51 protein-coding genes (1 of these 51 running past the window's edge) are annotated in these 57,671 nt (G+C 33.4%); 30 read left to right on the top strand and 21 right to left on the bottom strand.

Annotated elements, in window-relative coordinates; translation table 11 throughout:
* Together ACTG3Y_RS03910 and ACTG3Y_RS03905 are read right to left on the bottom strand one after the other, a co-directional pair.
* Positions 1-169 carry the start of a hypothetical protein gene (locus ACTG3Y_RS03910; protein WP_439151621.1) on the bottom strand. It extends 179 nt beyond the left edge of the window, so 169 of the gene's 348 nt are visible here — the first part of the coding sequence; its start codon is at positions 167-169; the stop codon falls past the left edge of the window.
* A gap of 96 nt (positions 170-265) precedes the next feature.
* Positions 266-1,498, bottom strand: a complete 1,233-nt coding sequence (locus tag ACTG3Y_RS03905; protein ID WP_439151620.1) for a 3-deoxy-D-manno-octulosonic acid transferase — start codon at positions 1,496-1,498, stop codon at positions 266-268.
* A 120-nt stretch (positions 1,499-1,618) separates the two neighbouring features.
* Between ACTG3Y_RS03905 and ACTG3Y_RS03900 the strand changes: the two genes are divergently transcribed.
* The 4 genes from ACTG3Y_RS03900 to ACTG3Y_RS03885 all read left to right on the top strand — a co-directional run bounded on the left by ACTG3Y_RS03900 (position 1,619) and on the right by ACTG3Y_RS03885 (position 5,465).
* Complete coding sequence (locus ACTG3Y_RS03900; protein ID WP_439151619.1) at positions 1,619-2,776, top strand: DegT/DnrJ/EryC1/StrS family aminotransferase; 1,158 nt, start codon at positions 1,619-1,621, stop codon at positions 2,774-2,776.
* A gap of 12 nt (positions 2,777-2,788) precedes the next feature.
* Positions 2,789-3,805: a UDP-glucose 4-epimerase GalE gene (gene galE, locus ACTG3Y_RS03895; RefSeq protein ID WP_439151618.1), complete on the top strand. Its 1,017-nt coding sequence runs from the start codon at positions 2,789-2,791 to the stop codon at positions 3,803-3,805.
* 10 nt (positions 3,806-3,815) lie between these two features.
* Complete coding sequence (locus ACTG3Y_RS03890) at positions 3,816-5,096, top strand: amidohydrolase family protein (protein ID WP_439151617.1); 1,281 nt, start codon at positions 3,816-3,818, stop codon at positions 5,094-5,096.
* A gap of 177 nt (positions 5,097-5,273) precedes the next feature.
* A complete protein-coding gene (locus ACTG3Y_RS03885; protein ID WP_439151616.1) occupies positions 5,274-5,465 on the top strand; it encodes a hypothetical protein in 192 nt (63 codons plus the stop codon).
* On the opposite strand, the gene lspA is transcribed toward ACTG3Y_RS03885, so the two are convergent.
* Genes lspA through ACTG3Y_RS03870 form a run of 3 tightly spaced genes read right to left on the bottom strand, consistent with a single transcriptional unit; the run spans position 5,462 to position 7,838 of the window.
* Positions 5,462-5,962, bottom strand: a complete 501-nt coding sequence (gene lspA, locus ACTG3Y_RS03880) for a signal peptidase II (protein ID WP_439151615.1) — start codon at positions 5,960-5,962, stop codon at positions 5,462-5,464. The genes ACTG3Y_RS03885 and lspA overlap by 4 nt on opposite strands.
* 12 nt (positions 5,963-5,974) lie before the next feature.
* Positions 5,975-6,868 carry an ACP S-malonyltransferase gene (gene fabD, locus ACTG3Y_RS03875; RefSeq protein WP_439151614.1) on the bottom strand — a complete coding sequence of 298 codons (894 nt, stop codon included), beginning with the start codon at positions 6,866-6,868 and terminating at the stop codon, positions 5,975-5,977.
* 37 nt (positions 6,869-6,905) lie between these two features.
* On the bottom strand, positions 6,906-7,838 hold the full coding sequence (locus tag ACTG3Y_RS03870; protein ID WP_439151613.1) for a dihydrofolate reductase: 933 nt from the start codon (positions 7,836-7,838) through the stop codon (positions 6,906-6,908).
* A 286-nt stretch (positions 7,839-8,124) separates the two neighbouring features.
* On the opposite strand from ACTG3Y_RS03870, the gene ACTG3Y_RS03865 reads away from it, so the two are divergent.
* Positions 8,125-8,424 carry an isoamylase early set domain-containing protein gene (locus ACTG3Y_RS03865; protein WP_439151612.1) on the top strand — a complete coding sequence of 100 codons (300 nt, stop codon included), beginning with the start codon at positions 8,125-8,127 and terminating at the stop codon, positions 8,422-8,424.
* Between the two features lie 134 nt (positions 8,425-8,558).
* Here the strand turns inward: ACTG3Y_RS03865 and ACTG3Y_RS03860 are convergent, their stop codons facing one another.
* The 6 genes from ACTG3Y_RS03860 to ACTG3Y_RS03835 all read right to left on the bottom strand — a co-directional run bounded on the left by ACTG3Y_RS03860 (position 8,559) and on the right by ACTG3Y_RS03835 (position 14,288).
* The gene (locus ACTG3Y_RS03860; protein ID WP_439151611.1) at positions 8,559-9,011 is read right to left on the bottom strand and encodes an energy transducer TonB; all 453 of its coding nucleotides are present in this window, start codon (positions 9,009-9,011) and stop codon (positions 8,559-8,561) included.
* Between the two features lie 9 nt (positions 9,012-9,020).
* Positions 9,021-9,845, bottom strand: coding sequence for a thymidylate synthase (locus ACTG3Y_RS03855; RefSeq protein ID WP_439151610.1), 825 nt, complete (start codon positions 9,843-9,845; stop codon positions 9,021-9,023).
* A gap of 155 nt (positions 9,846-10,000) precedes the next feature.
* A complete protein-coding gene (locus tag ACTG3Y_RS03850) occupies positions 10,001-11,695 on the bottom strand; it encodes a nucleoside transporter C-terminal domain-containing protein (protein WP_439151609.1) in 1,695 nt (564 codons plus the stop codon).
* Positions 11,696-11,710: 15 nt separating this feature from the next.
* Positions 11,711-12,325 (bottom strand): bifunctional nuclease domain-containing protein, encoded by a 615-nt coding sequence (locus ACTG3Y_RS03845; protein WP_439151608.1) that lies wholly within the window; start codon positions 12,323-12,325, stop codon positions 11,711-11,713.
* A gap of 152 nt (positions 12,326-12,477) precedes the next feature.
* Positions 12,478-13,440, bottom strand: a complete 963-nt coding sequence (locus ACTG3Y_RS03840; protein ID WP_439151607.1) for an electron transfer flavoprotein subunit alpha/FixB family protein — start codon at positions 13,438-13,440, stop codon at positions 12,478-12,480.
* Positions 13,441-13,541: 101 nt separating this feature from the next.
* Positions 13,542-14,288, bottom strand: a complete 747-nt coding sequence (locus ACTG3Y_RS03835) for an electron transfer flavoprotein subunit beta/FixA family protein (protein ID WP_439151606.1) — start codon at positions 14,286-14,288, stop codon at positions 13,542-13,544.
* A 242-nt stretch (positions 14,289-14,530) separates the two neighbouring features.
* Between ACTG3Y_RS03835 and ACTG3Y_RS03830 the strand changes: the two genes are divergently transcribed.
* The 4 genes from ACTG3Y_RS03830 (at position 14,531) to ACTG3Y_RS03815 (ending at position 21,254) form a co-directional block, all read left to right on the top strand.
* Complete coding sequence (locus tag ACTG3Y_RS03830) at positions 14,531-15,508, top strand: pyruvate dehydrogenase complex E1 component subunit beta (protein WP_439151605.1); 978 nt, start codon at positions 14,531-14,533, stop codon at positions 15,506-15,508.
* Positions 15,509-15,598: 90 nt separating this feature from the next.
* A complete protein-coding gene (locus ACTG3Y_RS03825) occupies positions 15,599-18,109 on the top strand; it encodes a DUF5686 family protein (protein WP_439151604.1) in 2,511 nt (836 codons plus the stop codon).
* A 132-nt stretch (positions 18,110-18,241) separates the two neighbouring features.
* Positions 18,242-18,769 carry an inorganic diphosphatase gene (locus tag ACTG3Y_RS03820; protein WP_439151603.1) on the top strand — a complete coding sequence of 176 codons (528 nt, stop codon included), beginning with the start codon at positions 18,242-18,244 and terminating at the stop codon, positions 18,767-18,769.
* A gap of 121 nt (positions 18,770-18,890) precedes the next feature.
* Entirely contained in the window at positions 18,891-21,254 is a 2,364-nt protein-coding gene (locus ACTG3Y_RS03815; RefSeq protein ID WP_439151602.1) for a sodium-translocating pyrophosphatase, read from the top strand.
* 71 nt (positions 21,255-21,325) lie between these two features.
* Here ACTG3Y_RS03815 and ACTG3Y_RS03810 read toward each other — a convergent pair whose 3' ends face one another.
* The gene (locus ACTG3Y_RS03810) at positions 21,326-23,866 is read right to left on the bottom strand and encodes a DPP IV N-terminal domain-containing protein (protein ID WP_439151601.1); all 2,541 of its coding nucleotides are present in this window, start codon (positions 23,864-23,866) and stop codon (positions 21,326-21,328) included.
* A 173-nt stretch (positions 23,867-24,039) separates the two neighbouring features.
* Between ACTG3Y_RS03810 and ACTG3Y_RS03805 the strand changes: the two genes are divergently transcribed.
* A complete protein-coding gene (locus ACTG3Y_RS03805; RefSeq protein ID WP_439151600.1) occupies positions 24,040-25,035 on the top strand; it encodes an App1 family protein in 996 nt (331 codons plus the stop codon).
* Here ACTG3Y_RS03805 and ACTG3Y_RS03800 read toward each other — a convergent pair.
* From ACTG3Y_RS03800 to ACTG3Y_RS03785, 4 genes are all read right to left on the bottom strand, one after another.
* Entirely contained in the window at positions 25,032-25,646 is a 615-nt protein-coding gene (locus tag ACTG3Y_RS03800) for a deoxynucleoside kinase (RefSeq protein WP_439151599.1), read from the bottom strand. The two genes, ACTG3Y_RS03805 and ACTG3Y_RS03800, sit on opposite strands and share 4 nt — an antisense overlap.
* A 3-nt stretch (positions 25,647-25,649) precedes the next feature.
* A complete protein-coding gene (locus ACTG3Y_RS03795; protein WP_439151598.1) occupies positions 25,650-26,432 on the bottom strand; it encodes a hypothetical protein in 783 nt (260 codons plus the stop codon).
* 147 nt (positions 26,433-26,579) lie between these two features.
* Positions 26,580-27,263, bottom strand: coding sequence for a response regulator transcription factor (locus ACTG3Y_RS03790; protein WP_439151597.1), 684 nt, complete (start codon positions 27,261-27,263; stop codon positions 26,580-26,582).
* The gene (locus ACTG3Y_RS03785; protein WP_439151596.1) at positions 27,256-28,791 is read right to left on the bottom strand and encodes a sensor histidine kinase; all 1,536 of its coding nucleotides are present in this window, start codon (positions 28,789-28,791) and stop codon (positions 27,256-27,258) included. Before ACTG3Y_RS03785 ends, ACTG3Y_RS03790 begins: the two co-directional genes overlap by 8 nt.
* A 126-nt stretch (positions 28,792-28,917) precedes the next feature.
* On the opposite strand from ACTG3Y_RS03785, the gene ACTG3Y_RS03780 reads away from it, so the two are divergent.
* From ACTG3Y_RS03780 to ACTG3Y_RS03760, 5 genes are all read left to right on the top strand, one after another.
* Entirely contained in the window at positions 28,918-29,289 is a 372-nt protein-coding gene (locus tag ACTG3Y_RS03780; protein ID WP_439151595.1) for a hypothetical protein, read from the top strand.
* 12 nt (positions 29,290-29,301) lie between these two features.
* A complete protein-coding gene (locus tag ACTG3Y_RS03775; protein WP_439151594.1) occupies positions 29,302-30,162 on the top strand; it encodes a GLPGLI family protein in 861 nt (286 codons plus the stop codon).
* A 142-nt stretch (positions 30,163-30,304) separates the two neighbouring features.
* A complete protein-coding gene (locus ACTG3Y_RS03770; RefSeq protein ID WP_439151593.1) occupies positions 30,305-31,168 on the top strand; it encodes a GLPGLI family protein in 864 nt (287 codons plus the stop codon).
* 143 nt (positions 31,169-31,311) lie between these two features.
* Entirely contained in the window at positions 31,312-32,220 is a 909-nt protein-coding gene (locus ACTG3Y_RS03765; protein ID WP_439151592.1) for a GLPGLI family protein, read from the top strand.
* Positions 32,221-32,286: 66 nt separating this feature from the next.
* Complete coding sequence (locus ACTG3Y_RS03760) at positions 32,287-35,076, top strand: carboxypeptidase regulatory-like domain-containing protein (protein ID WP_439151591.1); 2,790 nt, start codon at positions 32,287-32,289, stop codon at positions 35,074-35,076.
* Positions 35,077-35,145: 69 nt separating this feature from the next.
* Here ACTG3Y_RS03760 and ACTG3Y_RS03755 read toward each other — a convergent pair whose 3' ends face one another.
* Together ACTG3Y_RS03755 and metK are read right to left on the bottom strand one after the other, a co-directional pair.
* A complete protein-coding gene (locus ACTG3Y_RS03755) occupies positions 35,146-36,966 on the bottom strand; it encodes a carboxypeptidase-like regulatory domain-containing protein (protein ID WP_439151590.1) in 1,821 nt (606 codons plus the stop codon).
* A 142-nt stretch (positions 36,967-37,108) separates the two neighbouring features.
* Positions 37,109-38,362, bottom strand: coding sequence for a methionine adenosyltransferase (gene metK, locus ACTG3Y_RS03750; RefSeq protein WP_439151589.1), 1,254 nt, complete (start codon positions 38,360-38,362; stop codon positions 37,109-37,111).
* 230 nt (positions 38,363-38,592) lie between these two features.
* On the opposite strand from metK, the gene ACTG3Y_RS03745 reads away from it, so the two are divergent.
* Together ACTG3Y_RS03745 and ACTG3Y_RS03740 are read left to right on the top strand one after the other, a co-directional pair.
* Entirely contained in the window at positions 38,593-39,687 is a 1,095-nt protein-coding gene (locus ACTG3Y_RS03745; protein ID WP_439151588.1) for an acyloxyacyl hydrolase, read from the top strand.
* Complete coding sequence (locus tag ACTG3Y_RS03740) at positions 39,684-40,427, top strand: head GIN domain-containing protein (protein ID WP_439151587.1); 744 nt, start codon at positions 39,684-39,686, stop codon at positions 40,425-40,427. Before ACTG3Y_RS03745 ends, ACTG3Y_RS03740 begins: the two co-directional genes overlap by 4 nt.
* On the opposite strand, the gene gldA is transcribed toward ACTG3Y_RS03740, so the two are convergent.
* Entirely contained in the window at positions 40,420-41,313 is an 894-nt protein-coding gene (gene gldA, locus ACTG3Y_RS03735; RefSeq protein ID WP_439151586.1) for a gliding motility-associated ABC transporter ATP-binding subunit GldA, read from the bottom strand. The two genes, ACTG3Y_RS03740 and gldA, sit on opposite strands and share 8 nt — an antisense overlap.
* Before the next feature lie 274 nt (positions 41,314-41,587).
* Between gldA and ACTG3Y_RS03730 the strand changes: the two genes are divergently transcribed.
* The 5 genes from ACTG3Y_RS03730 to ACTG3Y_RS03710 all read left to right on the top strand — a co-directional run bounded on the left by ACTG3Y_RS03730 (position 41,588) and on the right by ACTG3Y_RS03710 (position 47,356).
* The gene (locus ACTG3Y_RS03730; protein ID WP_439151585.1) at positions 41,588-42,415 is read left to right on the top strand and encodes a prephenate dehydratase; all 828 of its coding nucleotides are present in this window, start codon (positions 41,588-41,590) and stop codon (positions 42,413-42,415) included.
* Complete coding sequence (locus tag ACTG3Y_RS03725) at positions 42,412-43,557, top strand: pyridoxal phosphate-dependent aminotransferase (protein ID WP_439151584.1); 1,146 nt, start codon at positions 42,412-42,414, stop codon at positions 43,555-43,557. Before ACTG3Y_RS03730 ends, ACTG3Y_RS03725 begins: the two co-directional genes overlap by 4 nt.
* Positions 43,558-43,559: 2 nt before the next feature.
* Positions 43,560-44,411 (top strand): prephenate dehydrogenase, encoded by an 852-nt coding sequence (locus ACTG3Y_RS03720; protein ID WP_439151583.1) that lies wholly within the window; start codon positions 43,560-43,562, stop codon positions 44,409-44,411.
* Between the two features lie 25 nt (positions 44,412-44,436).
* Positions 44,437-45,519 carry a chorismate mutase gene (locus tag ACTG3Y_RS03715; RefSeq protein ID WP_439151582.1) on the top strand — a complete coding sequence of 361 codons (1,083 nt, stop codon included), beginning with the start codon at positions 44,437-44,439 and terminating at the stop codon, positions 45,517-45,519.
* Positions 45,520-45,706: 187 nt separating this feature from the next.
* On the top strand, positions 45,707-47,356 hold the full coding sequence (locus ACTG3Y_RS03710; protein WP_439151581.1) for a hypothetical protein: 1,650 nt from the start codon (positions 45,707-45,709) through the stop codon (positions 47,354-47,356).
* Between the two features lie 107 nt (positions 47,357-47,463).
* Here the strand turns inward: ACTG3Y_RS03710 and ACTG3Y_RS03705 are convergent, their stop codons facing one another.
* Entirely contained in the window at positions 47,464-47,901 is a 438-nt protein-coding gene (locus ACTG3Y_RS03705; protein ID WP_439151629.1) for a hypothetical protein, read from the bottom strand.
* A 125-nt stretch (positions 47,902-48,026) separates the two neighbouring features.
* On the opposite strand from ACTG3Y_RS03705, the gene rsgA reads away from it, so the two are divergent.
* From rsgA to rlmN, 8 genes are all read left to right on the top strand, one after another.
* On the top strand, positions 48,027-48,977 hold the full coding sequence (gene rsgA / locus ACTG3Y_RS03700; RefSeq protein ID WP_439151580.1) for a ribosome small subunit-dependent GTPase A: 951 nt from the start codon (positions 48,027-48,029) through the stop codon (positions 48,975-48,977).
* Positions 48,974-49,426, top strand: a complete 453-nt coding sequence (dtd, locus tag ACTG3Y_RS03695; protein ID WP_439151579.1) for a D-aminoacyl-tRNA deacylase — start codon at positions 48,974-48,976, stop codon at positions 49,424-49,426. Before rsgA ends, dtd begins: the two co-directional genes overlap by 4 nt.
* Before the next feature lie 251 nt (positions 49,427-49,677).
* Complete coding sequence (locus tag ACTG3Y_RS03690) at positions 49,678-51,501, top strand: DUF3857 domain-containing protein (RefSeq protein ID WP_439151578.1); 1,824 nt, start codon at positions 49,678-49,680, stop codon at positions 51,499-51,501.
* A gap of 34 nt (positions 51,502-51,535) precedes the next feature.
* Positions 51,536-53,554, top strand: coding sequence for a transglutaminase domain-containing protein (locus ACTG3Y_RS03685; RefSeq protein WP_439151577.1), 2,019 nt, complete (start codon positions 51,536-51,538; stop codon positions 53,552-53,554).
* 2 nt (positions 53,555-53,556) lie between these two features.
* The gene (locus tag ACTG3Y_RS03680) at positions 53,557-53,883 is read left to right on the top strand and encodes a nucleotide pyrophosphohydrolase (RefSeq protein ID WP_439151576.1); all 327 of its coding nucleotides are present in this window, start codon (positions 53,557-53,559) and stop codon (positions 53,881-53,883) included.
* Positions 53,884-53,917: 34 nt separating this feature from the next.
* Positions 53,918-55,147, top strand: a complete 1,230-nt coding sequence (gene aroA, locus ACTG3Y_RS03675) for a 3-phosphoshikimate 1-carboxyvinyltransferase (protein ID WP_439151575.1) — start codon at positions 53,918-53,920, stop codon at positions 55,145-55,147.
* 70 nt (positions 55,148-55,217) lie between these two features.
* Positions 55,218-56,267 carry a tRNA preQ1(34) S-adenosylmethionine ribosyltransferase-isomerase QueA gene (gene queA / locus ACTG3Y_RS03670; RefSeq protein ID WP_439151574.1) on the top strand — a complete coding sequence of 350 codons (1,050 nt, stop codon included), beginning with the start codon at positions 55,218-55,220 and terminating at the stop codon, positions 56,265-56,267.
* An 88-nt stretch (positions 56,268-56,355) separates the two neighbouring features.
* Complete coding sequence (gene rlmN / locus ACTG3Y_RS03665) at positions 56,356-57,396, top strand: 23S rRNA (adenine(2503)-C(2))-methyltransferase RlmN (protein ID WP_439151573.1); 1,041 nt, start codon at positions 56,356-56,358, stop codon at positions 57,394-57,396.
* Between the two features lie 51 nt (positions 57,397-57,447).
* Here the strand turns inward: rlmN and ACTG3Y_RS03660 are convergent.
* Positions 57,448-57,671, bottom strand: a 224-nt coding sequence (locus tag ACTG3Y_RS03660; RefSeq protein WP_439151572.1) for a T9SS type A sorting domain-containing protein, incomplete at its 5' end; no start/stop codon positions are given.

Genomic DNA, 57,671 nt, shown 5'->3' with positions numbered 1-57,671 from the left:
CGTCATTCGCAGCATCTTCTACAGCGTCTGCTGCCTTATCCATTGCGTCTTCAGTAGCTTCAGTAGCATTTTCTACAGCATCTTCTGCTTTGTCTTTAGTTTCTCTACAGGATGCGAATGATAATCCTAGCACAGCAACTAGTGCCAGGCTTAATACAACTTTTTTCATTTGAATAGTTTTAGTGCTAATTTATGTTAAAATAAGCAAATAACAGTTTCGATGAATTTTTAACATATTTTCATTGTTTATTGTCGTATAGATGAGCTATATACGTATATAATCAAGGATTTGGACTATAGCTCCCTTATTTTTTTCAATTAATTGTTTATTAACTAAGCCTTGGTTTTTTCTTTTTGATTCATCATTTACTAAATCGAACAATATAGATTTAAATTCATTTGCATTTGCTACTGATGTTAACCCACCTAAATCAATAAGTTTAGAAGCTTCTGGGAATTTAGAATAATTTTTACCAATAATTAATGGGATTCCAAAAACACTTGGTTCTAAAATATTATGAAGACCAGTGTGTCCTGCACCACCACCTACGTAAGCTATTTCTGCATAACCATAGACTTTACTTAAATACCCAATTGTGTCTAATATAAATACTTTGTACTGAGATAGATCTTTGCCAGTCATTGAAGAATAACACACACAACTTACCTTGATTTGTGATTTTAATGATTCTACATAACTCGACTTAACATTATGTGGTGCGATTATAAACTTGAGATTTGAATCACAATTATTAATAGAATCTATATATAGTTTATCATCTTCTGGCCAGGTGCTACCAAAAACGACGCACAGTTTGTCCGCCTTGAATGTTTCAATAAAAGTAAGTGTATTATCAATTTTTAATTGATTACTTACCCTATCAAATCTTGTATCGCCAGTAACTGAAACATTGTTATAATTAATTGACTCTAATAAGTCTTTAGAATTTTGATCTTGCGTAAATATGTGTTGAAATGCAAAAAGCGATGCTTTCATAAATCTGCCATACCACTTAAAGAAACTTTGATTTTGTCTAAATAGAGCAGAAATGAGAATAGTTCTTACATTTTGTGCCTTTATTTCATTTAAGAAGTTCGGCCAAATCTCATATTTAACGAATATCACATAATCTGGGTGGGTAAGATTTATAAACTGTCTTGCATTGCTTTTAGTATCTAAAGGTAAATACACAACGATATCAGCAATTTTAGAATTCTTCCGAATTTCATAACCCGATGGAGAAAAGAATGATAATATTATTTTATGCTCTGGATATTGATATTGTAATGCTTCAAAAACCGGGAGGCCTTGCTCGTATTCTCCTAAAGAAGCGCAATGAAACCAAAATGTTTTGTCATTAGAGTTTATGGCTGCTTTTAATTTACTAAAGGTTTCTTTTCGCCCATTAACACCAAGTTTCAGCTTGGAGTTAAACACTGCAAAAAGCTGTATAACAATTGATGCAATATTAATTCCTATGGAGTATAGTAGTCGCAATAAAAAATATTTGTGCTAAAATACATTACTTTCAATAAATGCATTGACATAGCCATTACAATTTTGTATTTTCGCTACAAACCAAGAGCTTCCTTTATTTATTAAATTCAGTTATCCAGAATGAAAAAAATCCAGATGGTAGACCTTCAAGGTCAATACGCTAAAATTAAAGATGTTGTAGATCCTTCTATTGAAGAAGTGATGAATAGCGCAGCCTTTATCAACGGTCCAAAAGTTCACCAATTTCAAAAAAATCTTGAAGATTATTTAGATGTAAAACATGTTATTCCATGTGCAAACGGTACAGATGCTTTACAAATAGCCATGATGGGTTTAGGATTAGAACCAAGTGATGAGGTAATCACTGCAGATTTTACATTTGCAGCTACCGTAGAAGTCATTGCATTATTACATTTAACTCCGGTTTTGGTAGATGTGGATCCAATAACTTTTAATATAGATTTAGATGCCATAAAAAAGGCAATTACATCAAAAACTAAAGCTATTGTGCCTGTACATTTATTTGGTCTTGCAGCCAATATGGATGAGATTATGGATTTAGCAAATGCACATGATTTGTTTGTGATTGAAGATAATGCACAAGGCATTGGTGCAAATTATAAACATAGAGATGGTTCTAAAACAAAAACAGGTGTTATTGGTCATGTGGCTTCTACGTCATTTTTTCCTTCTAAAAACTTAGGCTGTTATGGTGATGGTGGTGCCATTTTTACTAATGATGATAATTTAGCGCATACAATCAGAGGTATTGTGAATCATGGTATGTATGAAAGGTATCATCACGATGTTGTTGGAGTGAATTCCAGATTAGATTCTATTCAAGCTGCGGTTTTAGATGCTAAACTTCCGCATTTAGATGATTATAATAATGCAAGACGAAATGCCGCAAGAAAATATAATGATGCCTTTAAAAACCATCCCAACATTACATTTCCGAGTGGATTAACAGAATGCAATGGTATATGTGATACTTGTGACTGTCATGTGTTTCATCAGTATACCTTAAATTTAACAGGTGTAGATAGAGATGGGTTAGTTGCTCATTTGCAAGCCAATAATATTCCTTGTGGTGTGTATTATCCTATTCCGTTGCATAGACAAAAGGCATATTTAGATGAGCGTTACAATGAAGCGGATTTTACAGTAACTAATAAACTCGTAAAATCTGTAATCTCATTACCAATGCATACCGAATTAGATGATGAGCAAATATTATTTATTACAACTACAGTTTTAGATTTTATAAATAATCAATAATCAATAATAATTATGAAAGTATTAGTAACTGGAGGTCTTGGATACATTGGCTCACATACTGTTGTAGAGCTTCAAAATGAAGGCTATGAAGTTATTATTATTGATAATTTAAGTAATTCTTCAATAGAAGTATTGGATGGAATTACTGCAATTACTGGTATTAAACCTCAATTTGTAAAACTAGATTTAAAAGAAAAACAACAAGTAGAAGACTTTTTTAAAAGACACAACGACGTTAGAGGTGTCATACATTTTGCAGCAAATAAGGCTGTAGGGGAGAGTGTAGAAAATCCTCTTATGTATTACGAAAATAATGTCAACACATTGGTCTATGTATTAAAGGAAGTACTCAGTTTAAAACAACAAAATTTTATTTTTAGCTCGTCATGTACTGTTTATGGACAAACGGATCAACTACCAATTTCTGAAAATGCTCCCGTTCAAGCCGCTCAATCTCCTTATGGTAATACCAAACAAATTGGTGAGGAGATTATAATGGATACATGTAAAGTAAAGCCTGATCTAAATAGTATATCATTGCGATATTTCAATCCTATAGGTGCACATCCATCAGCTAAAATCGGTGAGTTACCCATTGGAGTACCTCAAAACTTAGTCCCATTTATAACACAAACAGCTATAGGTATACGAACGCAATTATCAGTTTTTGGAGGAGATTATCCAACTTCAGATGGTACCTGTATTCGTGATTATATTCATGTTGTAGACCTTGCGAAAGCTCATGTTATTGCCTTAAAGCGTTTGCTAGATCAAAAAAATAAGACTAATTACGAAGTTTTTAATATAGGTACAGGAAAGGGCAGTTCTGTTTTAGAAGTTGTCAATTCTTTTGAAAAAATTTCTGGAAAAAATCTAAATTATAAAATCGTAGATAGGCGAAAAGGTGATGTTATAGCCATTTATGCTGAAACGAAAAAAGCTAACGAGATCCTTGGATGGAAAGCCGAGTTAACACTAGATGATGCTATAGGTTCTGCATGGAAATGGGAGCAAAGAATTAATAATTAAAATTTTATTTATGAAAACTATTGTACGACTATTGCTGTTGATGATCACAGTATCACTTTCAGCTCAAAACACCTATTTACATTGTGGTAAATTAATAGATACTAAATCTGGTAAAGTATTAACAGAAAAAACTGTAGTCGTTTCAGAGAATAAAATTTTAAAGGTTGAGAATGGTTATGTTAATCCTGAAAATTCAGAAGATATAGTGGTGGATTTAAAATCGAAGACTGTAATGCCAGGTCTGATAGATATGCATGTTCATATTGAAAGCGAAACGAACCCAAAGAAATATCTTGAAACTTATACTCTAAATGATGCAGATGTTGCATTTAACTCAGTGCAATACGCAGAGATAACTTTAATGAACGGATTTACTACCATAAGAGACCTTGGAGGCTCAGGTGTGAATGTATCTTTAAGGAATGCGATAGATGCTTACAAGGTAAAAGGTCCTAGGATTTTCACGGCGGAAAAAGCATTAGCAACAACAGGTGGTCATGCAGACCCTACTAATGGAGCAAAGAAAAGTATAGTTGGTAATCCTGGCCCTAAAGAAGGGGTTGTAAATGGTGTAGAAGACGCCAAAAAAGCAGTAAGACAGCGTTATAAAAATGGTGCTGATTTAATAAAAATCACAGCAACAGGTGGTGTGCTGAGTGTAGCTAAAAGTGGTCAGAATCCACAATTTACTGTTGAGGAAATAAAAGCGATCTGCGAAACTGCGAAAGATTATGGGTTTCATGTGGCAGCTCATGCTCATGGAGATGAAGGTATGCAACGTGCTATTTTAGGTGGAGTAAAAACCATAGAGCATGGAACACTTATGAGTACTGAAACTATGGAACTCATGAAGAAGCACGACGTGTATTTAGTACCGACGATAAGTGCAGGAAAATTTGTAACCGAGAAGGCTAAAATTCCAAACTACTATCCTGCTGTTATTGTACCTAAGGCATTGGACATAGGCCCTAAGATTCAAGATATGTTTTCAAGAGCTTATAAAGCTGGTGTTGGTATTGCCTTCGGAACGGATGCTGCGGTATTTTATCATGGAGATAATGGTAAGGAGTTTGGGTTTATGGTCGAGGCAGGTATGCCTGCCATAGAGGCTATTCAAAGTGCAACTTTGACCAATGCCAAAATTTTAAAAATGGAAGAACAACTTGGGCAAATAAAAGCTGGTTATTTAGCAGATATTGTAGCAGTTGATAGTGACCCTACAAAAGATATTTCTACAATGGAAAATGTGGTTTTTGTAATGAAAAATGGTGTAATTTATAAAAATAAGTAATTTTCATGATTATCAAACTCTTAATGAATTACTACTTAGATTGAGAATATGTTAATGGTATTGTACCTTGATTTTCAATATGATAATCGAAAAATAGCTTAACCCGATTTTAACATTTATTACTTGACATTGGTCTTAAGTCTTTGTTGTTTTGTACTTAATGATAATTGAATAAAGATGAAATTGATAAGTATAAAACGAGAAACTAAACAGGAAGGTCGTTTTTCAAAAAAAATGGGTGTATTATCTACAAATGTCACCTACATTAAGAAGCAAATTTTAAACATTCCAATCAAAACACTTCATAAATATCGTGAAACATATTACGGTGAAGTTAAAGATTGTGAAGATTGTCAATTGTCACGTTAGGCAGATTCTTCAACCTTTTTCTTTTTATTGCTAAAAACACCACTGAATAATAACATTATCATTCCTGTGGTTACTGATAGGTCGGCGACGTTAAAAATACCTGTTTTAAAAATACCTCCTAGATTTATAAAAAAGAAATCGGTTACTTGTCCATAGACGATACGGTCAAAAACGTTAGCAATACCACCACCAATGATACAACAAAACGCAATAAGACTCAAACGATCTAACTCCTTGGTTTTAATGATATAATAAATCACATACGCCAGCACAATTGTTGGCAGGATTAAAAGAAACACAAGCTTTAAAGTGTCATTCATATTGCTGCCCATACCAAGGAAAGCTCCTTTATTTTCTACGTATTGCATTATAAATTTATCACCAATTAAAGGCTTTATTTCTCTATACTCAAAGTTGGCTCTTACAAGCACTTTTGAAATTTGATCTATAGCAATATTAAAAACTATTAGTAGTATAATAAATACGTTTCTGTTCAAAGTAGATTAATTTTAGGCATTAGTATCAAAAGAAGCTGAAGCGGTTTCGGCTTCTCTGTGAATTTTTCTAACTAAGCCCTGTAAAACTTTACCAGGACCAACTTCTGTAAAATGAGTTGCACCATCTGCAATCATTTGTTGTACAGATTGCGTCCAACGCACAGGAGCTGTTAATTGAGAAATTAAATTCGCTTTTATTTCACTTTCATCTGTTACAGCAGTCGCTGTCACGTTTTGGTATATAGGACAATTGGGTTTACTAAATGCTGTGTTTTCTATTGCAGTAGCTAATTCTTCACGTGCTGGTTCCATCAGAGGAGAATGAAATGCACCACCAACTGGTAAGACTAATGCACGTCTGGCACCTTCTTCCTTTAATGATTCACAAGCTTTATTAACGGCTTTAACCTCACCAGAAATAACTAATTGCCCTGGGCAATTATAATTTGCAGCCACAACAACACCTTCAGTCATAGCACATATTTTTTCAACAACATCGTCATCTAAGCCTAAAACTGCAGCCATAGTACTTGGTTGCATCTCACAAGCTTTTTGCATGGCTTGTGCGCGTTGTGATACTAATTTTAAGCCATCTTCAAACGTCAGCGCACCAGCGGCAACCAACGCAGAAAATTCACCGAGAGAATGTCCAGCAACCATATCAGGCTTAAAACTATCTTCTAAAGTTTTAGCCAATATAACAGAGTGTAAAAAGATAGCAGGTTGGGTAACTTTAGTTTCTTTTAAATCATCGGCAGAACCTTCAAACATGATATCAGTTATTGAGAAGCCTAAAATTTCATTAGCCTTTTCAAATAATTCTTGGGCTAAAGGTGAGTTTTCATAAAGGTCTAAACCCATTCCAGAAAATTGTGCGCCTTGAACAGGAAATATATATGCGTTCATAGTAGTTTCAAATTTATTGCTGCAAAAATAGAAATATTTATCGTCTTACATAAGTTATAAAAGAAAAGGCATACTTATGTTTCTCATCGGCATCATGTGTTTTTCTATCAATTTCTTTCCAAATGGTTTTATCTATTTCTGGAAAATGGGTGTCAGCGTTATCAAACGTCGCATGCACTCTGGTAATTTCTAATCGGTCTACTAAAGGTATAGCTTGCTTGTATATTTCACCTCCGCCGATAATAAAAGGTTGTTGGTCTTTTCTTGCCGCGTCAATGGCATCTGCTAATGAATTTACTATAATTACTCCCTTTGGAACTTTATAATCGTTTTGTCTGGTAATAACTATATGTGTCCTATTTGGTAAGGGTTTAGGAAAACTTTCAAAAGTTTTACGACCCATTATAATATGATGACCATTGGTTAGCTTTTTAAATCGTTTTAAGTCATCACTTAGGTGCCAAATAAGATCATTATCTTTTCCAATAGCATTATTTTCTCCAGCTGCAACAATTATTGTTAATTCAGTTGAGGTTTTTTTTTCAGTTGGAGCAGTATCTGCTTTTGCTTCGTTATAAGCTTGAGTTTGTGCTATTTTGGTTTCTTCTTTTAAGAAGTTTTGCTTTAGTTTATCTATACGTTGTTGTTGCTGATTAACTAATTTATCGAGTTGTTGTTTTTCCCAATCTTTACCCATAAATTTATTTGTAATAAATACATTTATAAAGTGGTATACAAACAAAAACAACCAGGCGACAATAGCATATACAAACCAGTCAATTCCTGCGATTTGAAAATCTTTACCAATACCTAATACTGTATTTGCAATGATTAAAAAGATAGCACCTATCAAAAAAATGACAAAATGAATGTATAAACGCTTTTTTTGCTTAATACGTTTTTGCGCATTTTCTATTAGCTCTAATTGCTCTTTATCTATAGTAGAAACTTGTTTTTTCTTCCCGAACATATTCAATATTTTGTAGAGTAAAGATACTTTTTTTTCACTAAAACGTTATCGTAAATTTTAAAGTTAAAGTAATCGTTATTTTCAAAAACGATATAGTTGATTATCAGATACTAAGAGCTGCAAAAATTAATTGTGAAACTCTTAAATATTGCACTAAAAAAATATGAAGTTTACCAAAAAGTAACAGCTATATTATTAAAATGATAATTCTTCAGTTTTATAACAAATAATCAATTTGTGGTGCCTGATTCTTTTATACATTTGACTCTCAATTAAATCGAATATTATGGCAATTAAAAAGCAGTATTTAAAAAGTAAGCCAGTCTGTAAGGTAACATTTTCTGTGCCTGCTGAAGAAGCAAAAAAAGTGGCAGTTCTCGGAACATTCAATGAATGGAACGAAAAGAAAGCAGTTAAATTAAAAAAATTAAAAAACGGAACGTTTAAAGGAACGTTAGATTTAGAAAAAGACAACTCTTATGAGTTTAGATATGTAGTAGATGGTCAATGGACAAACGATGACCAAGCTGATGCATATGCATGGAGCGATTTTGCTGCAGCCGAAAATGGTGTTCTAAATGTATAATTAGCCATTTTAAAAAACTTAAAAAGCGTCTCGATAATTCGAAACGCTTTTTTATTTACATTCAATATTATACAGTAAAAACATCTTGTATTTGTGGATTGTAATCTACTAATGTAAAATCTTGAAACTACTTTTTAATTTCTCTTTCTTTTGTTTTTTACTTCAAATAAAATTGGTAATGAATAAGGCACTATTACAGGTTTGCCATCCACCATTCCAGGTGCAACCATTTTTGGTAATAGTCTGATAACTCTTGTAGCTTCTTGTTCAGATGCTTTATTAGGTCCTCTAGTTTGAATATCTATAATATTTCCCGAAGTATCAATCTTAAAGCTAACAAATATGCGTTTTTTACCTGCGCTTAAATTAGATTTGCTTAAAACACGTTTTTTAAATTTTCTTGAAACAAAGGTTGCTATTTTATTAGACATACATTGTTTAAGGTCAGTATTTTCCTCTAGATTTTCACAGCCCGGATAAATAGGGACTTGTTCAACTTTAGCAAAAGGAATAGTCTCTGATTCTTGTGCGCTGATTCCCAGAGTTAAAGAAAAAACAAATACGATTAAATGTGGTAATTTATTCATGTTTGAATGTTAAACAGCGACAGCACCTTTAATATGAGGATGTGGATTGTAATCTACAAGTGTAAAATCTTCAAACTTAAAGTCAAAAATATCTTTAATCTCGGGATTTAAAACCATTTTTGGTAATGGTCTAATATCTCTAGATAACTGAAGTTCTAGTTGATCTATATGATTATTATAAATGTGTGCATCACCAAAAGTATGAATAAAATCTCCTGGTTGGTAACCACAAACCTGTGCTACCATCATGGTTAATAGAGCATATGATGCGATGTTAAATGGTACACCTAAAAAGATATCCGCACTGCGTTGATATAACTGACAAGATAATTTGCCATTAGCTACATAAAACTGAAAGAATGCATGGCATGGAGGTAAAGCAGCTTTACCGTTAGCTACATTTTCAGAGAATGATTTAGACGTATCTGGCAACACCGAAGGATTCCATGCAGATACGAGCATTCTTCGACTATCCGGATTGTTTTTTAATCCTTTTATCACCGCTTTGATCTGGTCTATATCTTCACTGGCCCAATTACGCCATTGATGTCCGTATACTGGTCCTAAATCACCATTTTCATCTGCCCAAGCATTCCAAATACGTACTCCGTTTTCATTTAGGTAATTAATATTTGTATCGCCTTTTAAGAACCAAAGTAATTCGTAAATAATAGATTTAAGATGTAATTTTTTGGTCGTTACCATCGGAAAACCTTTACTAAGATCAAAGCGCATTTGATACCCAAAAACACTCTTGGTACCTGTACCTGTTCTATCTCCTTTTTCGTTTCCGTTTTCTAAAACGTGTTTTACTAAGTCGTGATATTGCTTCATAACATTTCCCACGAAAATGGGAATCTTTTTAATTCAACTTTTAATATTTTTTCACATATAGACTATGCTTAATGTGACAACAAACGAAAATAAAAAAAAGCTTCAGTTCATTAAGACTTGAAGCTTTACATAATATTAAAAGTTATTAACTATAATTATCCGATAATCATTCCTGCAATAGTAGCAGATATTAGAGAAGCAATTGTACCACCAATTAAAGCTTTCATTCCAAATTTAGATAATTGTTTGCGTTGGCCTGGTGCTAATGATCCAATACCGCCAATTTGAATTCCTATAGACGCAAAGTTAGCAAAACCACATAGCATATATGTTGCCATTATGATGGATTTCTCGTAGTTGAGATGTGTTGTGTTAGCGACATTTTTTAAATCGGCTAATTGAATATAACCAACAAATTCACTAGCTGCTAATTTGATGCCTAGTAACTGTCCCATCATCATTACATCTTCCTTGGCGACACCAATTAACCACATTAATGGCGCAAAGACAGTACCTAATATGGCTTCTAAGGAAAAGGCAGGATAAGGTGTATTGGCTGCCATCCAAGTGTTAAGTGTAGTGACATCACCAACCCAACCTAAAATGCCATTAATCATAGCAATAAATGCAACAAATACTAATAACATGGCACCTACATTCACAGCTAATTTTAAGCCTTCCGTGGTTCCATTTGCAATAGCATCTAATAAATTAGAACCGATTTTTTCTTGTGATACAGACACGTCTGTATTTATATCTTCGGTTTGTGGGAATAATATTTTTGAAATTACAATTGCGCCTGGTGCTGCCATAACTGAGGCTGCCAATAAGTGTTTAGCGTAAACTAACCTTAACGCAGGATCGTCACCACCTAAAAAGCCAATATATGCTGCTAATACCGCACCAGCAACAGTAGCCATACCACCAATCATCACTAGTAGTATTTCGGACTTATTCATTTTTTCTAAATACGCCTTGATAAGTAAAGGTGCTTCGGTTTGACCTAAGAAAATATTACCAGCCACACTCAAACTTTCCGCCCCAGATATCTTAAGGAGTTTGGTTAGTAACCACCCAAAAGCTTTTACCACTTTTTGAATAATACCGAGATAAAAAAGAACTGAAGTTAATGCTGAGAAAAATAGTATCGTAGGTAAAACCTGAAAAGCGAATATGAAACCAAATGTATCCATATCTTCAACTAACCCTTCAAATAAAAACTTACTACCAGCTCTTGTAAAATCTAATACACTTACAAATAGACTACCTACCCATTCAAATACTGTTTTTACAAATCCAATACGTAATACACCAATAGCAATGAGCAGTTGGAATACAAGTCCTATGCCAACAGTTTTCCAATTAATGGCTTTTCTGTTACTGCTAAATAAATAGGCTATGAATATTAAGGTGACCATACCTAATACACCTCTCCAAAGACTATTAATTGAGAAACCTTTACTAGCAATAATAGTATCTTCAGTTTCTATAATACGTTTGTAAGGCGAAAATTTATATTTAACACCGACTTCATTAAAGACTAAGGTGGAATCTGTTAGTTCGGTAATTTTATATTTGCGCACCGTATCGTTAGGCTGATTATAGTAAAACAATAACAAATTGTTTTGATATATATAATCACCAGATGCGTGTAAATTGTTTTTGGCTTCTAAAGTATAGCCAAATTCTCCGTTGCTAAAACGAATAGTGTCATTCTTAGAAATATTGAAAAGAGATTTTCCAGAACTATTCTCAACGGCATCGAATTGCCACGTTTTCTCTAGCTCTTGTGCTGTAATTGATGATAATGCAAAAAAAATAGCAATAAGCGCTTTAAAAAACTTAGTCATGAAATATTTTGTTAGTTAGCGTTTAGAAATTTCGTCTCTAATTTTAGCGGCAAGCTCATAATCTTCATTATTAACTGCATCTTCTAAGAGTTTATTAAGTTCTTCCAGAGATTTATCTTTGTAACTTTCTTGTTCAGCTGTTGCTGTTTCTATTTCTTCAGCAATAATATCATCTACCAAAATGCTATCCTGTTCTTCATCATCTTTCTTGGGATTCACTTTGAGATAGATACCTGCCTTGTCTAATATATTTTTATACGTAAAAATTGGCGCTTGAAAACGCAGCGCTAAAGCAATGGCATCACTAGTTCTTGCATCAATAATTTCTTCTATTTTATCACGTTCACAAATTAAGCTAGAGTAAAAAACTCCGTCAACTAATTTATGAATGATGACTTGCTTTACGATAATATCAAATCGGTCTGCAAAGTTTTTAAACAAATCGTGAGTTAAAGGACGTGGAGGGCGAATCTCTTTTTCTAGAGCAATAGCAATAGATTGTGCTTCAAATGCACCTATGACAATAGGTAATTTTCTGTCACCATCTACCTCATTTAGGATTAAAGCATAAGCGCCATTTTGTGTTTGGCTATAAGAAATGCCTTTAATATTTAATTGTACTAAGCTCATAATTTATAAAACACAAAGAACTGTTTAAATTTGGACTTTACCAACTGCATATGGCACAATTGGATATTTTTCTCAATACTTTCGATAAAACGCAAGTACTTTTTAAAAAATCAAAATTTAAACAGCCCTATACTATTTACAAGGTAATAAAATTATGCGTTTTGCGCTTTAAAAGCTTTTAATTTTTCAATAAGTTGAGGTACTACTTCAAAAGCATCTCCAACGACTCCGTAGTCAGCAGCTTTAAAAAACGGTGCTTCAGGATCTGTGTTGATTACAACTTTAACCTTAGAAGCATTAATACCTGCTAAATGTTGAATAGCACCAGAAATTCCAATAGCAATATAAAGGTTAGAAGCCACTGGTTTTCCTGTTTGTCCTACGTGTTCACTATGAGGTCTCCAACCTAAATCTGAAACTGGTTTAGAACATGCTGTAGCTGCTCCTAATACATCAGCTAACTCTTCGATCATTCCCCAATTTTCAGGACCTTTAAGTCCTCTACCACCAGAAACAACAACTTCAGCATCGGCAATACTAACTTTATCTGTAGCCTTATCAACTGACTCTACAGTTACACCAGATTCTGGTATTGAAGGTGAAAAGTCTTCAATATTCGCACTACCACCTGATTCCACAACTCCAAATGAGTTGTTTGATAAACCAACAATTTTTACATCTGTGGTTATTTCTGTATTGGCAAAAGCTTTATTTGTAAATGCCGTACGCTTGACTGCAAATGGAGAAACACTAGTTGGTGCTTCAACAACATTAGAAACATAACCCGCATCTAAACCTACAGATAATAGTGGTGCTAAATATTTACTATCTGCACTAGAGCTAACGACAACGACTTTTGAACCTTCATTTTTTGCAGCGCTTTCAATTGCAGCAGCATATTTTTTTGCATTGAATGTACTTAAACTGTCATCCGTAATTGATAACACTTTTGAAGCACCATAATTGCCCAAATTCTCCGCATTTTCTGCGTTTACAGTTACCGCAGTAACTGTCGTTCTCATTTGGTCTGCAATTGCTTTTGCATAAGAAACCACCTCAAATGATGCTTTCTTAAATTTTCCTTTTTCTGACTCTGTATATACTAAAACTGACATAGAATTTTATTTTTTGTCATCCTGAACTTGTTTCAGGACCTCATTAATCATTTCGTTATTTAAGTAAGATTCCGAAAAACGTTCGGAATAATTTAGCTTTGTTAAATCACTTTAGCCTCGTTATGAAGTAGGCTTACTAATTCATCAATATTATCTGATTCTACTAATTTCACTGCACCTTTTGGAGCTGGTTTTTCAAAGCTTGTAGCTTTTGTCTCTTCATTGGCATCAGTTGGTTCAACTATGGTTAATGGTTTTTTTCTTGCCATCATAATCCCGCGCATATTCGGTATGCGTAAATCACTTTCTTCTACAAGTCCTTTTTGGCCGCCAATAACTAAAGGCAATGAGGTAGTAACAGTTTCTTTGCCTCCATCAATTTCTCTTACTGCTTTAGCAGTTGTTCCATCGACTTCTAAATGAATACAGTTGGTTACAAAGTTTGCATCAATCAATGAGGCTAACATTCCTGGTACCATTCCACCATTATAATCAATGGATTCTCTACCTGCAATTACTAAATCATAACCACCTTCATTGACAACTTTAGCAAGTTGTTTTGCTACTGCAAAACCGTCAGTTGCTCCTGTGTTTACTCGTATTGCAGAATCAGCACCAATAGCAAGTGCTTTTCTTAATGTTGGTTCGGTTTCAGCACCACCAACGTTAACAACATCTACACTGGCTCCTTGTTTTTCTTTAAACCACATAGCACGTGTTAAACCAAACTCATCATTAGGATTAATTACAAACTGAACTCCATTAGTATCAAACTTTGTATCGCCGTCTGTAAAGTTAATCTTTGATGTAGTATCTGGTACATGACTAATACACACTAAAATCTTCATAATCTCGTTGTTATTTATATATTTTATTGTTTTAGGAATTTACTCAATCCTTATCGTAACGCAAGTAAAATTCTCTTTATTTTATGTTTTTTCAGATAAATTTACCTGAAAATATTGCGGTCACGAAGATAATTATTTTATTTCGAATATTTACTATGCACGCATAATAAATTTTAAAGAAATTTGATTTATATAGTTTTTCTTTTATTCCTATTTTTGCTATTCGATATAAAAATAAATTAATGAAGACAATTCAATTTAGAGAAGCTATTTGCGAAGCCATGAGCGAGGAGATGCGCAGAGATGAAAGTGTTTATCTTATGGGTGAAGAAGTGGCTGAATATAACGGAGCATACAAGGCGTCTAAAGGTATGTTAGATGAGTTTGGTGCAAAACGAGTTATAGATACTCCAATTGCCGAACTTGGTTTTGCTGGTATAGCTATAGGTTCTACCATGACTGGTAATAGACCTATTGTTGAGTATATGACATTTAACTTCTCTTTGGTAGGGATTGATCAGATCATTAATAATGCTGCAAAAATTAGACAAATGTCTGGAGGACAGTTTAAATGTCCAATTGTATTTCGTGGACCTACTGCTTCTGCAGGTCAATTAGCAGCAACGCACTCGCAAGCTTTTGAAAGCTGGTTTGCTAACACACCAGGTTTAAAGGTTATTGTGCCATCAAATCCTTATGATGCTAAAGGTTTATTAAAATCTGCAATAAGAGATGACGACCCTGTAATCTTCATGGAAAGTGAACAGATGTATGGAGATAAAGGGGAGGTGCCAGATGGTGAGTATGTATTGCCAATTGGTGTTGCAGAAATTAAAAGACAAGGAACGGACGTTACAATTGTGTCATTTGGTAAAATAATTAAAGAAGCTTATAAAGCGGCAGACGAGCTTGAAAAAGAAGGTATTTCTTGTGAAATTATTGATCTGCGTACTGTTAGACCAATGGACAGAAATGCAATATTAGAATCAGTTAAGAAAACAAACCGACTAGTAGTATTAGAAGAAGCGTGGCCTTTTGGAAATGTCGCAACAGAAATCACATATTTGGTACAGTCTGAAGCATTTGATTATTTAGACGCTCCAGTGGTAAAAATAAATACGGCAGATACACCTGCACCTTATTCTCCTGTTTTACTAGAAGAATGGTTACCTAACAGTAACGATGTGGTAAAAGCAGTCAAAAAAGTAATGTACAAATAAATAAATCGCAGTTTTCTGCGTTTAGTAAACTTCATTAGTAACCTAAAAACGAATGTTTAGTATGGTTGTTGATGAAGTTTGTTTTTAAATATGAAGCTAAGACTAATTATAACTTTATATGTTTTCGGATTTTTATCAGCTTTTGGGCAGACTAAAGTCAGTGGTTATGTCTATGATGAATTTGATCAGCCTATAGCTTTTGCTAATGTTATATTCAAAGGGTCTACTGAAGGTACTATTACAAATGAAGATGGTAAGTTTTACCTCGAGTCTCATGAAAAATGGGAAGCTTTAATTGTTTCCTTTTTAGGGTTCGAAGTGTTAGAAGTACCACTGACTATGCGTGTTAGTTATGACCTAAGGTTTGTCCTTAAAGAGGAGGCTTCATCACTAGACGAAGTCGTCATTATAACGGGTAAGCAATCTAAAAAAGCCTCTGAAAATCCCGCAATCAGAATTCTTAAAAAAATTTGGGAGAGAAAACGCCAAAACGGATTAAATCAATTTAAACAATACGAATACGATCAATACGAGAAAGTAGAATTTGATCTTAATACCATTGATAGTGCATTAATAAAAAGTAAGCTTTTTAAAGGGATGGAGTTTGTTTTTGAAGAAGTAGACACATCATCAGTTACAGGTAAAACTTATTTGCCAATATTCTTAAATGAATCAGTAAAAAAGGTATATGGAGATAATGTAATTAATGAACAGCGTGAAGATTTAAAAGGAAACAAAAACTCTGGTTTTAGTAATAATCAGGTGATTATAGATTTTATTGATGATTTGTATTCAGATTATAACGTATACGATAACTATTTGAAATTCTTCGATAAGAGTTTTGTGAGCCCATTAAGCAGAACAGGTGTTCAGACCTATAATTATGTGCTTTCAGACAGTGCATTTATTGAAAATAAATGGTGCTATAATATTATATACTATCCACGACGTAAAAATGAATTGACCTTTAAAGGTGATTTTTGGGTAAACGATTCTACCTATGCTATTAAAGAAATTAATATGCAAGCTTCTAAAAGCGCTAATATTAATTGGGTAAAAGAAATTTATATAGAGCAGGAATTTGAAGTTTTAAATGACTCTGTGTTTTTAATAAAGCGCGATTATTTCTTATCAGATTTTGCTTTAAATAAAAAGGAAAAATCTAGAGGGGTCTACGGAAAACGTACCACCTTGTATGATAATTATAAATTCAATGAGGCAAAAGATCCTAAATTTTACGATAAGGTAGTTTATAATTATGATGAAGATGTCTACAATCGTGAGGATGACTTTTGGGAAACCAATAGACTAGAAGCCTTAAACAAGGATGAAAAAGGTGTCTATAAAATGTTAGATACTTTAAAGACAGTCAAAAAATTTAAACGTCTTTATAATTTGGGAAGCATACTGGCATCTGGTTATGTGGAATTTCCTAGTATTAACTTTGATTATGGACCAATCTTTTCAACTTTTGGATTTAATGACGTTGAAGGACTACGATTACGAACAGGCGGAAGAACTTATTTTGGACCCAACGATTTGTGGAGATTAGAAGGCTTTTTAGCCTATGGATTTAGAGATGACAAGTTTAAATATGGTATTTCTGGTAAATGGTTACTAGATAAGCGGAGTAGATTCACACTTTTTGGTGGTCAACGACGTGATGTAGAGCAAATAGGAGCCAGCTTAACAAGTTCTACAGATGTGCTAGGAAGAAGTTTAGCATCTTCTGCGGTAATTGTTACAGGAGCAAACGACAAATTAACCAATATAAGTCTTACTAATTTTGGAATGTCTGTAGAGCCCATTCGGAATTTTGAAATTAGATTAGACGGTAGTTTTAGGCAATTACGTTCAGCATCTAAAACCTTTAGTCTAGATTATAATGATCCTGAATCATCTACAGGAGTTTCCGCTGAAGTGGATCAATTTGAAAGCCGATTGTCTTTAGCATTTTATCCTAAGCGACAAATGACCGGATTTGGAGTAGAACGAAAGAATAAGAATGATAATTTTGCCAGATTATTTGCGCAAATCAGCAGAGGAGACGAAGATTGGTTTAATAGTGACTTTAATTATACTAAAGTACAGTTTTCTTACATACAGCCTTGGCAAGTTGGTGGTTTTGGTCGCTTAACAACCTCTATTGAAGCTGGTAAAACTTTTGGAGAAGTACCTTTAGCTTTATTGAGTGTGGTGCCAGGTAACCAGACCTATTTTTCTATTTACAATATATTTTCACAGTTAGATTTTTATGAGTTCGTAACCGATACGTACACATCCATGCATTTAGAACATAATTTTAATGGACGTTTATTTTCTCGTATTCCATTTCTTAAAAAGTACAATTTAAGAGCTATTCTTAGTCTTAGAGGTGTTTGGGGAGAATTATCAGAAGAAAATATTGCCCTTAGTACAACAGGAAACCCTCTAGAATTTCCTTTAATAGCACCAGACTCTCGTGTATATTATGAGTATAGTGTCGGTGTTGCTAATATTTTTAAAGTTTTACGAATAGACTTCAATTTTAGAGGAAACTATTTAGATGCGCCAGATGCTCGAAAATTTGGTATAACTGGTAGCTTTGGCTTCTATTTTTAAGCGACTTACAATTAGTATTGATAAAAATTTTCTTTCCTTTTTAGATGCTAACACGTGTAATAAATTATGCTTGTATTTTTTTAGGAGTAAGAAACTCTACGCTTTATCTTTGTAGCTTTTAATACTAAAAGCATGGCTGATACAACTAGGATAACATTTGATGTTTTAATTGAAATACCAAAAGGTAGTCGTAACAAATATGAATATGATTTTGAATTGAATAAAATTCGTTTCGATCGTATGTTATTTTCATCTATGATGTATCCAGGTGATTATGGTTTCATACCAGAAACCCTGGCTTTAGATGGTGATCCACTTGACGTTTTGGTCCTTACGGCAGAGCCAACGTTCCCAATGTGTGTTATGGAAGTTAAACCTATAGGAGTTTTTCACATGGCAGATGAAAAAGGACCAGATGAAAAAATTATTTGTGTACCAGTTTCTGACCCAATTTGGAGTCAAAGAAATGATGTATTTGATTTAAATCCACATCGATTAAAAGAGATTGAACATTTCTTTCAGGTGTATAAAGATTTAGAGAAAAAGAAAGTTGATGTTGGTGGTTGGGGAGATTCTGCTGAAGCAAACAAAATATATAGAAAGTGTATAGAGAGATATGAAAATAGTGAGCATAAATTAAATGGCGATTTCACTATTTAATCGTAGTACGAATTTAAAACAAAAGAATGCCCTTTTATATTGTCTGTAAAAGGGTTTTTCTATTACCATTCAATTTACTACTTTTGCCCAGCTAAATAACAAATCAAATAAAAAATAAAATATGGAATCAAATATGATTTTTGTGCCTATGGCATTAGCAGTCTTAGGATTGCTTTTTATGTTCGTAAAAATGTCCTGGGTAAAAAAGCAACCTGCTGGAAATGAAAAAATGCAAGGAATTTCTAAAGCGATAAAAGAAGGTGCTCTTGCCTTTCTTGCTGCAGAATACCGTCTTCTATTAATTTTCGTGGTTATAGCATCAGCTGCATTATTTGGAATTTCACAAATGGTAGATACGACTAGCGTTATGATTATACCAGCCTTTATTATAGGAGCAGTATTTTCTGCTTTAGCTGGTAATGTTGGGATGCGTGTTGCTACCGAAGCTAATGCTCGTACTGCCGAGGCAGCAAAAACAAGTTTACCACAAGCTTTAAAAGTTTCTTTTGGAGGTGGTACAGTAATGGGACTTGGTGTTGCAGGTTTAGCGGTGTTAGGTTTAAGTTTATTATTCTTTATATTCTTAGGTCAATTTATGACTGAAGGTGGAGATTTTTATGCGGATATGACAGTCGTTCTTGAAACTTTAGCTGGTTTCTCATTAGGTGCAGAGTCTATTGCGTTATTCGCCAGAGTAGGTGGTGGTATTTATACCAAAGCCGCTGATGTTGGTGCAGATTTAGTTGGTAAGGTTGAAGCAGGTATACCTGAAGATGATCCTCGTAACCCAGCAACCATTGCTGATAACGTTGGTGATAATGTAGGCGATGTAGCTGGAATGGGTGCGGATCTATTTGGTTCTTATGTTGCAACCGTATTAGCAGCTATGGTATTAGGTAATTATCTTATTAAAGATATGTCTGCGACAACACAGTTTTCTGATGCATTTAATAATATGGGTCCTATTTTATTACCATTGGTAATTGCTGGAGTAGGAATATTAGCATCTATACTTGGTACCTTTTTAGTTAGAATATCTAGTAATGATGCTAAGGAATCTCAAGTTCAAAAAGCTTTAGATACTGGTAACTGGGTGTCTATAATTATTACATTAATAGCAAGTTGGTTCTTAATCCGATGGATGTTACCAGAAACATTAACTATGAATTTCTTTGGTGAAGGTGCAAAAGCTATTCCATCGCGTCACGTATTTTACGCTGCTATGATAGGATTAGCTGTTGGTGCTTTGATCTCAATAGTAACGGCTTACTATACATCTTTAGGTAAAAAACCAGTAATGGATATTGTGAAAAATAGTTCAACTGGTGCCGCAACTAATATTATTGCTGGACTTGCGGTTGGTATGAAATCTACATTCTTATCTGTAATATTATTTGCAGCTGCAATATATGGTTCTTATGCATTAGCAGGTTTTTATGGTGTAGCATTAGCGGCATCTGCAATGATGGCAACTACAGCGATGCAGTTAGCGATCGATGCTTTTGGTCCTATTGCGGATAATGCAGGCGGTGTAGCTGAAATGAGTGAATTAGAGCCTCACGTACGTGAGCGCACAGATATATTAGATTCAGTTGGTAATACAACCGCTGCAGTTGGTAAAGGATTTGCCATTGCTTCTGCTGCATTAACAGCTTTAGCTTTATTTGCTGCTTATGTAACGTTTACAGGTATTGATGGTATTAATATCTTTAAGGCAGATGTATTAGCAATGTTATTTGTTGGTGGAATGATTCCTGTAATCTTTTCAGCTTTAGCTATGCAATCTGTAGGTAAAGCAGCCATGGAAATGGTTCAAGAAGTTCGTCGACAGTTCAAAGAAATTCCTGGAATTATGGAAGGAACTGGTACACCAGAATATGCGAAGTGTGTAGATATCTCTACTAAAGCCGCATTAAAGGAAATGATATTACCAGGGCTAATTACAATTATTACTCCAATCATTATTGGATTAGTATTTGGAGCAGAACCATTAGGTGGTTACATGGCTGGTGTTTGTGTGAGTGGTGTAATGTGGGCAATTTTCCAGAATAATGCTGGTGGTGCATGGGATAACGCTAAAAAATCATTTGAAGCTGGTGTGGAAATTAATGGTGAAATGACCTTTAAAGGTTCAGACGCTCATAAAGCTGCTGTTACAGGCGATACTGTTGGTGATCCTTTTAAAGATACATCTGGTCCATCAATGAACATTTTAATTAAGTTGACATGTTTAGTAGGGTTAGTAATTGCTCCTATTTTAGGTGGACATGGTTCTGAAACAGCAATGGCTTATACAAATGTAGAGGTTGAAAGGTCTATAACCGTTGAAGGCAATAATGAATCAAAGGCTAGGGCTGAAGTGAAGACCATTAAAACTTTAGAAAATGGAAATCGTGAAATAAGTGAAAAATCATTTGAAGGTACTTTGGATGAAGTTGCTAAAGAAGCGAGTGCTTATGCAAAGGAAGAGAAAGAGAAGTATTAGTCAATCTCTTATTAATATATAAAAAAACCACGCTAATCAGCGTGGTTTTTTATGCTTAATATATAATCGACTTAAGACTTTGTTTTAGGCTTGTCTCTATTCATTTCAGTAATGTTAACATGAGTTGCTTCTTCACCTAAAAGATGTTTACTAAAATGATCTGCTCTTAACCAAAAGGAATACTCTGTCATACTACCAAAACTATGCCTTTGTCCTGGCATTAGCATAAAATCAAATCGTTTATTCGCTTTTATTAAAGCGTTCGCCATTCGGATGGTTCCTCCAGGGTGTACATTGTTATCTACATCACCAGTAATAAGCATTAGTTTTCCTTTTAAGTTTCCTGCTAAGGATTGATTATTGTCAATCATATACTTATACTTAACATTTCCATTTTCATCAATTTCTTCTTGTACACCATGATGTGTTTCACTCCACCAGCTATTATATATGGCATTGTCGTGGTTACCAGCTGATGAGACTGCAGCCTTAAAGAAATCTGGATAAACCAATATAGCTGCAGTAGACATAAAACCACCACCAGAATGACCATAAATACCAACCTTTTCAATATTAATAAAATCATATTTGTCTGCTAGCTGTTCTGCGACATGTCTTTTATCTGCTAAACCGTAGTCCCTTAAATTACCATAACCATAATTATGATACCATTTAGAACGATCTGGATGTCCACCACGATTTCCCATAGTAACCACAATGAATCCAACCTGAGCCATTCTGTCTAACCTGTCCATACGTACAGAAAATGACTTATTTACAGCTTCCGTTTGCGGACCTGGATAAACGTATTCTAACAAAGGATATTTTTTTGTAGAATCCATTTCAAAAGGCTTATACATTACACCGTAAATATCCGTTATACCGTCATCTGCTTTCATTTTAAATGGCTCTGGGAATTTATAGCCAGTAGCCATGAGTTGGGATAAATCGGCTTCTTCTAGTTGCATAACCACCTTACCTGCACTGGTTCTTAATTCTGACTTTGGAACTGTATTTACTCTAGAATAATTACTTACAAAAAATTCGTTTGAATCTGCCATATCTGTTCTTGTATTGTAATCACCTGAATTAAGTGCTTTTAAGCCACTGCCATTTAGGTTGATTTTATACATATGTTCATAATACGGATCTTGATCTTTTGGAATACCGTGAGCCGTAAAGTATAGTGTTCGTGATTTTTCATCAACACCAATAGCTCGTTCTACATGGAAAGCGCCTTTGGTGACTTGATTTTTTAAGTTACCATCACTATCATATAAATAATAATGTGCCCAGCCAGAGCGCTCTGCCCAATGTAACATTTCAGTCTCATTGTTGAACAATACTAATGGACGTGATTCAATATACGTATTAAAGCGTTCTTCAATCAAAACCTTTGTTTCACCTGTATTAATATCCGCCACACAGATATCTAGTTTTTTTCGATCTCTGCTAATGGTATTGTAATAGATTTTACCTTTTTTGGATAATAATAAAGATGGTCTAAATTCATCATCATAATTCGATTTTTTTAAAGGTTCGCGATAAATCTGTACGCTCTGTTGCTTAATGGTGTCCAATTGTACTTGTATACTCGATTTGGTTGGCATATCAAACACGTGTACTTCTGTTTTGTAAAACTCATCTTCACCAGGCATATGGTATTTGTAAGTTTCTAAAGTAGGACGCTTACTTGCAGTTGTATTAATAATCCAAAGCTCATCTATATGTCTTGAGTCTGTTCTTTGGAACACAAACTTTTTTGAATCGTGTGACCAAATACCGCGAACATTCTTACGCTTATCTTTGTTTTTTTTCATAGACTCATTAGTTTCTCCTCTTCCACTTCCACCACCATAAGAATAGTATAACTCACCATCTGTAGTCCATTGATTTTCTAATATAGTTGTGTCTTTTTCATTTTTTACGGCTTTTAAGAAATTTGCTTTATCCATCCAGTACATATTATAATTCTTAGAGAATAATACAATAGAACTATCTGGAGCAATGTTAGCCCACTGTTTCCATTTTTCTTTTCCTTTCTTTTTGTTGTCTAATACTGTTAATGAATTACTACCTAGTGTATATTCAAAATGATAGACTTTGTTAACCATTTTTGGTTTGCCTTTTTTCTTTTTCTTGGTTTTTGTAGAATCCGTCTCAGTTTCAGAATCTTCAGTTTTTTCGTCCTCGTCTTTTTCTTCTTCAACTTTTTCTGTAGATGTTACATAGAATTGAATTGCAGTTTCATTTTTCACAAACTTAAAATTGAAACGTGGTAAGTGCTTGGCATCATATGGGTCTTTAGTGATTTCAGTTAACCATTGCGCCATTTTTTCGTTGTCAAATAATTCTTTTTTAGTGCGTTTGTCGGCATCAACTATATAATATTTAGAACCATCCGTGGTTTTGTATTGATACCAAAATCTGTTACCATTCTTTAACCAATGCGGTATTACTGATGTTGAGTGTACTAGTTTACCGAGATTGGTTGGAGAATACTTAGCTGCTGCTCTGTAATTTGGTTTTGGTGTTTTAGATTCGGTTTTATTTTGTGCTGTTATAAAGCAAAACGAAAGGCCTAAAACAAAAAAGAATATGAGTTTTTTCATGAGGAGTTGTTTTAGTTTTAGAAGTTAAAATTCATGAGTTTACTAAAATACTCGTAAATTTTTGAACGTGTAAATATTTAACATTTCGCTTAGTATTTATCTATTTTTAGAATTCCATATAATAGATTTTAGTATATTGAAAATTCTTAAAAAATCGTGTTGACTTGGGCTGTTTGAAGAAAGACCCTTTACAGATCATTGCTTTTAAAACCTATGGTACTGATGCACATCTATACCTAAAGGGAAGAGCACTTGAAGATGAAGATATTGATTTAGAGAAAAAAAGTTGGTTTAGTTTGTTGGTTAACTCGTGGAAACGATTTGAGACTGACGAAATTAGGCGAACAGACCTAACTCTAAAAGTCAGTAACCAAAATAAAATTGAAAGTAAATCTGACGCCGAGGGTTATTTTTTAGTAAATCAATCTTCAGGTATACTGTCTGATTTTATTGATTCTGAAGGATGGTTAGAATACGAAGTGTCTTTTACGTCATTACAAAAATCTCGTAAAATTCAACTAGATAATTGCTTTAAAGGAGAAATGCTCATTCCTAAAGCAGATTCTAGTTTTGGAGTTATCAGTGATATTGATGATACGATTTTACATACTGGTGTTGCTTCGCGCTTAAAATGGCAAGTTGTGGTCAATACATTTTTTAAAACACCACATAAGCGAAAGGCTTTAGAGGGATCAGCTGAGTTTTATCATTTACTACATAACGGTAAAACAAAGGATGAAGCTAATCCTATTTTTTATGTGAGTAATAGTCCTTGGAATCTGTACAGATACTTAGATTTCTTTTTGCGTGTGAACGAATTTCCTAAAGGGCCAATTCTACTAAGAGATTTTAGAACGCCTTTTGACAGGACTCCTAAAACTGAATTAGCACATAAATATCATGAGATCTATAATATTTTAAACACATATCCAGAATTGAATTTTATTTTAATTGGTGATTGTGGTGAAAACGACGCGTATATCTATTTAGATGTTGTAAAAGAATTTCCTGGTAGAATAGCTGCTATTTACCTACGCGCAGTAAATCACTCAAAGAAAATGAAACGTATTTCTTCTCTATTTGAAGATTACAAAAAAGTTCCTGTTTTAATAGTAGAAAAAAGTAATGACGCTTTACAGCATGCTAAGCAGCATGGTTTTATTTCTTAAAATAGACCGTTTATTTGTGCATCAATTTTATTGATGATACCACCTAAATCTTCAGGATTTACTACAAAATCTAAATCGTCAACATCAATAATTAATAAATTGCCTTTATTGTAGCCGTGAATCCAAGCTTCATAACGTTCATTTAATCGACTTAAATAATCAATACTAATGGAGTTTTCATAGTCACGCCCACGCTTATGAATTTGAGACACTAAATTAGGAATAGTACTTCGCAAATAAATCAATAGATCCGGACCTTTTACAAAAGATTCCATTAATTCAAATAAAGATGAATAGTTTTCAAAATCTCTATTGGTCATTAAACCCATTGCATGTAAGTTAGGAGCAAAAATATGTGCATCTTCATAGATTGTTCTGTCTTGGATAATGTCCTTACCGCTGTTGTGAATTTGATTAACCTGACGGAACCTACTGTTTAAGAAATATACCTGTAAATTAAAACTCCAACGTTCCATTTGATTGTAAAAATCATCTAAATAAGGATTGTCTACGACGTCTTCTAATTGAGCTTCCCATTTATAGTGTTTAGCTAATAATTTAGTTAGAGTCGTTTTCCCGGCCCCTATATTTCCTGCAACTGCAACATGCATAATCTATTCTAGTTTTAATTGGTATTGACGTAGGATTTCGTCGTCGTAAATATACAAGGTTTCATTGGTTACCAAAAACTGATTTATTAACAAATTTGGATGTTCTACAGCTAGTATTTGAGTCTTTTTTTTTGGTAGAAGGTATAATTTATTTTCATTTTTTAGAACTAAATGGGCTTTACTAAAAGCCATAGATTCAAAACCGTCATTTTTGTACTTACTGACTAAGCTGCCAAAATAATTATAAATGTAGAGGTAGTTTTCTGTGAGCATAAAACAATAATTATAGTCACTTTTAAGATCTAAAATTTGAGATTGTACAGGTACAGTTTTTAATCTTACTTTTTTGTTCTTGTAATCATAAAGTTCAAGTTGTTGCAGATCCTGATTAAAAACCCAGAGTGTATTATCAAATCCTGTAGATACAAAACTTACATTTTTATAGGGCTGAATGGTATTAAAGTCTATTTTGAAGATTTCCGCTAAGCGATTATCTAATATAATAACCGTATTAAAATCTCTATAAAAGAGATTAATTTTTAATGGATTAAACGGATTAGCACTTGTGATCTTGCTGAGTTGAAAATTCGTATATGTGATTGTAGTGTCTTGCGTCTTTTTATAAAAAGTGTGATCTTCTGTAGTGTAGTATAATGTACCGAATGTATCCACGCCAAAGATATCTTTAGCTTTAAATACCGTAGAATCTTTTATAGTAGCTTTTACTTGCTCTTGACCAAAACAAAAGAAACCTATTAGGGCAATAATATAATACAGTTTGTGCATAGAATTTAGAAAAATACAAAAATTGAACCAAACGCAACTGTCATTCTGAACTTGTTTCAGAATCTCAAAGACTAATGATTTGGGATTTTTTATGAAAAGAAGAATAGGTGCTGAAATAGATTCAGCTTTACAACTATAAATATGTATCTAAACCGAAAGTTTATAACCAAACCCTCTAACGTTAATAATTTGAATTTCAGAATCTTTACTGAGTTTCTTTCGAAGTTTAGTAATAAAAACATCCATGCTTCTGGCAGAGAAAAAATCGTCTGTTCCCCAAAGCTTATTTAGTATTAAAGATCTGTCTAAGACCTGATTTTTGTTTTTTATAAGATGAAATAATAAATGTGCTTCTTTATGGGTGAGTTGAGTAGGTTCATTTTTTTGATACTGTAATTGTTGTTTAGGAAAATCGAATACGTAGTCTCCAATTTCTAAAACCTTAGATGCTTGCTGTACTTTGCTTCTGTTTAGTAAATTATGGATTCTAACTATCAACTCTTCCATACTAAATGGCTTTTTCAAATAGTCATTACCTCCTATAGAAAATCCTTCGACAACATCAGCAGTTTGTGATTTGGCAGTTAAAAAAATGATCGGAATTGTATCGTCAATTGCTCTTACTTCCTTAGCTAAAGTAAAACCGTCCTTTTTGGGCATCATAACATCTAATACAAGTAAATCTGGGTTTTTACTCTTGTATTTTTCAAATGCTTTTTCTCCATTTTCACAAAGAATAACCTCGAAATCTCTGGTTTTTAAACTTTCTTTTATGATTTGTCCTAATGCCGATTCGTCTTCAGCTAATAATAATTTTATCCTATCAGTCATTTGGAAGTATAATTTTAAATGTGGTTAGATCTTTAGTGAGCTCAACATCAATGGAACCATTGTGTTTTTCAATAATGGTTTTAGTATAATACAAACCAATACCAAAGCCTTTTACATCGTGTGTATTACCTTTGGGCACTCTGTAAAATTTTTCAAAAATACGATCTTTGTTTGCTTTAGATAAGCCATTACCATTATCTGAAATTAAGACTTCAAAACTGCTATTTTTTGGCACTAAATCTATTGAAATGAGATGTCCTCCATATTTAACGGCATTATCTAAAATATTATTTAGAGCATTTTCAAAATGAAACACATCCAGATTTGCAGTTAAGGCATCAATTTTAAAACTAGTATGAAATTGTTTATCAGGAAACTGAATTTTATAACGATTGGTCAATGTATTCAAAAGTTCTACAATATCAATGGGTTCTTTATTTAATTCTAGGTTTTCGCTATCTAGTGTTGCTGTTTCCAGCAGTTTTTCAACCATAAGATTTAGCTTTTCTAACTGCTCAGACGACATGCTGATATACTTTTTGGTTTTCTCTTTGTCTTCGATGGCGTTAAAATTATTAATGCTTTCTAAGGCTACGCCAATTGTGGCAATTGGTGTTTTAAATTCGTGTGTAATATTGCTAATCAAATCATTTTTTACTTCTGCAAGTTGTTTCTGATGCTTTATAATTTTAAGCAGATAAAATAGACAACTAATTACTGCAATAACTAAAAGTGATGAAAATAAAATACCACCGAAACCGCGTTTTAACACCAACAAGGTTTCATCTGAAAAATTTAATTGAAGCTTACTTCCTTTTGGTAAAAAAGTCGATTGAGACGTAGTGCTTAAAGTTAGATTATTCGGTTTTTGTCCATTTAAAACAATAGAGTCATGTTTATGAGATAAATCTTCTGCTTTATCTGATTCGTGAAATTTTAATTGTCGCTCTAAGTTAATATTCTTTCTGTTTAACTCAACATTTAAGAAACTATCTACCTCTTTAATATTTAATGAGTCATTACTTATAGATATTACAATTTTTGAGGTTAACATTTTAATGCTGTTCATGTTAAACTCAATATTGGTTGCCTTTAGACTGTCAATACTTTTCTTAAAATTAGCTTTTGTAGTAGGTTGGTGTAATTTGTCTTTTAGGCTAGACATAGAATCTACCTTAAAACCCTTTAAGACTGTTATGCCTTCAATGTCGCTGATATATATAGAGTCCACATCTCTGAACTCGTTTTTATTTGTGTCAATACTTTGAATAAATTTATCAATTTCACCACCTTCTTCAAGTGGGTTTTTTTGTTGGTCACCTTCTAGAAAAATACCTACAGTTGTGCGTTCTGCAAGTGCAGCGTAATAATCATCCACCGCTTTATCTAAGCTGGTTTGCACATCGTTAATGAGCTGCTGTTTATTGCTTTGATAATTTTTAAAATTCCAATAGACCTGTATTGCTATTGTTGCAGTAATTACAGCCACAATAACATATAATATCCATTTGTAGCGTTTATCGTTCATACTTCAAAAGTAAACGTTAAAATCGTATTATGACGTATCGGTTAACACACGTTAACACTAGTTAACTCAAAACTTAAAATTGTGTTCAGATATTTGTTACATATTAATCAATAAACCATGGATATTATGAAAAATGTAATTACAAGTTTAGTATTATTAATGACAGCATTGGGATTTAGTCAAACCACAATTAAAGAAGAGGCTGAAATCACAAGAACGGTTTCTGTAGAAAATGTAGATGTTGCTATAACCGTAGATTCTGCGGAAGAAATAGAATCAACTTTTACAATTGACGATATAAAAGAGCTATTAGATTTATCTTCAGATAATGAAATGGTTTCTTTTAAAATTGTTTGTAGAGGAGACTATATGTCTAATGGAAAAAAATCATCGATGTCGTATAAGGTAGAAGGAAACTCAAACAATAGGGATGATTTTTTGAAAAGTGTAGAAAAAATCAGAACTTCAGCAATCAAGTATTATAATAATAAAAACTAAATATTCAATCAAATGACAACAGTTATTAGAGTTATAGTTTTAGCATTAACAGTGGCAGTGTCTGCTGTTAGTACCCAAGACTTTCAGGGAGTTGCAACATACAAAACACAGCGACAAATAGATATTAAAATTGATAGCACACAGATGAATTCTGAAATGCATACCAGAATGATGGAGATGATGAAGAAACAGTTTCAGAAGACATATAAGCTAACGTTTAATAAACAAGAATCGCTATACAAGGAAGAAGTCTCTTTAGAGAAACCACAGGCTGCTATGGGAGGGGAGTTCCAAGTTGTTATGGTTGGTAATGGAGGAGGGTCTGATGTGTTATATAAAAACACAAAGGACAATCGCTATTCAGATTTAAAAGATACCATGGGCAAAATCTTTTTGGTTAAAGATAGCCTTGATCAAATAGAATGGAAATTAGAATCAGATACCAAGTATATCGGAGAATATCAATGCTTTAAAGCTACTTATACTAAAATGGTAGAAAAACCTAGAAAGTTAGTGGATTTTGATGAAGAGAAGAAAGAGGATGATGAAGAGGAGCAAGAACCAGAAATGGAAGAACGCACAGTTACTGCTTGGTACACACCACAGATACCTGTTAATAACGGTCCTACAAAATACCAAGGTCTACCAGGTTTAATTTTAGAAGTGCATGATGGAAAGTTAACCATTATATGCAGTAAGATTGTTATTAACCCGGAAGATAAAATTAAGATAGCGGAGCCAACAAAAGGTAAAGAAGTGAATAAGGCAAAGTACGATGAGATTATGGATAAGAAGGCTAAAGAAATGATGGAACGCTACAGGCCAAGAAAAGGTCGCGAAGGAGAAAGTATTTCAATTACCATTGGAGGATAAGTTCTGATTAACCTCAAATTGAATCACCTAATTATTTCATTTTTAGGAAGTTTCACTCTGTTAATATTATGATAAACAGATATACTTTGTTTAATATATTTTTAAATTTGTTAGACAAAAAAGAACTAAAACCATCATAATTATGAAATCAATCTTTCTAAAAATCAGTGTATTAGTTGTAGCTGTATTATTTTCTTTTAACGAAAAAAAAGCAGATGCAATAGAGAAACAAGAATTCCAGGGACAAGCCGTTTATATCTCTAAAGCTACAATGGATTTAGGTCGTTGGGGAGCCAGAATGAGTGAAGCTCAGAAGAAGCAAGTTATGGCAAGGATGAAAAACAGGCTGGAGAAAGAGTATATCCTAACCTTTAATAAGGAAGAATCGACATTCTATGAAGATGAAAAATTAGACGCTATGTCAGGGGCTACAGACTCATGGGGAAAAAACTTCTCACCAGGATTTCAGTATAAAAATGTAAAAGAGAATTCGCAAATTCAAAGTCAGGAATTTTACGGTAAGCAGTTTTTAGTAAAAGACAAGTTACAACCTATTGAATGGAAACTTGGAAAGGAAACCAAACAAATTGGTAATTACATGTGCTTTAAAGCAACAGCATCGATACCAACAGATGAGTTAACATGGTATAATTTTTCTTGGGCTAAATTAAGACGACAAACCGCAGCTGAAGCTAAGGTAGACTCTACAGGTAATGCCGTTGAAGAAGAACCTGAAATACCGATGACAGATGTAGAGGCTTGGTATACTACACAGATACCAGTGAGACATGGTCCTTCAGAGTATTGGGGACTTCCAGGGTTAATCTTAGAAGTTAGTGCAGGTAATACAACCATGTTATGTTCTAAAATTGTTATGAATCCTGAAGAAAAGGAAGATATCGAAGCACCAGACAAGGGTAAGGTTGTAACAAAAATGGAGTATCAGGAAACGATTGCAGAAAAAATGCAGGAGTTTCGTAATAATCGTGGAAGACGAAGAGGTTAATTTATTAACAGAAGTTTAACTTATACGAACTTAACTTTCTGCTTCTTTTGTAGTCTTATAGATTATTAATCATGTTGAAAATGAATTTTGTGGGTTCAAGAAAATAGAAATCTACATTTGTTCTTCAGCATTAACTTTAAAAGATGAAATCACCATTATTAAAACTAGTTACTCTAATTGTACTGACATTTACAACAACACTATCTTACGCACAACAAGAGTTTCAGGGTAAAGCTTATTACCAAACCAAAACTTCGATGGATTTAGACCAATGGGGAGGTAGACAAATGAGTCCAGAACAGAAAAAGCGTATTGAAGAACGAATGAAAAGCTTTTTAGAAAAAGAATACATTCTTACGTTCAACAAATCGGAATCTATTTATAAAGAAGATGAGAAGCTTGAAGCGCCAGGCGCTGGACGAGGCTGGGGCGGAATGGGAAGTAGTTTTACAGGTGGCCCAAAATATAAGAATGTAAAAACAAAAGAAGTTTTACAAGAACAAGAGTTTTTTGGGAAGCAATTTTTAATTAAAGATGAACTAAAAAATCTTGAGTGGAAGATGGGTACTGAGACTAAGCAGATAGGTCAGTATACTTGTTTTAAAGCAACAGCCATAAAAAAGGTGGATAAGACAGATTGGAGAAGTATGAGACGTAGAGGTGGAGATGATGACGAAAAGAAAGAAGGAAAAAAAGATAAAGATTCAACTAAAACTGGTGATGAGGCTAATGCCAACTCTGACGATCCAATGAGTGAAATAGAAATACCAGATACCGTTGAAGTGGTGGCATGGTATACACCACAAATTCCTATTAATCAGGGACCAGACGATTATTGGGGCTTACCAGGTTTAATTTTAGAAATTAATGCCGACCGCACAACAATACTTTGTACTAAAATTGTGATGAATCCTGAAGAAAAAGAGGATATTGAAAAGCCTAAAAAAGGTGATGAAGTCACACAAGAAGAATACACTGAAATCATTACCAAGAAAATGGAAGAAATGAGAGAAATGTATGGTGGCAGAGGTCGTGGTAGAGGTAGAAACTAGTTGTGATATTGAAGATACTTAAAAGGTAAAATCATTTACCAACCAAAAGAAAAACAATCAAAGACAATGAAACAATTATTAATGCTGCTTTTTGTAGTAGTGGCAAGTCACTCTTTTGCTCAAGTTAGAATGCAAGGAGTTGTAAAAGATAGTATTGGTACTCCGCTAGAGTTGGCTAATGTTATCGCAATCAATCAAGAAACAAGTGCTTTAGAATCATTTGCTGTAACCAATGATAAAGGAAAGTACACGTTATCTCTTGGTAAAAACGGGAAATACAAATTACAGGTCAGTTATATAGGGTTAAAGACGTTTGAGGAGATAATCACAACAACAGATCAAAATATTGATAGAGATTTTACTTTAATGCCAGACAATGCATTAGATGCCGTAGAGTTAACTTACGAAATGCCTGTAACTATAAAAGGTGATACATTAATCTATAATGCAGACTCATTTAAAAATGGTAGTGAACGTAAACTAGAAGATGTACTAAAAAAACTACCAGGTGTAGAAATTAATGAAGATGGTCAAATAGAAGTAGAAGGTAAAACGGTAAATAAATTAATGGTTAATGGTAAAGATTTCTTTGATGGTGATACGAAACTAGCGACAAAGAATATTCCATCAAACGCTGTAGATAAAGTACAGGTATTACGAAATTATGCGGAGGTAGGACAATTGAGCGGTGTACAGAATAATCAAGATAATGTCGCTATAAACATTAAACTCAAAGAAGGAAAAGAGAATTTTTGGTTTGGAGATATTACGGCAGGTGCAGGACAAGCTCCTTCTCCAAATGATGAACTATATTTAATACAACCAAAACTGTTTTATTACAGTCCAAAATACAGTATCAACCTCATTGGTGATATGAACAATATTGGCGAAGTAGCATTAACCAATAGAGATTTGCGTGGATTTGGTGGTGGCTTTAGACTACCAAGTCGTACTAGTGGTACAAATATTAATTTAGGTAATAATGGACTTGGTGGTTTAACAAGTATAGCAAGAGCACAAGAGGTTGTGACTAAATTAGCAACAGCCAACTTTAGCTATTCACCTAATAAAGCTTTAGATCTAAGTGGGTTTTTAATATATAATAGTAGTCGATTAAGAACAAGGGAACAGAGCTTTGTGGATTACATAGATATAGAAGACGATCCAAGTACACCTGTTGATGAGTCTGCTGGGTTACCGCCAGATGAAGCAACAGATCAGCGTGGACGTGAGGCTTCTAACCAAGCCATAGCAAAGTTAAGTGCGTCATACAAGCCAAATGTTAATAATCAGTTAGATTACGATGTAATCGCACGTATTTCGGATGATCAAGAACGTCAAGACTTATTTTCAACTGTTGTTGGTAACACAGACCAATTAGATAAAGCAAAACCTTATAGTATCAATCAAAATCTTAATTACTATTTCACATTAGATGAAAATAACATCTTTGCTTTAGAGGTGCAACACTTACTAAGAGAAGAAGATCCATTTTATAACGCGTTGTTGGTTAATGATCCTACAAATAATGACGAGTTAGATCCAAACGATAGAGATGCTTTTGATACAACAGCGGAAGGGTTAGGATTTAATCAAGATCAATTTGGGTATAATATTAACCAGCAACAACTGGTAAAAACTAATCAGCTAGATGCTAAGTTAGATTATTACAATATCCTTAATGCTAAGAGTAATATTAACTTAACGCTAGGTACAATTCTAAGTAATCAGAAGTTTAACTCTAATATTTTTCAGTTTTTAGATGACGGTACACGATTTGATCCAACACCATCGCTTCAAAATGATGGTAATATCTTATCGGCTACCAATGACGATGTAGAGTATAGCTTTAGAGATTTTTATTTAGGAGTGCATTACAGATTTAAAACAGGAAAATTTACGTTTACACCAGGAGTCTCTTTTCATGCTTATGGTAATCAAAATACACAAGCTGGTGAAAAATTTGAAGATAATTTCTTTAATGTACTACCAGATTTTGAGGCTCGTATACAGTTTAAAAAGAGTGAGAGTCTGCAGTTAAATTATAATATGACTAATACTTTTACGGATGTAACTAATATCGCTGAAGGTTTAGTATTAAATAATTTTAATAGTATTCAGTTTGGTAATCCTGAGCTACAAAATGCATTATCTCATAATATTAGATTATTCTACAGTAGTTTTAATTTATTTAATTATACTAACGTATTTGCCGGTGCAAACTACAGTAAAAACATAGATCAAATTAGATCTTTAACCAATTTTGAAAGTGTTATTAGAACGAGCTCATTTTTTAACTCGCAATTTGCGGATGAGAGTGCGTCTGTATTTGGTAGAGTGCAACGAACGTTTGGTAAAATTAGAGCTAGTTTCAGAGCTAATTTTAATTATAGCAAACTCAATCAATTTATACAGGGAAGACAATCGTTAAATGAAAGTTTTACGCAGAACTACACACCAGAAATACGTACTAACTTTAGAGAAGCACCTAATGTAAGATTACGTTATGGTTATACCGTTAGAACTAACGACCAAGGGTCGAATACAACAAAATTTATCACAAGAGCACCATCAATTGAATTTGATGCTTACATATGGGATTCATTGACTTTTATTACAGATTTCTCCTATACAGAGCAGGAAAGTAATGGTGTAACAGAAGCCTTTAAAACTTGGGACGCGTCGTTACGCTACAGAAAAAATAGAGATGCTAAATGGGAGTATTCCTTAAGAGCCTCTAATATATTAGATATCGATTCTAATATCAATAACGGAGCTGGTAATATTTCTGTGTTTAGCTCAGAGACTTTTGTACAACCACGATTTATAACCTTTAGGTTAACTTATACTTTATAGAATGATATAATATAAAAACAAAAAAGCCTTCTCAAGTGAGAAGGCTTTTTTGATAAGAAATTATAAATTTTAATTATCTCTTAAAACATGTATAACACCAGTGATACTGTGTGGTTCATTGTTATAATCTAGATAAGTGCCACTAAAGTTGATGTCGATATATTCGTCTACTTCGCCAAGTGACGTTAAGTTGTAGATTATATTGTTATCTTCATTAGACATATTGATACATTCTCCAATAAAGAAGCCGGTGTCATTAGGTTCGGTCCAGTCTAAACTATCATAAGTACCTAGATAATCACCTTCATTTAAAGCACTAAATAAATAAAAACAAGTTCCCTGATCATTACTTGATGCCGAAATATCTATTGATGGACCGTTAGTATTTTGTCCTCCTTCTGCATAGAAACTAGCGTATATATTCTCAAAAATGAGCACAGAGTCACCATCGTCAATTGCGTATTCAATAAACTCATTAATAGAATTACAAGCGGTTATAGTACCTATATTTGTCAGTGGTGTTGTAAAGGTATAGTTAATACTATCCGTTGTTTGTAAGTTGACATAATCACTACCTTTTACAGTAAAGGTATTGTCTTCATTACAACGTAATAAATTAATTTCAAAACTACCATCAGAGACGGCATCTATAAATGTTTGGTTGCCATAAGTTAATTGTACATAGCCGTCTGTTACAACATCTCCATTGCATGTATTAAACGCACCAGTGACTGTTTCCTCTATAATATCTGTGTTTTCTGGTATTATAACCGAAATATTTGAGTCTGCCGTAAACGGCCCAATAGCTTGAGCAACTAAGGTATTGTCACCGCAAAAATCATAACCATAAACATTTAAGACTAAGGTTTCATTGCTTGGTACGTAGCCACAGACTTCACCATTTTCATTGGTATAGCCATAGGTTGTGCCAAATGTAGTACTGGTAATACTTACCCAAAGATTATTTAATTCACCTTGGTTTTCATCCGTTGCAGTGATGCAGAGAGTTACGGCTTCTGCAGGGATATCACAATTCCAAAATGAAAAATGTGATACATTACCAACATACATATTTCCTTGTAAAGTGGCAACTCCTTCTTCTTTCCAGTAACCATTTGCCTCATCAAAATACCAAAGTGGAATTGAAGCTGGTGCTATTCCCATAAGATCAGAATCTACAGGTATTTTAATTTCAGAAGTTGAGCCCTCAGCTAAATTAAGGTCTTCACCACCAGAACCTCTTAATTCTACAGCTAGCATACCAAGTGTTTGCAGCATGCGCTCAGCACCATCTTCATTTTCGGCATAAAGCATACCTGGCATTTGTTGTGGCATGTCCTCATCTGTTGGATCTAAATGATGCATAATAACATTCACAGAGCCATTATAAGCCGTACCATCTTCTTTTATAAAATTACCATCAAAGCTAACAGAACTTCCGTCACTTGCTGTTACTGTTTCTGAACTACCACTATTTACAGTACCTACCACTGTGGCTTCTAAAAGCATAATCGTTACTTTATTTGTGCCATTTGAAGGCACAACACTTCTAGAGCCATGAATATAACCTGCTTTTTCAGCTTTTATATAACCGAAACGTTCTTTTACTGAAACGTTATTAATCACAAAAACACCATTACTATCTGTTGTAGCAGTTTGGTTACCAATTGTAATTGTAACACCTCCAATAGGGTTTTTGTTAGTGTCTATAACATTACCCAAAAAGTCTCTTGAGATATCGTTTCCGAAATATTCTGAGAATGTATCAGGAATATTCTCTTGTGGTTCACCATCACCTGAAGGACCATCATCTTTTTCACAAGACGTGATCATCATCATTGAAAGTAAAAGCATTAAAATAAGATTTGGGAATTTTTTAATGGTTTTCATAATGTGTTGATTTAGTTTAATTGTTGTTATGAATGTAACAGTTAAAACGTGAAATCTCCTACTACTCAAAAAAAATATCATGAAAAAAACCCTAATAAAAATAGATATTATTAGGGTTGAAGGTTAATTATGTTTGTGATTTTTAAATACCGAATGCGGTCTTTACCTTATCAACGTAGTCTAGTTTTTCCCAAGTGAACAATTCCACATCTAAAGAAATAGGTTCACCATTAAGTTGTTCAAAAGTTTTCTTTACAACGATATTTTCTCTTCCCATATGGCCATAAGCAGCAGTTTCGCTATACATTGGTTGACGGAGTTTTAATCGGTTTTCAATGGCAGCTGGTCGCATATCAAATATTTTAGATACTTTTTCAGCAATCTCTCCATCTGTTAAGTTAAAATGGCAAGTGCCATAGGTATCAATAAAAATACCCATTGGCTCTACAACACCAATAGCGTAAGATACTTGTACTAAAACTTCTTCGCATAAGCCTGCCGCAACCAAGTTTTTTGCAATATGTCTTGTGGCATAAGCAGCACTTCGGTCTACTTTACTCGGATCTTTTCCAGAAAATGCTCCACCGCCATGAGCACCCTTACCTCCATAGGTGTCTACAATTATTTTACGCCCTGTTAAACCAGTATCTCCATGTGGTCCACCTATAACAAATTTACCGGTTGGGTTAATATGGTAGGTAATATCATCAGTGAAAAGTGGTTTGATATGATCAGGTACTTTTGCAACGACTCTTGGTATTAGAATAGTAACAATATCTTCTCTGATTTTAGCTAACATAGCTTCGTCTGCATCAAAATCATCGTGCTGTGTAGAAATCACAATAGCCTCAATACGTTGAGGTGTATTGTCGTCGCTATATTCAATAGTCACCTGACTTTTAGAATCTGGTCTTAAATAGGTAATGTCTTTTTGTTCTCTTCGTAATGCAGCGAGTTCTTTCAATATAAGATGCGAAATATCTAAAGCCAACGGCATGTAATTGTTGGTTTCATTCGTTGCATAACCAAACATCATTCCTTGGTCACCAGCACCTTGCTCTTCTTTGCTAGCTCTATCTACACCTCTATTGATGTCTTCAGATTGTTCGTGAATAGCAGAAAACACACCACAAGAATTACCGTCAAACATATATGCACTCTTCGTGTAGCCTATTTTGTTAATGGTGTCTCTTGCAATTTTCTGTACATCTAGGTACGTATTTGATTTAACTTCTCCAGCAAGCACAACCTGTCCTGTTGTTACTAGCGTTTCACAAGCTACTTTAGAGTCAGGATCAAAAGCTAAAAAATTATCTATTAAAGCATCACTAATTTGGTCTGCTACTTTATCTGGATGTCCTTCTGATACACTTTCTGAAGTAAATAAATATGGCATAAATCCTAATTTAGGTTATAATTATTGTTTTTAAAACGAAATGATTGCTTGGTCGCTAGAGAAGTAATTAAGATACTGCTTTAGCATTTTTTTTCAGAGGTTGCAATCAGATCAAATTTTTCCTCTTTTTTAGACTTGACAAAAATACGTATTAATATCAAATCTAAAAACCTTATCACCTTAAGATACTCTTAAATAAAAAAAATTACTTTTGTCCCAACTTTACCTAAATGAAATACTGGCTTACTGGTTTTGTTTTATTATTTGGATGCATTTGTTTCGCTCAACAAAATGAAGCGACCGATTCCTATTTTGACCTCCATTACTTTAGTGGGAACATTGCACTCCATAATAACGATATACTTCATTTAATAACGGGTCATCCTGAAGGCTTTATTTTTAGTTGGAATAAAAAAACATTTGGAAATGAAGATTGGGAGCAACGTTTTAATTATCCAGATTACGGAGCGTCTTTTATTTATCAGGATTTAAAGAATAATAATTTAGGTGATAACTTTGGTGTGTATGCCCATTACAATTTTTACTTTTTTAGGCGTAATTTAATGTTGCGTCTTGGGCAAGGTTTAGCTTATACAACTAATCCCTATGATAGACTAGATAATCCTAAAAATATTGCCTTTGGTACACGGCTTCTGAGTTCTACATATCTAATGCTCAATTTTAAAAAAGAGCGCATCTTTGATCGCTTTGGTTTGCAAGGTGGATTGTCATTTATACATTACTCAAATGCTAATGTAAAAGCACCAAATACCAGTGTAAATACTATGGCTTTTAACTTAGGGTTGACTTATAATCTTGAAGAAGAGACTAACCAATATGTAGATAATTTAACAGATGAGAAGTTTATAGAGCCGATTCGACTTAATGCTGTTTTTAGATCAGGGATTAATCAGAGTGATGTAATTGGAAGCGGTCAGTTTCCCTTTTATATTCTTTCTGCCTATGCCGACAAACGATTGAGTCATTTAAGTGCCTTACAAGTCGGTGCGGATGTATTTTTTTCAAACTTTTTAAAAGAGCTTATTTATTATCAGTCTGTTGCTTTTCCTGAAAAAGATGTAACAGGTGATGAGGATTTTAAACGTGTTGGTTTATTTGTTGGTCATGAGTTATTTGTTAATAGAATGTCTGTAGTAACGCAATTAGGCTACTACGTATATTACCCATTTGATTTTGAAGGACGAACCTATATAAGAGTTGGTTTAAAACGTTATTTTGGAAAGAAGTTCTTTGGCGCAATGACCCTAAAATCACATGGTGCTAAAGCTGAAGCAGTAGAATTTGGAATTGGTATAAGATTATGAAAAAACTGATCTACATAGTTGTTTTATGTTGTTTTGCTTGTGATAGTGAGGATGCTTGGGATTGTTTCCAAACTGCAGGTGAGATCATTGAAACTGAAATTGAAATAGAGAGTTTTGATAGAATTTTGGTGAATAGAGATATTGAATTAGTCATTAAAGAAGCACCAGAATTTAAAGTGACGATTCAAACTGGTAAAAATCTAATTAATGATGTTAGTGTTAAGGTAATTGATAATCAACTTATTCTAACAGATAATAATACCTGTAATTACAATAGAGAATACGGCCTTACTAAAGTTTTTGTTGAAGCACCAAATCTTTCAGAAATTAGAACGTCTTCTCAATATGAGATATCTTCTGATGGTATTTTAAATTATAATAATCTAACCTTATTTTCTGAGGATTTTTATGGGGAAAGTGAATTTACTGTAGGTGATTTTAAACTTTCAATTAATAGTCAAAGTCTCTTTATAAGTTCGAATAATATTTCATTTTTCTATATCGATGGTCAAGTAAATAACCTTTTTGTTGGTTTTTATTCGGGTTCTGGGCGTTTTGAAGGGAGAAATTTAGAGGCTCAAAATATTCAAGTATTCCATCGTGGCAGTAATGATATGATTGTAAATCCGATACAATCACTTTCTGGTGAATTACGTGGTATAGGAAATTTAATCGCAGTTAATGAGCCACCAATTGTAGATGTAGAACGCTTTTATACAGGGCGTTTAATATTTAACTAGTTAATTCTCGAAACATGCTTTCTAAACTTGTATTCTTTTGATTTAATTGTAAAATCTTTAAATCATTATCGTGTGCAAAATCAAACACATGGGAGCGCATATCTTCTTTTGTATTAAAGGTAATCTCGTATACAAAACCATGTGGATTTTTTACATTAGTTACTTTAGGGAGTTTTAATAAAAACGCGTCCTCAATTCTGTAATCAAATTCGGCAATAACAATCTGATCCTGACCTTCTCTTAAATCCTTCAGATATTTATCAGCAACAATTTCCCCTTTATTTATAATTATAACACGGTCGCACATGGCCTCAACTTCTTGCATTATATGTGTCGATAGAAATACCGTTTTTTCTTTACCAATTGATCTAATTAAATTTCTAATGTCTACTAGTTGATTAGGATCTAAACCCGTTGTTGGCTCATCTAAAATCAATACTTCAGGGTTATGTAATAACGCATTTGCCAAACCCACACGTTGTCGGTAGCCTTTAGAAAGTTGACTTATTTTTTTATGAGCCTCTGGTTTAAGTCCTGTAAGTTCAATGACTTCATTTATTTTAGATTTAGGAACACCATAAGCGTTTGCATTAAAGTTCAGATATTCTTTTACATATAAGTCTGTATATAAAGGATTGTGTTCTGGTAAATATCCAACGCTACTCTGGACCTTTTTTTTATCAGAGTTGACATCAAATTCATTTACAACAGCAGAGCCTTCAGAAGCTTCAATATAAGTCGTTAATATTTTCATCATAGTAGATTTACCTGCTCCATTTGGCCCCAAGAATCCTACTATTTCTGCATCTTTAACTTTAAAAGAAACATTATTTAAAGCTTTCTGATCATTGTAAACTTTAGTGATATTTTTTACTTCAATAGACATTCAAAAAAAAATTTTATCAAAAATAGGTATTAAATTAGAGTGTAGCTTCTTTATTATTAATTCTTTAAAACTTTGTAATTATCTGTTAAAAACATTTTTAACTATTTTGATTTGTAAAAATATTAATTACTTTAGCTAGATATTAATAACAATGAACATATCTAAAACATATTATAACTGGTTTTATTTCTTTTTTAGTAAAAGAAACGAGGCTTAGTATGTTTTATTTAAAATATAGTTTTTAAAGTCTCGATTTAATCGGGACTTTTTTATTATGACTAAACCAATTGCCATACAAGGAATTAAAGGCTCATTTCATTATGAGGTAGCCCAACAGTATTTTAATAGCAATACTGATGTGATAGAGTGTATGTCTTTTGATGGTGCCGTAGATAGTTTGCTTAATGATGAAACTAATCATATTGTAATGGCAATAGAAAATTCTATCGCAGGTTCAATTATTCCTAATTATGCATTAATAGATAACCATCATCTCAATATTGTAGGAGAATATTATTTAGACATTCAGCATAATTTAATGGCAAAGGGAGACCAGGGATTACAATCTATAAAAGAAGTGCACTCTCACCCAATGGCATTATTGCAGTGTAAGGTGTTTTTAAAAGATTATCCGCATATTAAATTGGTAGAAGCAAAGGATACTGCAGATGTGGCAAAGCAGATAGCGGAGCAAAATATAGAAGGCGTTGCAGCAATTGCAAGTAAAAATGCGGCTTCAATGTATAATCTGGAGATTTTAGCAGAGAGTATTCAAACCATAAAGCACAATGAAACTCGCTTTGTCATTGTAAAACGTGATAATGATAGTCTAGAAACCAAAGATATAAATAAGGCGTCGCTTAAATTTGAATTAAATCACAAACGAGGTAGTTTAGCTACGATTTTGAATGTTATGAGTGATTGTAAACTTAATCTTACTAAAATACAATCTCTACCAAAAATAGATACACCATGGAAGTATGCTTTTTTTGTAGACGTTACTTTTGATGATTATAACGACTATGATAAAGCGAAGTCTATAATGAAACTAATGGCAGAAAAATTTAAAGTATTAGGTGAATATAAAAACGCAAGAGTATGATAAATGTCGCTAATCGTTTAAAAAATGTAGAAGAGTACTACTTTTCTAAAAAGCTTAGGGAAGTTGCGTTTTTAAAATCTCAGGGAAAACCAATTATTAACCTAGGTATAGGAAGCCCTGATTTAGAGCCTCCTTTTAAAGCGACCATGCTGTTAAGAGATAGTTTAGATGATGTTGGAGCTAACAAATATCAAAGTTATCAAGGTTTACCTGCATTGCGAGATGAGATTGCCAATTTCTATAAAAGCAGATATAAAGTAAGCCTAAGTGGTCAGACCGAAGTATTACCATTATTAGGAAGTAAGGAAGGTATAATGCATATCTCCATGGCCTTTTTAAATAAAGGAGATCAGGTGTTAGTACCAAATCCTGGTTACCCATCTTATGCGGCTGTTGCAAAACTTGTTGAAGCAGAGCCAATACTTTATGATCTTAATGAAGATAACCATTGGTTACCAGATTTTATAGCTTTAGAGCGTATGGCCTTAAGTAAGGTAAAAATTATGTGGATTAACTATCCGCATATGCCAACAGGTACTAACGCACCTAATAAATTCTATGATGAGGTCATTGCCTTTGGTAAACGTCATAATATTTTAATTGTTAATGACAATCCTTACAGTTTTGTTCTCAATGAAAAACCAATTAGTATTATGCGCTATAGAGATGCTAAGGACGTTTGTTTAGAATTAAATTCATTAAGTAAAACTTTTAATATGGCAGGCTGGCGTGTTGGTATGCTTGTTGGAAAGTTTGATTATTTAAACGCTGTACTTAAGGTTAAAAGTAATATGGATTCCGGTATGTTTTATGGTATACAAAAAGGAGCTATAGAAGCCTTAAAATGTTCAGATATGTGGTTTGTAAGTTTAAATAGTGTTTACGAACTAAGACGTGAGTTAATTTGGAAACTGGCAGACGCGCTTAACTGTACATATGAAACTGATGCTTCAGGTATGTTTGTTTGGGCAAAAATACCACCTCATATAAAATCTGAAGAATATACAGATTTAATACTAAAAGAGCATTCAATTTTTATTGCACCTGGAACTGTTTTTGGTAGCAATGGAGAAGGTTATATACGTTTTTCATTATGTGCGCCAGAAGAAGTAATTAAAGAAGCGATATCTAGAGTAAAGTAATTATGAGGAATATTTTTGTAATTGGAGTTGGGTTAATCGGAGGAAGTTTTGCCTTAGATATTAAAAAACGCAATCCTGAGTGTACTATCTACGGCATCGATAAAAATGATGGTCATTTAGATGAAGCATTACAATATCATATCATTGATGAGAAGGCTGAAATCAAAGATCTGAATAAAGCAGATTTAGTAATCATTGCTATAGCTGTAGATGCCGCCTTAGACATATTACCAAGTATTTTAGATCATGTTTCAGACAACACAATTGTTTTTGACGCAGGTTCTACAAAAGAAGACATTTGCTTAAAAGTAAAAAACCATAAACGAAGACGAAATTTTTTAGCGGCCCATCCTATTGCCGGTACAGAATTTTCAGGTCCTTCAGCAGCTATCAATGGTTTATTTAAAAATAAAACCAACATCATTTGCGAAGTAGAAGAGACGGCTTTTAAGCTTCAGGAAAAAGCATTGAAATTGTTTTCAGATCTAGGCATGCGTATTCGTTACATGAATCCAAAAGCTCATGATAAGCATATTGCTTATGTTTCTCATTTGTCACATATCAGTTCATTTATGCTTGGTAAAACTGTGATTGAGAAAGAAAAAAATGAACGTGATATTTTTGATATGGCTGGCAGTGGTTTTGAAAGTACGGTGCGTTTGGCAAAAAGTTCACCAGCTATGTGGACGCCAATTTTTCAGCAGAATAAAACCAATGTCATCGAAACATTAGATGAGTATATAAATAATCTACAGCATTTTAAAACCCTCATGGAAAATAATGATTTTGACGCTGTATTTAATGAAATGGAGACGACAAATCACATAAAAGATATATTAAACGGAATAGAATAAAATTCAGAAAAAGAAGAATAGAATTATGGAGAATAAAAAAGAATTGCGAAACTGGTTAGATGCTTTTAACTTAGATCATCCTTTGGTTATTGCTGGACCTTGTAGTGCAGAAACAGAAGAGCAGGTATTAAATATTGCACATCAATTAAAAAATAGTGATGCTACTGTTTTTAGAGCTGGTATTTGGAAACCGAGAACACGACCAGGAAACTTTGAAGGTGTTGGTGCTTTAGGTCTAAAATGGCTTCAAAAAGCAAAGGAAGAAACAGGCATGAAGATTACTACGGAAGTTGCAAATGCTAACCACGTAGAATTAGCACTAAAGCACGATGTTGATATCCTTTGGATTGGAGCACGTACAACGGTTAGCCCATTCATTGTCCAAGAGATAGCAGATGCGTTAAAAGGAACCGATAAACCTGTATTGATTAAAAATCCGGTAAATCCAGATTTATCATTGTGGTTAGGCGCTGTAGAACGTTTTTATACAGCTGATGTTAAAAATTTAGGTGTGATTCATAGAGGGTTTTCAACCTACGAAAAAACACGTTATAGAAATAATCCTGAGTGGCAGATTGCTGTAGACTTACAGAATCGTTTTCCAGATTTACCTCTAATATTAGACCCATCGCACATTGCTGGTAGACGTGATATTATTTTCGATTTAAGCCAAACCGCTTTAGATTTAAATTATGATGGTTTAATGGTAGAAACACATCACGATCCTGATAATGCGTGGAGTGATGCAGCGCAGCAAATTACACCAGAAACGTTAATTAAGTATACTGAAGATTTACGTATTAGAAAAGAAGTAGGAGATGATGCTGACTTTAAAAACAAAATTAATACGCTACGGACAAAGATAGATGTTATCGATCATCAGTTGATTGAAATATTAGGCAAACGTATGAATGTAGCTGACGATATTGGTACACTAAAAAAGAACCATAATGTAGCTGTTTTACAGAACAAACGTTGGAATGAGATTTTAGGTAAAATGATTTTAGAAGGGGAAGAGAAAAATCTAAGTGAGGAGTTTATACTTAGAATGTTTAAAGCCATTCACCAAGAATCGATTAATCATCAGGAAGAAATTATTAATCATTAGAAGATTAGTAAAAAAGAAAAAGGCTCTCTATTGGTGAGCCTTTTTTGTATTTAATAAGTGAATTTTTTAGAGTGCATTATCGTCGATGAACGGCATTAAGAGGTATTTAAAATATATTACAACGAAAATAAGAATGCTTCGTAATAATATTCTTATAATTGCCACCATAACTACAAATTAATCAATAATGACTAAAAATTACTTAGCGCTAGTGTGTGGTTTGCTATTTACCACGCTGGCATTTTCTCAGATCCAAGTTGGAGATTTTACAATTAATCACGGTGCAGAAATCGAGGACAATTCGCTTAAAATTGTTCGTATAGCTGGTGAGACTAATGGTAAAATTTATGCCTTAGCCAATAAGAAAAAGAAATACTATATCAAAGTGTTTAAATCTTCAGACATGTCAATCATTTCAACGAATGAAATTGATCTTTCAAGTTTTAAGGATAGATCTATTGAATTCGAAGATGTGAGTATGATTGGTAATAAAGTTCACGTTTTTGGTAGTGTCTATGATAAAAAAGACAAAATGTCTCATTTATTTGGTATTGAAGTCTTGGAAGACGGAAAACTGGCAAACGAGCAGGTAAAGTTGTTTTCTACCAAAGTAACTAAAAAGAGAGAGCGTGGTGCTTTTTATTTTAAGGATTCTCCTGCAGGTGATCGCTTACTGATAATGCATGCTGCGCTTTTTGATAAGCAGGAAGTGATTCAATACGAATTAAAATTATTAGATGAGAACCTCGATACAGCAATGTCTTATATCGAAAAGGTTCCTTTTAAAGACAGACGCGGACTAGAGTTTACAATCGCAGATTATGATGTAAGCGTTAATGATGATGTTTTTATAGTAATTAATGAGAGTTTTAGAGATAAAAAGACTAAAACAAACAATGAAAAATTTCAAGTACATGCGTTTAAAAGTTCTAATGGCTATGAAAAAGAAGTCATTGATATTAAGTTTAAAGACAAAGAAATTATTAATTGCGAAATGTTGGCTAATAAAGATGGACTATTACATTTAGTTGGTTTCTACTCTAGCGTTAGAAAAAATGGAAAAGCGAATAAAGAATTAAAAGGCATTTACGCAGCAGCTATTACGGTTTCAAATAACGAGTTACAAAGATTAAACTTTAATGAATTTGATTACGAAACAAAAGTGAAACTGATTGGCGAACGTCGTGCTAAGAAAGGTAAGGATGTAAAGCCACTTTATGTTACACATAGCTTAATCGAAAAAAACGACGGTGGATTAATACTGTTATCAGAATATCAATTAATCATTGAGGGCCGCAGTTCAGGTATCGGCCCATTAGCATTTACACCAATTACATTCATAAATAACGAGATTATTGTAACGTCTCTAAACCCTGATGGGTCTGTAGCATGGTCTAATGTAATTGCTAAAAAACAGAAAGCATCTTATACGACTATGTCTCTTGGAATATTTGGGTTTTCTAATCAGGGAAATTTTTCAGTTGCGGCAGGTGTTATGGTGCCGTTAACCGTTATGGGTAAAGGCCCCGAGTATTTGAGTGCTATGCCTATTTATCACAAAGAAAAACTAACTGTAATTTTTAATGATAACACTAAAAATTATGGAGTTACTGATATCGAAGACATTAAATGGCTTGGTAATTATAATAAAGCCGTACCAGCAGCCGTGACCTTTGATACGAGTGGAAGTATTATACGGATGGATCAAGAAACTGCTGAAAAGTATCAACTGGTCTTGCGCCCAAGAGTGCACTATAGAGTTTCTCCTTCAGAATATATAGTATATTCATCCAGAAAGAGTGAGGACAAATTGGGTAGACTGACTGTTGCTCAATAGTAAAATTAGAAGCAAAATTATAAAAGACAGTCTTAGGACTGTCTTTTTTTGCTCCATAGTCAGGTAATTTTTAATTATTTTATGAGTGAAAACTTTAATTAATTCGTTTAAAAAATATAGCGTGTTACAAAAATACCTTGTACATCACCTTTTCCAGCGTCACTTTCAGAGCTACTAGAAACAAAGGCTAATTCCCAGCCCTCTTCTGCCATAGCGATTAATTTTGAGGTAATTACAGCATCATTAGCGACGATGTTTTGAAAACGAATACCTCCAAGGTTATAAAAATTCAATAATTTGGTTTCTTCAAAATCCTTCACACGGATATCCTTTCTTTTAGACTTATTTCTTCCATCCTCTTTTTTATCACTCGACCTTTCAGATTTGAAATCATCATAGTTTCTATCTACATTTGAAGAAATCAATCTGGATCGTCCTAAGCCGTTTGCTACAATAGATTCTACACTAGTAATAACTTTGTACTCTATTTGTGCAATTGGTTTTTCTTCGTTCGAATGATCTTTGTTAATAAAAGAAAAGGAAATTAGACCTACAGCAATTGCTGCGATAAATAAGAAATTTTTTTCATGACTGTTGATTTTTGTTTTGTGCTATTAAAATAAAGACTTTTTAGTTAAAAGTCGTTACTTTGTTAATATTAATTTAGTCAATGACAGGAACAGTTTATAAATCTACAGGCAGTTGGTACACTGTAAAAACTCGAAACGGAAAATTCTATAAATGTAGAATTAAAGGTCGCTTTAGATTACAAGGCATTAAAAGCACCAATCCTATTGCTGTTGGCGATAACGTAGCGTTTGAACTAGAAACTAAAAACAACACGGAAACTGGTGTTATAAACCGAATTGAAGAGCGTAAAAATTACATTGTTCGCAAATCCGTTAACCTATCAAAGCAAACCCATATCATTGCGGCTAATATAGATCAGGTATTCTTACTGGTCACTATAGATAATCCACCAACATTTACAAGTTTTATAGATCGCTTTTTAGTTACTGCCGAAGCCTACTCTGTTAAGACTATTTTACTTTTCAATAAAATTGATGCCTATGATGAAGAGACCTTGTTAGAGGTTAAGTATTTGGCAAGTGTCTATAGAAAAATAGGCTATGAATGTATTGGGATTTCTGCCACGACAGGCAAAAATATAGATAAAGTAAAAGCCCTTATGGTTGGTAAGGTGAGTATGTTTGCTGGTCACTCAGGTGTTGGTAAGTCTACTTTAGTGAATGCTATTGAACCATCATTAGATTTAAAAACCAAAGAAATTTCAGAACAACACATGCAAGGGCAGCATACAACGACTTTTGCAGAAATGTTCGATCTTAGTTTTGATGCAAAAATCATTGATACACCAGGTATAAAAGGGTTTGGTGTTGTAGATATGGAGAAAGAAGAAGTTGGTGATTATTTTCCTGAGTTCTTTGCGTTGAAGCAAGATTGTAAATTCAATAATTGTTTACATTTAAAGGAACCTAAATGTGCCGTAAAAGAAGCACTAGAAAACGATGAGGTTTCTTATTCGAGATATCGAAGTTACCTTCAAATCTTAGAAGGTGAAGATGAACATTACCGAACCGATAATTGGGATGCAGAATGAGAGTTGTAATACAAAGAGTTTCCGAAGCATCAGTGACTATTAATAATAAAAATGTTGCCTCAATTACTAAGGGCTTATTGGTGCTTTTAGGTATTGTAGATGATGACGGCCAAGAGGATATTGATTGGCTCTGTAAAAAAGTGGTTAACCTTCGTATATTCCCAGATGCCGATGGAGTAATGAATACATCCTTATTGGATGTTGATGGTGATGTTATAGTTGTAAGTCAGTTTACGTTACAAGCAAGTACTAAAAAAGGAAATAGACCAAGCTATACAAAAGCTGCAAAGCCAGAGTTAGCCATTCCGTTGTATGAGGCTTTTGTTAAGAAATTGCAATCAGAATTAGGCAAAACAATTCAAACAGGAGAGTTTGGTGCAGATATGAAAGTAGCATTGGTTAATGATGGACCAGTAACTATATTAATTGATTCTAAAAAAAGAGAATAATTACGTCTAATTTAGGATTTGGCTTGTTTGTTAGTGTCGTTTTAAATAGTCCAAATACTAAACTTATTTCATTTTCAATAATTTCAGCTTTAGGAATATTCTAACAAAATCATTTGGAGTTTGTTGTAGCTTTTTTATATTTATTTTTTTAAGCCATATTTTACTATTTCATGCCTCAATTAAAACTAAACTATCTAGTTTTCTTCATATTTTTTATTTCTATTTCATTTGCACAGTCAACTGATGCCTATATGTCATTATTAGTACCGCAAGATTTAAAAAGCAATTCTAATGCTGTGGTTCGGTATAATAAAGAACGAATAGAAATTAATGGAATTGATGAAATGGTCGTTTATACAAAACGAATCGTAACTGTCTTTAATAAATATGGAAACAGACATGCCAACACGGTTGAGTTTTACAATGATTATACTGAAATAAAAAAAATAGAGGCCAAAATTTATGATCAATTTGGCGATGAGATAAAAAAAATTAGAAGAAACGACTTTACAGATCAAAGTGCGGTTAGTGGTGGAACTTTATATTCAGACAGTCGCGTAAAATTCTTTGAGTACACACCAGTAAAGTATCCATATACAATAGAGTATGAGTCTGAAGTACATCATGAAAGCACCGCATTTATGCCACAATGGCGACCAATTGATGGCTTCTTTTTAGCAGTACAACATTCTGAATTTGAAATACAGAATAACACAGGCGAAACAATTAGGTTAAAAAAAGAAAATTTTGAAAATGATAGTATTTCTGAAATTTCTGAATTTCATTTCAAAGCTGAGAACCTACCGAGTATTAAATATGAGGCTTATTGCCCAAATATTGCAATGTACACTCCTAGGGTTAAAGTTGTAATGGCGAAATTTAGTATGGCAGGTGTTGAGGGCCACAATAATAATTGGCAAGATTTTGGAAAATGGGTGTATTCTAAATTACTAACAGGAACAGATGTTTTGCCGCAATCTGCGATAGAAGACGTCAAAGCTTTAACCGATGGAGTTGATAATAAAATAGAGCGCGCTAAATTGGTGTATAAATATATGCAAGATAAAACGCGTTACATAAGTGTGCAGATAGGTATCGGTGGATGGAAGCCCATGCTGGCTGACGATGTTGATAAATTAGGTTATGGTGATTGCAAAGGATTAACAAATTATACGAAAGCCTTATTGGAAGTCGTTGATGTGCCGTCTTATTATACTTTGGTTTATGGGGATGAGAATATAAGAGATATAGATGCAGATTTTTCATCTGTACAAGGCAATCATGCGATACTTTGTGTACCTAATAACGATGAACATATATTTTTAGAATGTACGAGTCAATCCAACCCTTTTGGATTTACAGCTGGATTTACAGACGATAGAGATGTGTTGCTGGTTAAACCAGAAGGTGGTGAAATAGTACATACAAAGGTTTACAATGCAGACGATAGTGTGCAGAAAACTATGGCCAATGTAATATTTGACGAGGTAGGGAGTTTTACCTCTGATGTTACAATTACAACGACTGGTTATCAATACAACAATCATCAGCGTATTGAAACAGAAACACTCAGAGATCAGCAATTATATTACAAAAACTATTGGGACAATATCAATAATATAACCATAGATAATATTGAAATTGAAGACGATAAGGATAATATTGTATTTTCTGAAAATATTAAGGTAGTAGCTGAGAATTATGCTTCAAAAAGTGGTAAAAGATTAATTCTTCAGCCAAATATGTTTAATAAACTATCCAATATACCACCACGATACTCAGAAAGAAAATTAGATTTTAAAGTGAATCGTTCTTTTAAAGATGTAGATGAGTATATTATTCAATTACCAGAAAACATGAATATAGAAGCCATGTCAGAGGGTAAAGAAATTAAAACCAAATTCGGAATTTATAAGTTTTCAATAGAAGCTTTAGAAGGAAATAAATTAAAATATACCAGAACTTACGTTTTAAATAAAGGAAACTACGAAAAAGAAGATTATAAAGCTTATCGAAATTTTAGAAAACAAATTGTAAAAAATGATAAGTCTAAAATTGTACTTATAACAAGCTAATACTACCTAATAACAATCATTACAAATATTACAAATGAAAAATTTATTATTTACCTTAATAACAGTCTGCAGTCTTGCGAGTATTTATGGGCAAAATTATGATTTCGGAAAAGTTTCAAAATCCGAATTACAAGAAAAATATTATCCAACGGATTCAACGGCAAATGCTGCTATATTATATAGAAATGAAGAAGTTAGATTTACGTTTAATCAAAATGATGGTTTTTCACAAGAACGAGAAGTACATGTTCGTATAAAAATATATGATAAAGAAGGTTTTGACTGGGCAACTCATAAAGTCTATTTATACAAAGGAGGTAGAGGGAATAATGAGCAATTAAAGGGCTTAAAGGCATTTACATACAATTTGGAAAACGGAAAAATTGAAGAAGACAAATTAAAAAAGGATGGCATTTTTGATGAAAAAGTATCAGAATTTGGTATGATCAATTCTTTTACGTTACCCAATATAAAAGCGGGTTCAGTAATAGAGTATAAATACATTGTATCATCACAGTTTCCATTCATTGATGATTTAGAATTGCAATTTACTATACCGGTAAAAAAATTAGAGGCTAAAATCGCTACACCACAAGTTTTTAGATATAATAAGTTTTTAAACCCAAAAGCATATTATTTAGCTATTTATAACGAGTCGAAAACAGACAGAACACTAACTACTAGAAGTAAATATAAAAATGGCTCTTATGTGGGAAGTGGAAATTCGTATCAGTCCAATTCTATGAGGTATTTTGATAATGTCATAGAATTTTCAGAAGAAAATATTCCTGCTCTTAAGACTGAGTCTTTTGGTGGTAGTTTAAACAACTACAAAGCTAAACTAAGCATGGAGTTAGAGGCAATACTTAATTTAGATGGTATAGTTACAAAATCTTTTGCGTCTAGTTGGCAAAAAGTATCAAAATCTATTTACGATAATGAAGATTTTGGCGGACAATTAAATAGAACAGGATTTTTTAAAAATGATTTAGAGCCGATTTTACAAGGTGTAGAGGACGATTTTGCTAAAGCATTTATAATAGAGAGCTTTGTTAAATCTAAAGTAAAGTGGAATGAAAAATACGGCAAATTTGCCCAAAAAGGAATAAGAACAGCCTATAACGAAGGCATCGGTAATGTAGCCGATATCAATTTATTAGTAACTGCTATGTTGCGTTCTCAAGGTGTCAATGCAAATCCGGTACTCATCAGCACACGTAATAACGGAGTACCGCTTTTCCCTACAAGAGATGGTTTTAATTATGTGATTTGTATGGTGCAAAGTGAAAATAAGTACATGCTAATTGATGCAACAGAACCTTTTAGTACAAATAATGTATTACCAGAGCGTGTGTTAAATTGGCAAGGTCGTGTGCTCAAAAAGGATGGTACATCTAATTGGGTTAACATAAATTCGAACAACAAATCAGTTGAATCTACAATGCTGAACGTAAAAATTAATGATGATTTTTCTGCCACAGGAAAAGTAAGAAAAAATTACACGGCGTACTTAGCATTAAATTATAGAAAAAAATATACAGGCCTTGGCTTAGACGATCATATAAAATCACTTGAAAGTAATAAAGGTGATATTGAAATCAGTGAATTAGTGTATGAAAATGACGTGAATATAACAGAGCCAGCTAAAGTGACCTATGAGTACGAACTCTTAGATGGTATTGATGAAGTTGGTGATAAGATCTACTTCTCGCCGTTATTATTCTTAGCTACAAAAGAAAGTCCTTTTAAGTTAGAAGACCGAAAATATCCAATAGATTTTGTTATTCCATTAGAAGATAAATACATGGTAAATATTATGCTTCCAGAAGGCTACAAGGTGGAATCTTTACCCGCAACAGAAGCTTTTGAATACAAAGGAGGTGAGGCTAAATTTGTTTATGTAGCCAAAGAAAATGGGAAATATCTCCAATTTAGTGTAAGTTTAGAACTAAATAACACATTTATAGAACCAAAAGACTATAAGGGTTTTAAAGACTTTTTTGCTAAAACAGTAGAAAAACAAGCAGAACAAATTGTGTTGACAAAAGCCTAAGTATGAGAATAAAAAACGCACAAAAAGACGTAGACAATTGGATTAAAGAACATGGAGTGCGTTACTTCAATGAACTGACCAACATGGCACAACTGACTGAAGAAGTTGGTGAAGTAGCACGTATTATTGCAAGACGCTATGGTGAGCAAAGCGAGAAAGAAAGTGATAAAGACAAAGACTTAGGCGAAGAGCTTGCCGACGTTATGTTTGTCGTGTTATGTTTAGCCAACCAAACAGGTATAGATTTGCAAAACGCTTTTGATAAAAAAATGGATAAAAAAGCAAAACGAGATCACGATAGGCATCACAATAATGATAAATTAAAGTAATTTTGTTCCCGCTAAATGCGGGAATATTTTTTATATGGATATTAGAATTCAGAAATCGTCAATACATTGTAATAAATCGTCCATCGAAATCACAGGATCAAAAAGCGAGTCTAACCGATTATTACTCTTACAAGCACTGTATCCTCAAATAAAGATTGAGAATATGTCTAATTCAGATGATTCTGTGCTCATGCAAAAAGCGCTAAGCTCCAAAGAATCGGTAATTGACATTCATCATGCAGGTACAGCAATGCGGTTTTTAACGGCATATTTTTCTATTCAAAAAGGAAGAGAAGTTACCATAACAGGTTCATCTCGTATGAAAGAGCGACCAATAAAAATTTTAGTTGATGCATTAAGAGATTTAGGTGCAGATATCATGTATTTAGAAAACGACGGTTTTCCTCCTATAAAAATAAAAGGTAAGGACATTGCTAAGAATAAAGTGACATTAAAAGCTAATGTAAGTAGTCAATACATATCAGCATTGTTGCTTATTGCTTCAAAGCTTAAGGATGGATTAGTGTTAAACTTAGAAGGTGAAATTACATCTGTACCTTATATTAACATGACGTTGAGCCTGCTTAATAAAATAGGTGTTGAAACTAATTTTAGTGATAATATCATAATAGTAAAACCTTTTAATAAAGAAATGCAGCCACAAACTCTGGTTGTAGAATCAGATTGGTCTTCTGCATCCTATTTTTATAGTCTAGTGGCTTTAAGCGAAGTCAATACTACATTAAATATTTCATCATATAAGAAAGATTCTTTGCAGGGTGATTCAGTTTTAGCTAAGATTTACGAGAAATTAGGTGTAAAAACAAATTTCAATAAGCACACATTAACTTTAAAAAGATCTGCTGAATTAGAAATAATACAAAACATAGATCTTGATTTAAGTAATGCTCCAGATATTGCTCAAACTATTGCTGTGACATGTTTTGGTTTAGGTGTTGGCTGTGATTTAAAAGGATTGCACACCCTTAAGATTAAAGAAACAGATCGATTAGTGGCTTTAAAAACAGAGCTCAAAAAACTAGGAGCGGAAATAGAAATTACTGAAAATTCATTGTGCTTAAAACCTTCTGATAAAATCAATAGTGATATTAGTATTGCCACATACAACGATCATCGTATGGCTATGGCGTTTGCTCCGCTAGGATTAAAGACTTCAATACGTATTGAGAATACTGATGTAGTTAGTAAATCTTACCCTCAATTCTGGGAAGATTTAAAGACTATTGGCTTCAAATTAAAATAAACCTGCATTTACTTGACAAGGCCTATGTTGAGATTGTATATTTGCAACTTCTAAAAAACAAGACTATAGAATGAAATTATCACACTTCAATTTTGAACTTCCAGAAGAATTATTAGCTGAACACCCTGCAGAACACAGAGATGAAGCAAGACTAATGGTATTGAACAGAGAAAAACAAACCATTGAGCACAAACTCTTTAAAGATATTATTGATTATTTTGATGAAGGAGACGTGATGATATTAAACAATACTAAAGTTTTCCCTGCACGACTTTACGGAAATAAAGAAAAAACAGGTGCTCGTATTGAAGTATTTTTATTGAGAGAGTTAAACCAAGATCAGCGTCTTTGGGATGTTTTAGTAGATCCTGCAAGAAAAATAAGAATTGGGAATAAATTATATTTTGGTGAAGACGAAACGCTTGTAGCCGAAGTCATTGATAATACTACATCAAGAGGACGAACATTACGTTTTTTATATGATGGCTCTTATACCGATTTTAGAAGAAAACTTACAGAACTTGGACAAACACCGCTTCCTAAGTATATAAAAAGAGATGTTGAACCTGAGGATGAAGAACGTTATCAAACAATTTTTGCTAAAAATGAAGGTGCTGTAGCGGCTCCAACAGCAGGTCTGCATTTCTCTAAGCATTTATTAAAACGTTTAGAAATTAAGGGTGTAGAAATGGCAGAGGTTACATTGCATGTTGGTTTAGGTACATTTAACCCTGTTGAGGTAGAAGACTTATCGAAGCATAAAATGGATAGTGAAGAAATAATTATCACTGAAAGAGCAGCAGCTAAAGTTAATAAAGGTATTGAAACTAAAAAGCGTGTATGTGCAGTTGGAACGACATCTATGCGTACAATTGAAAGTTCAGTGTCTTCAAGTGGAAGGTTAAATCCTTATGATGGTTGGACCAATAAGTTCATTTTTCCACCATACGAGTTTAGCATCGCAAACTGTATGATTACTAATTTTCATACACCAAAATCTACATTATTAATGATGACTTCCGCATTTGCAGGTCACGAATTCACGAAAAAAGCCTATGAAGAAGCTGTAAAGGAGAAATATAAATTTTACTCTTACGGTGATGCTATGCTTATAATTTAAATAAAACCCATAATAAACATATAAGCCTCTTAATTGAGGCTTTTTTTATATCAAAAATCCAAAAATCATTTAGTTACCTTTGTGCCAAATGGAAATTAAAAAGTATGACATACGCGCCTTAACCAAAGAACAATTAAGAGAATTCTTTGTAAAACAAGGTGATAAGGCGTTTAGAGGGAATCAGGTATATGAATGGTTATGGCAAAAGTCGGCTCATAGTTTTGAAGACATGACTAACATTTCGTTGGCTACAAGGCAAATGTTGCAAGATAATTTTGTGATTAATCATATAAAAGTAGATCAGATGCAACGGAGTTCTGATGGTACAATAAAAAATGCAGTAAGACTTCATGATGATTTAATTGTTGAATCTGTTTTAATTCCAACAGCCACTAGAACAACAGCTTGTGTGTCTTCTCAGGTAGGTTGTAGTTTAGACTGTAAATTTTGCGCTACAGCAAGATTAAAGCGTATGCGAAACCTTAATCCTGACGAGATCTACGATCAAGTAGTCGCGATAGATAATGAAAGCCGATTATATCATAATAGACCATTAAGCAATATTGTTTTTATGGGAATGGGTGAACCCTTAATGAATTATAACAATGTGCTTAAAGCCATAGATAAAATCACCTCTCCGGAAGGATTAGGTATCTCACCTAAACGAATTGTAGTATCGACATCTGGTGTGCCAAAAATGATAAAAAAGATGGCGGATGATGAGGTGAAATTTAAGTTAGCTGTATCATTACACTCAGCAATTGATGATGTCCGTACATCAATAATGCCATTTAATGCCACATTTCCATTAAACGATTTAAGAGAAGCCTTACAATACTGGTATGCCAAAACTAAAAATAGGATTACCTATGAGTATGTAGTTTGGGATGGCATTAACGATAAAAGAAAGGACGTAGAAGCCTTAGTAGAGTTCTGCAAATTTGCACCAAGTAAAGTAAATCTAATAGAGTATAATCCTATTGATGATGGTGAGTTTCAACAAGCGAATTCCAAAGCCATAGACATGTATGTTAATATTTTAGAAGCAAATAATATCACGGTTACAGTAAGGAGAAGTCGTGGTAAAGATATTGATGCAGCCTGCGGTCAGTTAGCCAATAAAGGATAAAAAAAGTCTCAAGCGTATGCTTGAGACTTTTCATTATAGAAATATTATTATTTATAGAACAACTTTTTTACGTATAACTCTATTAGATGTGTTATCTGTTAATTCAACAATGTAAATTCCGTTAGCAATATTTTTAGTCTCAATAACATGGCTTTCGCTTTCAATTGAACCTTTTAAAACTTGTTTTCCAGAAATATCATATAGAGTATAATCTGTAGATTGAGGTAAATTATATAAACCTATTCTATTATTTAGTACAATAACTCTAACTCCAT

The organism is Winogradskyella sp. (genome assembly GCF_965656915.1).
Taxonomy (GTDB): domain Bacteria; phylum Bacteroidota; class Bacteroidia; order Flavobacteriales; family Flavobacteriaceae; genus Winogradskyella.
The sequence above is the reverse complement of the archived record's forward strand: the minus strand, read 5'-3'. Positions and strand labels throughout refer to the sequence as shown.

What these genes read in the sequence shown, in the direction of transcription:
- ACTG3Y_RS03900 (WP_439151619.1), top strand. Translation starts at nt 1,619, where the DNA reads ATGAAAAAAATCCAGATGGTAGACCTTCAAGGTCAATACGCTAAAATT.
- galE (WP_439151618.1), top strand. Translation starts at nt 2,789, where the DNA reads ATGAAAGTATTAGTAACTGGAGGTCTTGGATACATTGGCTCACATACT.
- ACTG3Y_RS03890 (WP_439151617.1), top strand. Translation starts at nt 3,816, where the DNA reads ATGAAAACTATTGTACGACTATTGCTGTTGATGATCACAGTATCACTT.
- ACTG3Y_RS03885 (WP_439151616.1), top strand. Translation starts at nt 5,274, where the DNA reads ATGAAATTGATAAGTATAAAACGAGAAACTAAACAGGAAGGTCGTTTT.
- fabD (WP_439151614.1), bottom strand. Translation starts at nt 6,868, where the DNA reads ATGAACGCATATATATTTCCTGTTCAAGGCGCACAATTTTCTGGAATG.
- ACTG3Y_RS03870 (WP_439151613.1), bottom strand. Translation starts at nt 7,838, where the DNA reads ATGTTCGGGAAGAAAAAACAAGTTTCTACTATAGATAAAGAGCAATTA.
- ACTG3Y_RS03865 (WP_439151612.1), top strand. Translation starts at nt 8,125, where the DNA reads ATGGCAATTAAAAAGCAGTATTTAAAAAGTAAGCCAGTCTGTAAGGTA.
- ACTG3Y_RS03860 (WP_439151611.1), bottom strand. Translation starts at nt 9,011, where the DNA reads ATGAATAAATTACCACATTTAATCGTATTTGTTTTTTCTTTAACTCTG.
- ACTG3Y_RS03855 (WP_439151610.1), bottom strand. Translation starts at nt 9,845, where the DNA reads ATGAAGCAATATCACGACTTAGTAAAACACGTTTTAGAAAACGGAAAC.
- ACTG3Y_RS03850 (WP_439151609.1), bottom strand. Translation starts at nt 11,695, where the DNA reads ATGACTAAGTTTTTTAAAGCGCTTATTGCTATTTTTTTTGCATTATCA.
- ACTG3Y_RS03845 (WP_439151608.1), bottom strand. Translation starts at nt 12,325, where the DNA reads ATGAGCTTAGTACAATTAAATATTAAAGGCATTTCTTATAGCCAAACA.
- ACTG3Y_RS03840 (WP_439151607.1), bottom strand. Translation starts at nt 13,440, where the DNA reads ATGTCAGTTTTAGTATATACAGAGTCAGAAAAAGGAAAATTTAAGAAA.
- ACTG3Y_RS03835 (WP_439151606.1), bottom strand. Translation starts at nt 14,288, where the DNA reads ATGAAGATTTTAGTGTGTATTAGTCATGTACCAGATACTACATCAAAG.
- ACTG3Y_RS03830 (WP_439151605.1), top strand. Translation starts at nt 14,531, where the DNA reads ATGAAGACAATTCAATTTAGAGAAGCTATTTGCGAAGCCATGAGCGAG.
- ACTG3Y_RS03825 (WP_439151604.1), top strand. Translation starts at nt 15,599, where the DNA reads ATGAAGCTAAGACTAATTATAACTTTATATGTTTTCGGATTTTTATCA.
- ACTG3Y_RS03820 (WP_439151603.1), top strand. Translation starts at nt 18,242, where the DNA reads ATGGCTGATACAACTAGGATAACATTTGATGTTTTAATTGAAATACCA.
- ACTG3Y_RS03815 (WP_439151602.1), top strand. Translation starts at nt 18,891, where the DNA reads ATGGAATCAAATATGATTTTTGTGCCTATGGCATTAGCAGTCTTAGGA.
- ACTG3Y_RS03810 (WP_439151601.1), bottom strand. Translation starts at nt 23,866, where the DNA reads ATGAAAAAACTCATATTCTTTTTTGTTTTAGGCCTTTCGTTTTGCTTT.
- ACTG3Y_RS03800 (WP_439151599.1), bottom strand. Translation starts at nt 25,646, where the DNA reads ATGCATGTTGCAGTTGCAGGAAATATAGGGGCCGGGAAAACGACTCTA.
- ACTG3Y_RS03795 (WP_439151598.1), bottom strand. Translation starts at nt 26,432, where the DNA reads ATGCACAAACTGTATTATATTATTGCCCTAATAGGTTTCTTTTGTTTT.
- ACTG3Y_RS03790 (WP_439151597.1), bottom strand. Translation starts at nt 27,263, where the DNA reads ATGACTGATAGGATAAAATTATTATTAGCTGAAGACGAATCGGCATTA.
- ACTG3Y_RS03785 (WP_439151596.1), bottom strand. Translation starts at nt 28,791, where the DNA reads ATGAACGATAAACGCTACAAATGGATATTATATGTTATTGTGGCTGTA.
- ACTG3Y_RS03780 (WP_439151595.1), top strand. Translation starts at nt 28,918, where the DNA reads ATGAAAAATGTAATTACAAGTTTAGTATTATTAATGACAGCATTGGGA.
- ACTG3Y_RS03775 (WP_439151594.1), top strand. Translation starts at nt 29,302, where the DNA reads ATGACAACAGTTATTAGAGTTATAGTTTTAGCATTAACAGTGGCAGTG.
- ACTG3Y_RS03770 (WP_439151593.1), top strand. Translation starts at nt 30,305, where the DNA reads ATGAAATCAATCTTTCTAAAAATCAGTGTATTAGTTGTAGCTGTATTA.
- ACTG3Y_RS03765 (WP_439151592.1), top strand. Translation starts at nt 31,312, where the DNA reads ATGAAATCACCATTATTAAAACTAGTTACTCTAATTGTACTGACATTT.
- ACTG3Y_RS03760 (WP_439151591.1), top strand. Translation starts at nt 32,287, where the DNA reads ATGAAACAATTATTAATGCTGCTTTTTGTAGTAGTGGCAAGTCACTCT.
- ACTG3Y_RS03755 (WP_439151590.1), bottom strand. Translation starts at nt 36,966, where the DNA reads ATGAAAACCATTAAAAAATTCCCAAATCTTATTTTAATGCTTTTACTT.
- metK (WP_439151589.1), bottom strand. Translation starts at nt 38,362, where the DNA reads ATGCCATATTTATTTACTTCAGAAAGTGTATCAGAAGGACATCCAGAT.
- ACTG3Y_RS03745 (WP_439151588.1), top strand. Translation starts at nt 38,593, where the DNA reads ATGAAATACTGGCTTACTGGTTTTGTTTTATTATTTGGATGCATTTGT.
- ACTG3Y_RS03740 (WP_439151587.1), top strand. Translation starts at nt 39,684, where the DNA reads ATGAAAAAACTGATCTACATAGTTGTTTTATGTTGTTTTGCTTGTGAT.
- gldA (WP_439151586.1), bottom strand. Translation starts at nt 41,313, where the DNA reads ATGTCTATTGAAGTAAAAAATATCACTAAAGTTTACAATGATCAGAAA.
- ACTG3Y_RS03730 (WP_439151585.1), top strand. Translation starts at nt 41,588, where the DNA reads ATGACTAAACCAATTGCCATACAAGGAATTAAAGGCTCATTTCATTAT.
- ACTG3Y_RS03725 (WP_439151584.1), top strand. Translation starts at nt 42,412, where the DNA reads ATGATAAATGTCGCTAATCGTTTAAAAAATGTAGAAGAGTACTACTTT.
- ACTG3Y_RS03720 (WP_439151583.1), top strand. Translation starts at nt 43,560, where the DNA reads ATGAGGAATATTTTTGTAATTGGAGTTGGGTTAATCGGAGGAAGTTTT.
- ACTG3Y_RS03715 (WP_439151582.1), top strand. Translation starts at nt 44,437, where the DNA reads ATGGAGAATAAAAAAGAATTGCGAAACTGGTTAGATGCTTTTAACTTA.
- ACTG3Y_RS03710 (WP_439151581.1), top strand. Translation starts at nt 45,707, where the DNA reads ATGACTAAAAATTACTTAGCGCTAGTGTGTGGTTTGCTATTTACCACG.
- rsgA (WP_439151580.1), top strand. Translation starts at nt 48,027, where the DNA reads ATGACAGGAACAGTTTATAAATCTACAGGCAGTTGGTACACTGTAAAA.
- dtd (WP_439151579.1), top strand. Translation starts at nt 48,974, where the DNA reads ATGAGAGTTGTAATACAAAGAGTTTCCGAAGCATCAGTGACTATTAAT.
- ACTG3Y_RS03690 (WP_439151578.1), top strand. Translation starts at nt 49,678, where the DNA reads ATGTCATTATTAGTACCGCAAGATTTAAAAAGCAATTCTAATGCTGTG.
- ACTG3Y_RS03685 (WP_439151577.1), top strand. Translation starts at nt 51,536, where the DNA reads ATGAAAAATTTATTATTTACCTTAATAACAGTCTGCAGTCTTGCGAGT.
- ACTG3Y_RS03680 (WP_439151576.1), top strand. Translation starts at nt 53,557, where the DNA reads ATGAGAATAAAAAACGCACAAAAAGACGTAGACAATTGGATTAAAGAA.
- aroA (WP_439151575.1), top strand. Translation starts at nt 53,918, where the DNA reads ATGGATATTAGAATTCAGAAATCGTCAATACATTGTAATAAATCGTCC.
- queA (WP_439151574.1), top strand. Translation starts at nt 55,218, where the DNA reads ATGAAATTATCACACTTCAATTTTGAACTTCCAGAAGAATTATTAGCT.
- rlmN (WP_439151573.1), top strand. Translation starts at nt 56,356, where the DNA reads ATGGAAATTAAAAAGTATGACATACGCGCCTTAACCAAAGAACAATTA.